Source organism: Campylobacter sp. RM5004 (assembly GCF_022369455.1).
In the GTDB taxonomy this organism is placed as follows: Bacteria; Campylobacterota; Campylobacteria; order Campylobacterales; family Campylobacteraceae; genus Campylobacter_E.
This window is the reverse complement of record NZ_CP059599.1, coordinates 1,784,880-1,842,550: the sequence shown is the minus strand read 5'-3', so window position 1 is coordinate 1,842,550 and position 57,671 is coordinate 1,784,880. Positions and strand designations below refer to the sequence as shown.

Here is a 57,671-nt window from a genome sequence, read left to right as displayed (position 1 = left end):
ACACCTACACTCCACATTATGATGAGTTTTTAGAATTTTGTAAAAACGGAGCAAATCTTGATGAAGCTTTAGAGCGATACGGCGAATTAGTATATGATTATGAGCTTGATGGTAAGGTTGTAATTGATGGAGTATTAATTAGGAGCGTATAATGGAAAATATCTTAGCACTTGATTTAGGACTTAAACGAATTGGAGTTGCACTTAGTATAATGGGGATTCCTATGCCTCAACCTGCCATTATTAGAATAAATCGCAATCAAGCTGCCGTTGCAGTAAAAGAGCTAATAAAAAAGCACAAAATTACAAAAATTGTAATAGGCATTCCTATGGGTGGTAGTGCTGAAGATGAGATGAGAAGAAGGGTAGAACACTTTTCAAAATTAATTGAATTTAGCAATATAGCTTATCACGATGAGAGTTTTACAAGCAAGCAAGCTGCAAAAATCATTAGTAGCAAGAAAAAAGATGGCAAACAAGATAGCATTGCAGCATTTTTACTACTGAAAGACTATTTAGGAATGTAGTGAAAAAGCTTGTATTTTTGCTTAGCTTTAAGTTTTTATTAGCAAGTGATTATGATTTAGGATTTGAGATTTTTAAAAATATTGATTTTACTAAAGAGCATGTTGAATACGAAAATGATTTAAAAAAGGTTTATGATTTATGGTCTAAGGCTTGTAAGGATAAAAATATTCAAGCTTGTTATGATTTAGGTTATTTGTATGAGAGTGGAATAGGAACTAAACAAGATTACAAAAAAGCCATAAATCTTTATGCCAAAGCTTGTGAAAATAAGCTTTATGAAGCTTGTTGTTCTCTAGGTTTTATGAATGCTTACGGCATAGGAACTAAGCAAAATACAAAAAAGGCTACTAAGTTTTATAAGATTGCATGTGAAAATAATTATGCTCTAGCTTGCTATTTTTTAGCAAGTTTAAAGCAAGGCAAAGTTGCTTTAAAATATTTAAAAAAAGCTTGTGATTTAGGCGATTTAAAAGCTTGTGAGAAATTAAAATAATTTAAGATTTTAGCAGCATTTATTGTTTAAAATCATTTAAGAATTTGAAATAGGAATTTGAAATTTTAATAATCGTTTAAAATAGTTATAATAAGCCTTTAAAAAGGGGTGATTATGAACGAGTTTTTAATATATCTAGCATATTTTTTAGATAATTTACATGATTTAGCTGGTGGGATTATTAGTATTTTAATTCCTATACCATATGGAGGTTTTATTGCTTATTCTATGCTTTTTGCCCTTACATTTTTTATAGGATTAAAGCTCTATCCTAGATTTATAAAAGTTTTATATGTTGTATTTTTTTATTTAGATTTTAGTGTTGAAATTAGCGACCATGATTCTGTTGGAGCAATATTGTTTTTTCAAATAATTTTCCCTTTTATATTGTATTATCCTATTAAATCAATTTATGAATTTATAATGAGACAAAATCAAAAATTTATTAAAGTTATATTTTGTTTTTTCTCATTTTTAATGATTGCCTTTCACGGAATATTATTAATAAGTCATTTTAATTTACATCAAAGCCCAAAGCACGAAGTAACAGAGCTTAAAAAACCAAATACCTTATTATTAAGCACAATTGAAAAACAAAACTATACGATAGACGGAAAGTTTTTTAAAAGTGTAAAATTGATAGTTGATAAAGAAGTGCAATTATATGAAGATTATAAAAAATTTGAAAAACGCTTTGAAGAAGAAGCTTCAAAATTACCAACTAGACTTAGCAAAGATAAGCTAATAAATTATGATATTTATGGTTATTTTGTGGATTGTAGTTACGCAAAATCATATATGTCTTTTAGAGGACTAAAAATCCCAGAACATCCTGATTTTGATAGAATTTCTAATTCTTTTGCTAGGATGTTTGTTGATAATTATTATCTTAAATTAGGTAATTACGATAATAATAGAGGTAGTTGCTCTAAAGATGTTTATAAAAATTATTTAAATAAATTAAAAGGAGAAATAAAATGAAAAAAATACTATTTTTACTATTCGCAGTATTCTTAGGTGCTAGAGAATGCACGAGCTATGAAACTTGCTTAAATTTATACAAAAAAGCAGGAGGGGGAGAATTAGCCGTAAAGCACTTTTATGTAAATCTATGCTCGCAAAAAAACCCGCAAGCTTGCAAAGAAGCTGCTAAATACACTGGCTTTTATTCGCATACTTCAAATAGATTTTTAGAATCTGCTAAGCTTTATGAATTAGGTTGCAATTACGGCGATGGCGAATCGTGTTATAAGGCAGGAGAATTTGCAGTGTGTGATAATATTCACGCTGCTTATGAGAGATTTAGCAAATCATGTGAATTAAATTATAGAAGATGTGATAGTGATATTTGCGAAGATCCTTGCGTAAGAGCATTAAACATCAAACAAAATAACATTCTAAATAGCAAAAAAAGACCTTATGATGTATTTAATATGTATAAACCTACCAAAATCGCTCCTGATGATAGCACATTTGCCATTGATGCATGTGAATATAATCTTCATTTTAAACACAAAAACACTACTAATTGCGTTTATGCAGGATATATGCTATTGCTTGAGCGAAATTACGAAGAGAGTAGAAAATATTCAAAAATCGCTTGCGATATGGGTGATTTGGTAGCTTGTGTAAATATAATCGCCTTAAATAATGCTGAGTTTAAAGAAGATAAAGCTCTTTTAAAAGACTTTTTAAAAAAGGCAAATTTTGCATGTAAAGATAAAGATTTTTATAATTGTGGAGCTTTAGGGATGGCGTATTACAATGGCTTTGGTATGAAAAAAAATATTAAAAAAGCTAAAGATATTTTAACTAATTCTTGCCTTTATGCTAATCCTTTTGCTTGCATAAGTATAGGAGATTTTTATCGCTACCACGAAAATAATCCTAAAAAGTCTTTAGAATATTATTATAAAGCTTGTGATTTAAGGCTAAATAGAGCTTGTGTAATCTATGATGAAGTAGTTAAGGAGCTTAAGTAATGCGTAAGTTAATTTTAATAATGATTTGCCTTTTGCTAAGTGCTTGTTATAGTTTAAGACCTAGCAAATCTGAGTTAGAAAACTGGTGTAATGAGAGAGATTATTGGTGCGGTCGCTTAGGAGCTTATTATTATGAAAAAGATGATTATAAAAATGCTCTAATTTATCACACTAAAAGCTGCAACAAGGATAATAAAGCTTCATGCCATGACGCTGCAATTAGTTGTGAAATGCTAGAAGATTATGACAATGCTATTTTGTTTTATACGAAATTAAACGAATTAGGCCAGCCACTAGGACTTTCAAGGATAGGTGATTTATATAAAAATGGCTTAGGAGTTACAAAGGATTTTAACAAAGCTTTAGAACTTTATATGCAAGCTTGTGAGCTAGGTAGCAAAGAAGCTTGTAAAAACCTAGCTAAAATTTACGAAACGGGTGAAAATGTAAGAGCAAATCCACTAATTTCTAAAGCATATAAAAAACGCGCAGAAAAAGCTAGTAAATGGTAAGGAATTTGAAATCGGAATTAGAATGAAAAAATTATTGTATTTATTGCTTTTAGGGCTAAGTTTAAATGCAAATATTTTAGAAATTAAAGAGCTAAAAACTAAGTGCAATCAAAAAGATTTAAATGCTTGTGTTAGTTTAGGGAACGAATATTATCAACAAGCTTGTTATGCTAAAGCAAGGGATATTTGGATTAAGGCTTGCAAGGGTGGTAATAGTGCGGGGTGTGAATACTTGTATAATTTACATATAAGTGGGATATTTAATTTAAGCAGCTTTTTTAAAGATGAGTTTAAAACGCAATCAGAATTAACCCACAAAACTTTTAAATTTAGTGCCAAGCATTGCAACGAAGGTTCGATTCAACATTGCTCAATTTTGGCATTTTTTTATGCTAATGGCTTTGGTGGAGTTAAGCAAGATTATGCTAAGGCTAGGAAGCTTTACGCTAAAGCTTGTGATAAAGAAGTAGAGTCATCTTGTAATCATTTAGGCTTTTTGTATAGCGAAGGGCTTGGGGGTAAGCAAGATTATGCTAAGGCAAAAAAGTATTTTGCAAAGTTTTGTGAGTTTAAATATCTTATTGATAATTGCGAAAATTATGAAATATTAAAAGGTTTGGGTTATTAAAATATGAAAAAATTATTGTGTTTATTGCTTTTAGGGCTTAGTGTTTTTGGTGTAGATATTTTATATCTTAAGGAGCTAAAAGATAAGTGTGATAAAGATGATTTGGTCGCTTGTGCGTGGTTAGGAGCAGAGTATTCTAGGCAAGATTATGTTGCCAAAGCAAAAGAATATTTGATTAAATCTTGCAAAGGTGGCTCTGATACAGGATGTAGTTTTTTAAGTAGTTTACATAATGAAGGAATGTATGATTTAAGCGATATTTTAAATGATGATTTTAAGCCAAACGACGAATACTCTTATAAAACTTTAAAGCCACATATTAAAAATTGCAAAAAAGGATTGATTGGAAGTTGTGAGATTTTAGCATATAATTATGCTAATGGGCTAGGAGTTAAACAAGATTATGCTAAGGCTATAAAACTTTTAAAAAAAGCTTGTGATGTAAAGGAATGGTTTTCTTGTTATAGATTAGGCTTTATGTATAGCCAAGGAATTGGAGTAAAGCAAGATTATGCTAAAGCAAAAAAGTATTTTGAAAAATGGTGTCATCATTCTAGAGATTGTGAAAATTATGAAATATTAAAAGATTTGGGGTATTAAAAATAATTTTAAATATTCACTAAAAATTTAATAAACAAGATTATAAAAACAAAAATTATTTTAAGGAAATATTATGAAAAAAATATTATGTTTAACACTTTTAGGTGCTAGTATTTTAGGTGCGAATGAGCTTGAAAGTAAGTGTAATAACGGAGATTTAATAGCTTGTGATTTTTTAGGATTACAGTATTATGATAATCAAAATTATATAAAAGCAAAAGATTTATGGACTAAAGCTTGCAATAGCGGAGACGCATTAGGATGCTATAGTTTAGGGATTTTATATAAAAATGGATATGGTGTGAAACAAGACTACTCTAAAGCTAGAGAATTTTACACTAAAGCTTGCAATAGCGGGAATTTTGAGGGTTGTCTTTATTCAGGGCTTTTATATAATGAAGGGCAAGGTGTAAAAAAAAATCACTCTAAAGCTAGAGAATTTTACACTAAAGCTTGTGATGGTGGAAACGCTGTGGGTTGTTTTTATTTAGGAATTTTATATTTAAATGGACAAGGGGTAAAACAAAATTACTTTAAAGCAAAAGATGCGTGGATTAAAGCTTGTGATGGTGGAGATGTTTCAAGTTGCTATAATTTAGGACTTTTATATGTAAAAGGACAAGGTGTAAAGCAAGATTATCTAAAAGCAAAAGATTTTTTCACCAAAGCTTGTGAAGATGGAAGCTCTCTAGGTTGTTTTAATTTAGGTGCTTTATATGGCAATGGAGAAGGTGTTAGACAAGATAAAAAAATTGCTAAAGAATACTTTGGCAAAGCTTGTGATTTAGGCAATCAAGATGGTTGCGATGAGTATAGAAAACTAAACGAGCAAGGATATTAATGATATTTAACCACGCCGAGCATTTTAGCGAGATTTATGGATTTAAAAAGCCTTTGGATTTGGAGTATTTCGGAGTATTTATAAACTCTATTAAATGCTGTGAAGACGAGTTTTTAAAGGCTTTTAGCGAGTATTTGCCTACAAAATTAGATGATAATTTTTATATTTTTAGGCAAGAATTTAAAATAGGAATTTCAACTCACGATTTAGCAATAAATGGCGGTATTTATATACAAGATTACTCAAGCTATTTATGTGCTAAGGCTTTAAATGTTAGTTCAAGCGATATTATTTTGGATATGTGTGCCGCTCCGGGTGGTAAGAGTATAAATCTAGCTAATTTTAGCGGCAATTGTGAAAATCTAAGCTCAAATGAGCTAAATAGCAAAAGATTTCATAAGCTTAAAACAATCCTAGCAAACTACGGCGTAAAGGCAAAAACTTATAATCACGATGGCATTTTGATAGGTCGCAAGACACCCAAGCGATTTAGTAAAATATTGCTTGATGCTCCGTGTAGTACATTTATGCATGATTTTAGTATAGAAAAATCGCATAAAGAAATAAAGCAAATCGCCACTACTCAAAAAAAGCTTCTAAACTCAGCCCTAACAGCATTAAAAGTTGGTGGAGAGCTAGTATATAGCACTTGCACGCATAATTTTTATGAAAATGAAGCAGTGATTTATAATGCGCTTAATTCTAAGTTTGGTGTAGAATTATTAGATATTTCTTTGCCTTGCGAGTATTTACAAGGACTAAGTAATTATGATGAAAAATATAGCGATGATAGACTTACTAAAACCTATCGCATAAAGCCAAGCAACACACATTCAGGCTTTTTCATCGCAAAATTAAGGAAGATTAAATGAGAGACTATGGAAGTGAATTATTTAGCGTATTAAGTGAGAGTGATTGGGCGAAGAAATTAGCCAAATTTGATGATTTTTACGATGATTTTTTGAGTAATAAATTAGCTTTTAATGAATACGAGCCTTTAATTTTAGATGAGCCAAGCTATGCAAAAAGCCTTGATATTATTCATCCAACGAGAATAAAACGACCAAAAGAGCTAAGCTCTGATGCTGCCTTAGCAAAGACACTTCATCAAGTAGCGCATATAGAATATTCTGCGATTGATTTAGCACTTGATGCTGCTTATAGATTTTATAAGGACGGCGGATTAGATTATGCAAGCGATTGGCTTGAGGTTGCTCGTGAGGAATGTCTTCATTTTAGCCTAATAAACGATGCTTTAAATGAATTAGGATTTTCTTATGGAGATTTTGGGGTTCATACAAATTTATTTGATGCAATGAAGGCTACGAATGAAAATCTGCAAGTTAGAATGGGCGTAGTTCATAGGCATTTAGAAGCTTGTGGGCTTGATGCAAACCCTTATGTGGTAAATAAAATTAACAGCACAAAAAACCCTATAAAATCAAAGCTTTTAGAGATTTTAAACATCATTCTTCACGATGAGGTAAGTCATGTTAGCAAGGGCGATAAATGGTATAAATATGCCGGCGGAAGGAGCGATAATTTTTGCGAATTATTGCTTGAGTATAAACATTTGATTAGACCTATAAAGAATATGAACGAAAACGCTAGAATACTAGCAGGCTATACAAAAGAAGAATTAGAAGAGATTAAAAAGAATTTTGATTAATGATTTAAAGAATTTGAATTAGAAATTTGATATTTAAACTTTTACTAAATTATGCATAAAATTTTAAAATTTTAGCCCTTAATGTTTATTTTAATTAAAAGAGCAGTTTTAATATTAAGCAAATAATATAAATACCTAATTCCTATTTCAAATTCCAAGAAAATTTCAAAGAATTTAAAATAAGAATTAGGTATTTAAAAACAATTAAAATTATTTGTAATAAAAACCATAAAAGCACTATTTTAACAACTTTTACTCATTAGCATTATAAACTTTAAATATTCACTCGCATTATTATTACACACTAGCAATTTATTTGCTAGTTTGTAATAATAGTCTCAAGAGTGGTGAATTAATAAAAAAAGTAATTTCAAATTCCTATTTCAAATTCTTTTTTATTTTTCTTTGTTTTAACCACTCTAGAGACTGCTCTTTTAATTAGACTAAAGCCTAATTAAAAGAGCAATAAGAGTGAATAAGTAATGATTGTTATTTACTTATTTTATTTTTTATTTTAATTAGATTTTAAAGTTTGAAATAGTTTTAAGAAGTAAAAAAGGTACTAAGAGTAGCACCTTTATAGTTTAATTCAGTTATTACTATTGTAATAACCTTAGTCGTTTTTAAGGCGACAAGCACCTTAAAAACTTCTATTATTACTACTGTAATAATCTCATTACGTTTTGTTGAACAGCGTTAGCTTGGCTCATTGCATAAACACCTGATTGAGCTAGTATTTGGTGCTTACTAAATGTAGCACTTTCTTCTGCAAAGTCAACATCTCTAATATTACTTTCAGCAGCTTTAACGTTTACTTGAGTAACTGAAATATTATTTACAGTTGAAACAAGTTGGTTTTGAACAGAACCAAGGTCTGAACGAATTGCTTCAAGAGCTTTTTGAGCAGTTTCTGCAATATTCATCATAGCTTGAGCGCCTTTTAATGTCATAACGCCTGCTGCGTAGCCGTTTTGGTTATCGCCGTTATCTCCTGCTTGCCATTCATTAGCATTAAAGCCCATTGCATCTGCTTGAGCTTTATTAATAGTAGCATTTGTTTCTCTTAAGCTTACTGTTGCTTCACTAACGTTCTTATCATAGCCGATAGCTGAGTTTGTAGTAAAGCCATTAGCATCTTTAACTTCAACTTGAATATCTCTACCATTGTTTGCAACTAAGCTTAATCTTCCCATGTTTGTGCTGTTTTCGGTATTTAAGCCAACGATACTTGATAAACCTGCTTTATCAGGTTCATTCATACCAGCCTTAAGCCCTTCAAAAAACTGCATATAAGCATGAGCTATCATACCTTGTTGAGCTTCTTTAGTATCCATAGTTTTACCATCAGCTGCGTTTATTACTTTTTCAAGTTTTTTAGTGATTTCATCTATTTTTGCATTAGCACCATCTACTGTTGTTTGAGCTCTTAATTCTTTAAAGCTATCAACGATATCTTTAGCTACCGGATCAGTATTACCTGCAGCTCCGTTTAAAGATAGATTTAATGCACCTGTAGCGGTAGCTGCTAGGTCTCTTAGATTTAATCCTGAAGCAGCTACAGCACCGCCATCTGTCTTAAATGTATTTATTGCGCCAATAACATCTGCCATATTATCAACAGTTGCATTAGCAGCATTTTGTATAGGAGCTGTTACACCTACTAGTGCTCCTGCTGCATCGGCTAATATTTTACCATCACCATTAGCTGTATTTATATCTTTTAGTTTATCTTTTAAGAATGCTTTTCCGGCAGTATCTATAGCGTCATTTAAAGTTTGTAAGGCAGTATTAATTGCTGGCTCTAAAACACCATATGCTGTACCTTGAGTTGCTTCATATGTACCTTTGAATGCTGTCATCTTAGTAGAAAAATCAGCTAAATCACCTTTTTTTAGCGCATCTACCATAGCAGATACTGCACTATCTGCCGCTACTTTATTTAAAAGACTGGTTGCGTCTGTTGGGGTTTCTGCATCCGCAGCCTTGAAAGTAGCCAATGCATTAGTAACTGTTTCGCTAAATGTTTTAATGGCACCATCAATAGTTTTATTAAATTCATTATATAAATCAGCTACCTTAGAATTTTGGAATGCCGCCTTAGCCTTAGCAACACCATCAGCATAAATAGCCGCATCTTGCACTCCATGAGCATTCTTAACATCTGCAAACGTATTTTCTTTAACAAGAATAGAACCGTTTGTATTATTAGCTGTTGTCCAAGTATCTGCTAAATTTAAATCCACACCTTTTTTAAAGTTACCTGTTGTAGTATCTCTTACTACTAAACTATGCATATCAGACGCAGGTAAAGCTTGGCTCACATTATCCTCAACCTTAATACCTCTACCATCTCTGTTAGCTAAAACAAGTCTTCCTTTAGTATCTACAGAAGCTTCAACCCCTGTTTGATCTTTTACAGCATTAATAGCTGCTCTTAAAGCACCGTTAGCATCTTTTTCTTGAACATTTACTGTTCCAATCTTAACGCCATTAATTGAGAAGTTTGAAGTAGTCTCACCTGCTTTAATAGGTTGTTCAAACACTGTTTGAGCAGTTACACTTGCTTTAATCCCTGTCTTATCACTAGCCTTGTTAATTGCTTCTGCTAGTGCACCTAGACCTGTAGTAGCACTAGTATCACCTTTACCATTAGTTAATTGAACCTTTTCAATAGTTACATCATTGATACCATCAACGTTTTTAAAGGTAACACTTACACTACCCGTCAAATCCGCCGCCCTCACATTATGCCCAGTCTCAAACCTAGTTAAACCAATCTTATCACTTGTAGTTGCCCCAATACTAGCCTTAACAGTCTCATTTGAATAAGCACCAATTTGAAACTCCTTATTTGAAAACGTTCCAGATAGTAGCTTTTGACCGTTAAATGATGTAGTATTACCAATATTATCAAGCTCTTCCATAAGTCTTGAAATATCAGCTTGAAGCGCCTTTCTTGTCTCAGTTGTTTGACCATCTTGAGCTGATTGAATAGCTTTATTCTTAATAGTTTCAAGTATTTTAATTTGCTCATCCATAGCCTTATCAGCTGTTTGAATAATACCAATAGCATCATTAGCATTCATAATAGCCTTACCAAGTGAACTAGCTTGACTTCTTAAGCTATCTGCAATTGCCATACCTGAAGCATCATCAGCAGCACTATTAATTCTAAAACCTGAGTTTAGCTTTGAAAGTGAGCTATCAATAGCTCTATTGTTCATAGAAGCATTAGCGTGAGCGCTTAATGCAGCAACGTTTGTGTTAATTCTGAATCCCATAATTTTCTCCTTAAAAAAATAATTGTCTTGATTTCCTTATCAAGTTACAACTATATCGGTGTAGCAAAAAATAACTTTAGGGGTAAATTGAAAAATTTTTAAAAATTTTATGAAATTTTGAATTTAAATGGCTTTTTGTGATTTTTTCTGTTAGGAAAAAATCGTAAAAAGCCTTGTGTTAGCTCGTTTTTAAACGAGCTAACCAAACGTGTGGGGTAAATTTTAAAAAATTGCACGGAATTTGAAATAGGATTTAGGATTTTGTGAAAAACTTGTGAAAATAGTGAAATATTTGTGGTTATTTTAATGAAGCTGTAAAGGATTTTAGCCTATAAAGCATCGTTCTAATAAAACTAAATATAAATAATGGCTAATCATATATGTAAAATCATGCTATGTCTTTAAAATAGCTAAAAAATAGGGCTTTTTGGAGCTTGTGTTTTTTAGAGTTTGCTATAACTAAATTAATCAAACTCCCCCACCATTAAGCGCTCACGCTAATGCTTCTATGAACAATAGAGCTATTGATAGCTCACTTTCAAAGCTAAACTCAGGTTTTAGAATTAATAGTGCTGCTGATGATGCTTCAGGTATGGCAATTGCAGATAGCTTAAGAAGTCAAGCTAGTTCACTTGGTAAGGCTATTATGAATGCTAATGATGCTATTGGTATTATTCAAACAGCTGATAAGGCTATGGATGAGCAAATTAAAATACTTGAAACTATTAAGAATAAAGCTATTCAATCAGCTCAAGATGGTCAAACAACTGAGACAAGAAAGGCGCTTCAAGCTGATATTTCAAGACTTATGGAAGAGCTTGATAATATTGGTAATACTACATCATTTAACGGTCAAAAGCTACTATCTGGAACGTTTTCAAATAAGGAGTTTCAAATTGGTGCTTATTCAAATGAGACTGTTAAGGCTAGTATTGGGGCAACTACAAGTGATAAGATTGGTTTAACTAGGTTTGAGACTGGGCATAATGTGAGGGCGGCGGATTTGGCTAATTTAGATGATGGTAATGTAACTATAACATTCAAAAACGTAGATGGCATAAACGATATTACGCTAGAACCAGTTAAAATGGCAGATAAAGATGCTAATAATCGTCCTGTAATTAAAGCTGGTCAAGGCTTAGGTGCTTTAGCAGAAGCTATTAACAAGGCTAGTGATAAGACGGGTGTAAAAGCAAGTGTAACTACTGAAACAGTATTTGCTCAAACAATTAAAGCGGGTTCAACTACTGAAGATTTTACAATTAATGGTGTAAAAATCGGTAAGATTGAAGTTAAAGACAAAGACGGAAACGGAGCGCTTAGAGCTGCTATTAACTCAGTTAAAGATCAAACAGGAGTAGAAGCTTCGGTTGATAGTAAGGGTAGACTTGTACTAAACAATAGAGATGGTAGGGGAATTAATATCACAGATGGAACATTTGGAACACCTACACAAAAATTAACTGATGCAGCTAATGCCGTAATAATCCCAACAGGAACAGCAAATGGAATTACTGGAATTTTTGATGGTGCTGGTGCAATGACTGGACAAGCAACAGCTGCTAATGGCCTTGATATCACAAATGCTATTACAAATAATGCAGCCAATACAGATAGTTATTCAAATTTAAAACAAAAGCTTGAAGGACAAGGGCAATTTGATATTATTTCTAAAACAGCAGAACAAGAAGCGTTAAATGCTATGGCTGGTCAAGTTAATAACCAAGGTCAATTTGGAGCTGCCTTAGGCTTAGATATTACAGGTGGTTTAACAGGTGTTACTGACCCTAATGTAACAACTCAATTAGATGCAGTCAATAACTCTAAAAACATGGATGAGTTAAAAACTAATTTAGAAGCATTAAAAAAAGAATTAATATCACAAAAAAATAATTTGAATCAAGCAGATTTAGCAAATAATTTTACAAATGCAGGTTCTGCTACAGCTGCAGGTAGTGCGTTAGGTATAGATGCTGCTATGGCAAAAGTTGATGGTTGGATTAAAGCAGCTAATACTCCATTAGGCATGAGTAGCATTGTTGGTTTAAGTGAACAAAATTCAGTTAATTTTGGAAGATTAAGTTTAGTTTCAAATAATGGTAAAGATATTCAAATAGAGGCACAAAATGGTGCCGGAGCAAATGTAACCGCTGCTATAGGTTATGATAAAAACGTTAGTGAAAAAACAATTTCACTAAGAGAAACAAACTCAACAATAGATAAAGACTTAGCAGATGCAATGGGCTTTAATAGTGAAGAATGGATGAATACAGGAACAACTATAGATGGATTAGCTGCAGAAGTAGACCATACTAACGGCTACGCAGCAGGTGTAATGACTCTAAAAGGTGCTCAAGCTATGATGAACATTGCTGAAACTGCTCAAAAAGCTCTTGAAGCAATTCGTTCAGACCTTGGTTCTGTGCAAAACCAACTTGTTTCAACTGTAAATAATATTTCAGTTACTCAAGTAAACGTTAAAGCTGCTGAAAGTAATATTAGAGATGTTGACTTTGCAGAAGAAAGTGCTACATTTAGTAAGCACCAAATATTAGCTCAATCAGGTGTTTATGCAATGAGCCAAGCTAACGCTGTTCAACAAAACGTAATGAGATTATTACAATAGTAATAATTAAAACAATATTTAAAGGTGCTATTCTTAGCACCTTTTTTACTTCTTAAAATTATTTCAAACTTTAAAATTTAATTAAAATCAAAATTAAAAAAATAAATAACAATCCTTACTTATTCGCTCTTATTATCAAAAACAAAGAAAAGTAAAAAGAATTTGAAATTATTTGTTTTATTAATTCACCACTCTTGAGACTATTATTACAAACTAGCAAATAAATCGCTAATAATAACGCGAGTGAATAGGTAGGAATTGTTTTTTATTTTAATTAAATTTTAGAATTTGAAATAGTTTTAAGAAGTAAAAAAGTTGTTAAAAATAGTGCTTTTATAGTTTTTATAATAAACGATTTTAATTATTTTTAAATACTTAATTCCTAATTCAAATTCTTTAAAACTTATTGGAATTTGAAACTTGTATTATTTATGTAAGCATTATTAAGATTACTTTTAATTAGACTAAAACCTGATTAAAAGAGTAATGAGAGTGAAATTGTAGTTTATAAGGCTATTTTTTTTGAATTATTTGTAGAAATAAAATATATAAAATTAATTACTTAAAAGCCTAATTTTTTTAATCTCGTTCTTTAACTTAAAATCCTAATTCAAATTCTTTGAAAATTTCTTGGAATTTGAAATAGGAATTTTAATACAAAAATTAAAATAATTTTTTGTGTTTTATAGCATTTGCTAGAAGTGCTATTGTCGTTCCGTTATGCGCAAAGGCTGTTGCGGCAGGGCTTAAAAATCCTAAAGTAGCAGCACCTAATATAAACGAATTCACCCAAACGGTTGTGCTAAAGTTTTTATCAATTTTTTTCATAGTTTCATTTGCTATCATTTTAGCTTCTAAAATACAAGCAAAATCATCTCTTAGTAATCCTATATCAGCACTTGCTTTTGCTAAATCAGCACCTTTTTGCATAGAAATACCAACATCAGCCTTTACAAGTGATGGAGCGTCGTTTATGCCATCTCCTATGAAAGCAACTTTTTTACCTTCAGCCTTTAATTGCTCTAAAATACTTGCTTTATCTTGCGGTAAAAGCTCTGAATAAACTCTATCAATTCCAAGCTCCTTTGCCACTTCTTCGGCTCTACTTTTAATATCGCCTGTTAGCATTATTAGCTCTTTTACGCCGTTTTGCTTAAGCTTTGTAAGGACTTCTTTTGCGTTGTGTCTTATTTCATCTTTCATAGCGATTACGCCTAAAAGCTCTTTTGCTTTTGCAACATATAAAAGAGTTAAACCCTTATCTAAAAGCTCTTTAATCTCGCCATTTGCAATAGAAAAATCAACGCCTTCATCATCTTCTAAAAAGTGTCTTGAGCCTATGATTACTTCTTCATTATCAATACTTGTTTTTACCCCATGTGCAACGATAAATTCTACTTCTCCGTGATTTATATGAGAAAATCCACGCTCTTTAGCAGCTCTTACAATGGCTTCTGCAACAGGGTGAAAATAATGCTCTTCAGCACTTGCGCTAAGGTTTAGCAAGGTTTTTTCATCGTATTTTGGACTAAATACATGAACGCTTTCAACCTTTAAATCTCCATGAGTTAAAGTGCCTGTTTTATCAAATACAAAGGTATCAACCGAGCTTAAATTCTCTAATGCAGTGCTACCTTTAAGTAATATTTGTCTTTTTCCTGCATAAGAAATAGCACTCTTAAATGCTACTGGAGTTGCTAATTTTAAAGCGCATGAATAATCAGCTTGAAGAACGCTAGCCATCGCTGCACTTCCTTTATATAAATAAGCAAGTCCTGCAAGTCCTAGTGTAACAGGAACTAAGCTATCTGCTAATTTATAAGCTTTTTGACCTATTTTTGATTTTTCTTCTAAGCAGTCTTTCATATAATGCAAGATTTTTGCGGTTGATGTGTTTTCTCCAACGCTTTCAGCCCATATTTTAATACGCCCATCAACTACCACAGTCCCACTTAAAACCCTATCTCCACGGCTTTTACTAACAGCTTCGGCTTCTCCTGTCATAGAAACTTGATTAATACTTGCATCGCCATCAACAATATAGCCATCAACTGCAATGCTATCTCCTTGACCAACAACAACAATATCGCCTATTTTTAAGTCTTTTACGCTAATTTTTTTAAGTTCGCCATTAGATTCTACCCAAGCATGAGTTGTTTGTGGTTTTGCTAGTTCTTTTATCAAATCATCGCTTTTTGCCACAACACTTTCTTCTATATATTCACCTATGCTTAGCATTAGATTTGTGCTGTTTGCAGCTTTATAATCTTGTCTAATTAGGCTTACTCCAACCGCAGCAGCTTCAAGAACTTTAGAAGTTAAACCTTCATTTACTAGTTCTAAAGCACCTTCTTTAAGTAGTGGAATAGCACTTAATTTTGAAAAAGCAGCATCAAAAATAGGATTTGTTTTATAGCTATTTGCTAATGCTAAGGCTGAAGTATAAATCATAGCCTTGCTAGGAGTTTCTTTTGCTTTTGCAAGTTGCTTTACATTATAAGTGCTAAAAAAGCTTAATATTTTTTCAGCTAATTCTTTTGTAATCTCTTTTGAGCTTGTAAATACTATACTTTTTGCAGCATTATTAACACTTACGAAAATACCTGAAAAGCTAAGGTTAAACTCGCTTACTAATAAATGATTATCGCTTAGATTATTTAGGTCATTTAGCCTAATTCTAAGACGATTTTTAGAATGATGAATAATTTTACAATTATTCTTGCATTGAAGCTTTTGCATCTTCTACTTGCTCTTTAAACTCTTCAATAGCTGCACTAGCAAAATTTTGTAATTTCGCAACGCCTTTTGCTAAAGTATCTTTTGCATCTTTATTGCTTAGTAAATAAGTAACCGCAGCACCTATTAAAATCCCTTTAACTAAAGGAGAGCCAAAAAGACCATTTCCTTGCTGTGTAAGTGAGTTAAATAGTCCTTGATTGTTTGCTTGATTAAAATTTTGATTATTGTAATTTTGGTTATTTAAATATGGATTGTAAGGACAATTTGGATTGTTCCAGTTGTTGTTCCAGTTATTATTCCATTGATTGTTTGAATTATTATTTAAATATGGATTATTATTTGCCATTTGTTTTTCTCCTAAAAATTGATTTATTAAAATTCCGCTAACGCCTGAAATCAAAGCGCTTTTATAATCTTTTTTAGCGATTTCATTGCTAGCTTTAATAGCAAAATATGAAATTGCACCTGCCTTTAAACTTGTTTTAAAATCTTGCGTTGTAAAAAAATGATTTAGTCCCGAACTTAATAAATGGTCGTTCGGAACTCTATTTGAAGTTAGCATTATTTTTCTGCTTTTTTATTGCTTTTTTTAGCTGCTTCTTTTTCACATTTACAGCAAGGTTTTAGATTTGAAATCTTTAAAATTGCGTTTTCTGTCATTTTTCCTGCATTTTTTGCAAAATCTTCTGAATTAAATTCACTTATGCATTTTTTAATACTATCTTTTTTATTATAAATTGTTACAGCAGCAACGCCTAAAGCTGCACCTAATATGAATGGAATTGGCATGGTAATCTCCTTTTATTTTAAAATATCTTTTAAAAAATTATTAACTAACGAATCCATATTAATTTCATTAGTTACTAGGCTTTTTCTTAAAGCCACCTGATACTCATTAACAGAGCTTGCCCATAACCTAAAAATAAGGTCTTTTAGCGTTTCGTTTTTGCAAACTGTTGCAGCTATTTTATAAGCTTGAACGATTTCAAACTCTTTTGCTAAAAGTATCACAAAAGCATCATTTAAAGGACATTCAATAAGCAAGGTTTCGCTAGAACTTTGCATAATTTGGCTAAGTTGCAATTTAGCATTTAAAATATCTCTTAAAACGCCATTATTAAAGCAATTTGCGAAATATTCATAATGCTTTATGCTAGCTAAATCAAGCTCAAATGCTCTTGTAATTTCACTATTTTTTAAGTCTTGTAAAAAGTCTTGATTTTCAATTTTTAGCTCAAGCAATGTTAAGCTCCTTTAAGGCTTCATTAATTTCATCAATATTTTTCGCATTAATTAAATTATCAAGACTTGCTTTGCTAATAAGGTTAAAATCATATAAAATAGTAACCTTGCCTAAAATTTTATTAACTTTTACTTCGTTAATTCCTTTTAGTGTAAAAACTTCGTCAAGATTGTAGTTTTCTAAATCTTTTAATTCTTTAATTTTGCTAGAAATATCAAGTCTTAATCTCCCATTTGTATGATGGGTAATCGTGATGTATTTTAAAACTTTTTCTAAAATTTCTGCCTTATTCATCAAAAATCCTTTCGTTTTACGCTAAAAATTGTAGTCCTTAAAACTTAAAATAAAATAAAATATATAAGATAATGATAATCAAAAAGTGATAAAACCTAGCATTTAAGCTATTTTGATAATCTTTCCGTTATTAAATTTTTAAGGAAATTTTATGAAAAAATTATTTTTTATTACGATTTTAAGCACGATTTTATTATCAAACGACCTTATTAATGGTAAAGTTGATATTAGCATTCAAAATCCAACGATTAGTAAAAGTGAAATCACTTATTCAAAATACCCTATAAATGGCAAAACTTTATTAATCTTAGCTCCTAATTATCGCTCAGCTAATAAGACTTTAAGCATTGTTTTAGATGATAAAGAATATAGCTTTTTGGTTAAAGAAGGCGAGTACAAAAAAGAGCAAATCAAACTAGCAAAACCATCAATCATAAAGCCAAATAAAAAACTTCAAGAAAGAATTAGTAAAGAATATAATGAAGCAGTTAAAATCTATGCAAAAAGCACACCAAAAAGCTATATAAAAAAGCCTTTTATTTTGCCATTAAATAGCGTTATTACAAGTCCATTTGGAAGTGCAAGAGTATTTGAAAATACTCTTAAAAGTTATCATTCAGGAACTGATTTTAGAGCTGCAATTGGAGTTAGTGTTCCAGCTAGTAATGATGGCGTTGTAGTAATCGCACAAGATAGATATTATTCAGGCGGAAGTGTTGTAATTGATCATGGATTTGGAGTGTATTCTCAATATTATCACTTAAGTAAAATAAATGTAAAAGTTGGAGATTTTGTTAAGCAATCAGATATCGTTGGACTTAGCGGAGATACAGGAAGGGTAAGTGGGCCGCATCTTCATTTTGGTATCGCTATAAAAGGAGTTAGCGTTGATCCACTTGATTTTATAGAGAAATTTAACGCAAAGGCTTTTAATTGATATTTTCTAAATATTTTGACGCTTGGAGCAAAGAGTATTATAAACAAGGCGTAAATGTCGGTAAAAGTGGGGATTTTTATACAGCTGTTAGTGTTGGAGAGCTTTTTGGCTTTTTATGTGCTAAAAGATTTATTGCTTTGGTTGATGAAAAGATTTTGAGCTTACCTATTGATGTGGTTGAAATCGGTGCTAATGAAGGGTATTTATTAGGAGATTTTTTAAGATATTTAGAAGATAAACGCCCTGATATTTATAAGCAAATTAGTATAAATATAATTGAACCGCACGATAATCTAAGAGTTTTGCAAAAGAAGAATTTAAAACAGGATTTTAAACATTTTTATTTAGATGATTTTGTAAGTGATAATGCCTTTTTCTTAGCAAATGAGCTTTTTGACGCTTTTGCTTGTGAGCTTTATAAAAATAAGCAATTTGCATATATAGAAAATGATGAAATCGTATTTAAAAATCACAATGAAAAATATGAATATTTAGATGAATTTGGTTTTAGTAATTGTGAGTTTTCGCCTAGTATTTATGAGTTTTTAAAAACTATTAATAAAAACTGCAAGAGCTTTTATTTTCTTACATTTGATTATTTTAACACTTATGTTAAAGATGATTTTAGCATTAGGATTTTTAAAAACCATGAGCTAATTGACCCATTTAACGCTAATTTAAAAGAATTATTTGGAAAATGCGATATAACTTGGAATGTAAATTATCACGAATTTGAGTATTATCTTAAAAAACTTAATTTAAAGCATAGTTTTAAAAAGCAATCAAGAGCTTTAATGGAGTTTGGAGTAGATGAGTTTAGTGATATAAAATACGCTAATGCTATAAAGTATTTATTCTTTGGATTTAGTGATAATTTTCATTGTTTAGAATTTAGTAAAATAAATTAAAAGGAGGCAAAATGAAAGAAGAAAACAAAAAAGAATTAATCAAGGTTGATGCAAACACCATAAGCGAACTTGAAAACGAATTAAAATCATTGCTTAAAACTCGCAATGTAGAGCTTAAAGAGCAAATAAAAAATATTCAAGAAGAGCAAAACAGATTTGAATATCAATTAAATGATAAATTAAATAAAATTGAAAAAGCAAAAAAAGAGCTAAAACCTAAAAATAATAATACTTTAAATGTTTTAGTATCAATTTTAATTATTTTAGTTTTAATTGATGTTGGATTTAGAATATTTGCAAATTAAGTTTGGGAATTTGAAATTCCTATTTCAAATTCCTTAATTTTTAATCTTGTTTATTAGGCAAGATTAGATTTAAAACAATAGCTAGTAAAGCACTAAGCCCAACTCCAGAAAACGAAATGCTTCCAAAATTTGCACTTAATCCGCCAACGCCTACTATCAAAGTAGAGCTTATGATTACTAAGTTTTTATTATTAGTTAAATCTATTTTAGCATCAACTAAGGTTTTTACACCAAGGCTTGCGATTGTTCCAAATAAAAGTATCATAACACCGCCCATTACAGGTAATGGAATAGAACTTAAAATCGCATTAAATTTGCCTACAAACGCAAGGCAAATCGCAAATATTGCAGCCCAAGTCATAATCTTTACTTGTGCGTTTTTTGTAATCATAATTGCACCAGTTACTTCTGAATATGTTGTAACAGGAGGACCACCAATTAAACCTGCAACACAAACTCCAACACCATCACCACTTAAGGTTCTATGTAAGCCTGGGTCTTTTGTGTAGTCTTTTTTAGTTACTGCACCAATTGCCATAACCGCTCCAATATGCTCAATTACAGGAGCGATTGCAACAGGTATCATAAAAATTGCTGCACTAAAATTAATGCTAGGTGTCTCAAAATGTGGCACAGCAAACCAAGGAGCTGCTTTAATCGCCGTTGTATCCACATAGCCTAAAACAAAAGCTATTAAATATCCACAAATAGCACCTATTAAAATAGGAACTAATTTAAACATTTTTGAGCCAAAAATCGCAACAACAATAGTAACTAAGAATGAAAAAGTAGAAAGCATTAAAGCTATATCTTTATCAATCACTTGATTTGAGCCACTCATACCCATAGCCATTCCTGCTGCACTTACTGCAACGCTAAGACCTATTACTATAATTACAGGGCCAATTACAACTGCTGGAAAAAGCTTTTCAATAAACTTTTCGCCTTTTGTTTTAATAATTGCAGCGAAGATAAAATATACAAATCCCGTGCAAAATAAAGCAAACATAGTTGAATTAATTCCCCATTCTTTCATAGAATAAATTATAGGGGTTATGAATGCAAACGATGAGCCAAGAAAAATAGGAACTTTAAATTTCGTAATAATTTGAAAGATAATTGTCCCACACCCAGCACCTAAAAGAGCCATTGCAGGGTTAAGTCCTGTAAGTAAAGGAACCAAAACCATTGCACCAAAAGCTACAAATAAAATCTGAAGTCCAGATACTGCATCTTTAAACATAAAAAAATCCTTTTTTATTTTGAGTTATTATCTCACAGGGGTAAGGTAAAAAAGGATTTTTTCATTAAATTAAATAAACATAAAGGAGGATTGGTGACCCATACGAGACTCGAACTCGTGTTACCGCCGTGAAAGGGCGATGTCCTAACCGCTAGACGAATGGGCCTTTTAAAAGTTTTTCTTGTGTTGTAAAAGCCGTTATTATATGTGAAAATTCTTAAAGTTTTCTTAAATTATAAAAAATTTTTTAATTTTTTTAAAATTTTTCTAAAAACCTAGTTTTTAATGCCAAAAAATACCACTAAAACGACTATTTTAATCTTTTATATTTAAAATACGGCTTTTTTATAAGGAGAATATATGAAAGAATTAAAAGAAGCTACATTAAGATTAGTAGCAATGCCACAAGATACAAATCCCGCAGGAAATATTTTCGGTGGTTGGATAATGAGCCAAATAGACTTAGCAGGTGCAGTAGCTGCTAAAGAATTAGCAAATGGTAGAGTTGTAACTATTGCAGTAGAGCAAATGACTTTTAAAAAGCCTGTATTTGTAGGAGATATAGTAAGTTTTCACGCAAAAGTAATAAAAGTAGGAAATACATCTATTCAAGTGCAAGTTGAAGTTATTGCTGAGCGTTGCTCTCCTAAATTATACGGAGTTTGTGTGCCTGTTACAAGCGCTGTTTTAACTTATGTAAATGTAGATGAAAACGGAGAAAAAATAAAAATAGATGAAAATCTAAAACGCTATAAGGGATTTTAATTATTCTAAAATCCCTAATTTTATTTCACTTGCATTAAGTTGCAAAATCACTTCATCATTTTCGCTTAAACTTAAAGCTTTTATTTCTTCTTCGCTTAATAAAATACTAAAAATGTGATTATAAGCATTTATTTTTACATATCTTAATTTGCTTTCATTTTCGCTAGGGCTAAATTCTTTGCTACAAGAATATATTTTTTCATTATTAAGCTTGCTAATTACTTTGCCAAATAATTCGTTTTCAACGCCAAGTCTTAAGGCACATTCGTTCTTAGCTAGCATAATTTTTGTAGGAAAAATTATTTTTATATTTGAATTAATTCCTAATTCAAATTCTTTAAAAATATCGCTCAAAAGCTCTAATTTTATTAGCTTTTCTGTGTTTTCAAGCTTTGCTTTTATAAAGGTTTTAAAACCAAAATCAGTATAAGTAATTATTTTTGCATTAAAAATATTTGGCGAACTAATCATTATTATCCTTAATTGTTAAAATAGTTTTAAATATTATAAAGGATAAAAATGAAATATATTTTGTTTGACACTGAAACTACTGGAAATGGCGAGCTTGATAGGATAATTCAAGTTGGAGCTATGGTGCTAGATAGTGAAAAATACGAAACAAAAGACATTGAATATGCCGAAAATCTTTTTGATAGTATCAAAGAAAGAGATGTTTTAATTTATGATGAATTATGTAGCTGCGATCAAGAAATTGCTTATGAAGCTATGGAAGTGCATAACATAACTCCTGAAATGCTTATAAATAAGCCGAAATTTCACGAAACAAAATTCGCAAAAATGCTAAATGAATATAATTCAAACGAAAATTATTTAATAGCACATAATATTAAATTTGATTTAGGAATGCTAGAAAAAGAAGGCTTTAAAAACAATTATAAATTAATTGATACTTATAAATGCGTTAAGGCGATTTTCCCTGATTTTAATCATCACAGATTGCAATATTTAAGATATTTTTTAGGACTTTATAAAATTGAGCAAGCCGAAGCAAAAAGACTAGGAATAATTATAAAAGCTCATGATGCAATAGGCGATGTTTTGGTTATGAAATTATTATTAGATGAATTATTAAAGCACAAAAGTTATGAAGAACTGCACGAAATTACAAAACTTCCTATTGTTAGCACAAAATTTGGCTTTGGCAAATACAAAGGCAAAAGCTTTGATGAGGTTAGGGCTATTGATAATGGCTATTTATTATGGGCTATGAATAATTTAGATGATGAAGATTTAAAATACTCAATTAAGAAATTTTTAGGCTTATTATAGAATTTGAAATTCCTATTTCAAATTCTTTTCAAACTCCTCCCACATTAAGCGCTCACGCTAATGCTTCTATGAACAATAGAGCTATTGATAGCTCACTTTCAAAGCTAAACTCAGGTTTTAGAATTAATAGTGCTGCTGATGATGCTTCAGGTATGGCAATTGCAGATAGCTTAAGAAGTCAAGCTAGTTCACTTGGTAAGGCTATTATGAATGCTAATGATGCTATTGGTATTATTCAAACAGCTGATAAGGCTATGGATGAGCAAATTAAAATACTTGAAACTATTAAGAATAAAGCTATTCAATCAGCTCAAGATGGTCAAACAACTGAGACAAGAAAGGCGCTTCAAGCTGATATTTCAAGACTTATGGAAGAGCTTGATAATATTGGTAATACTACATCATTTAACGGTCAAAAGCTACTATCTGGAACGTTTTCAAATAAGGAGTTTCAAATTGGTGCTTATTCAAATGAGACTGTTAAGGCTAGTATTGGGGCAACTACAAGTGATAAGATTGGTTTAACTAGGTTTGAGACTGGGCATAATGTGAGGGCGGCGGATTTGACGGGTAGTGTAAGTGTTACCTTTAAAAACGTTGATGGTATCAATGATGTAACTATTGAAAAGGTTCAATTAACTAATGGTAAAGGTGATACTAGTGCTACTACAGGTCTAGGTGCACTAGCAGAAGCAATTAACAAGGCTAGTGATAAGACAGGGATTAAAGCAAGTGTAACTGCTCAAACAGTGTTTGAACAACCTATTAAAGCAGGTGAGACTACTTCAAACTTCTCAATTAATGGCGTTAAGATTGGAACAGTAAATGTTCAAGAAAAAGATGCTAACGGTGCTTTAAGAGCAGCTATTAATGCTGTAAAAGATCAAACAGGGGTTGAAGCTTCTGTAGATACTAAAGGAAGACTTGTTTTAGCTAACAGAGATGGTAGAGGTATTAAGGTTGAGGATAATGTAACAACAAATAAACCTACAACTGATATGCATAGCCTTGTAACACAAGGAGCAACAGGAAATCCTAACGCAAAAAAAGGAGTAGATTTTAATACAGCTGCTACTTGGACAACCGCAGCAGGAACTCCAGCAGGTGGTTCAATATTGATTAAAGAAAACTCGTTTGCAGATGTTAAGAATGCTCATGGAGTGCAAGATGCATTAATTTATAAAGACGGAACAACAAAAGCGGTTAATAACTCAGTTCCATATCAAGAATTAAAGAAAATACAAGATGCACAATCAGGAGCTCTAGATACATTAAAAGATAAATTAAAAGATATTATTAAAACTAATATTTTAGATAAATCTGCAGCTACAGGTCAAGGAACACAAAAAGCGACTTTAGATGGTCATGCATTAACTGCTATTAAAGCAATTGATAATTCGGCAAATTTAAATGCTATCAGCACAGCATTAACAACTTTAGATGGTAATTTAGGTACAGTTAATACTACAATAACAGGGGCAACTCAAGATGCATTTCAAACTGCATTTGCAAGTGCTGTTAAAGATTTTGTAATAGCAACCGATTCAGCAGCTAAAGAAGCTCAGAAAAATTTAAGAGAATCAGGTGCTGACGTTACAGCAGGTGCTGCACAAACATTAAATAATCAACTAAATACATTATTAGCAGGAACTGCGGCTGCTTTAGATACGACTACAGGTTTAGGACAAGCAAATGCTGCCAACGCATTTGCTGCAATTGCAACTTATGCTGGTATTGATAATACTTTTAACACAACAGGAACTCAAGCTTTACAGGGTAGAGAAGTAGATTTTACAAATCTTGCTGCAGAAAAAATAGGTGCTTTAAACCTTGCAGTAAATACCGCTGGAACTTCTGGAATTGAAAAAGAAATTACAGACTTGTTTAATGATTTAAAAACCCAAAAAACAATAGATGGAGCTAACTCAACTATAGATAAAATAAATCAAAAATTAGACAAACTAATTGATGCAGCTGATGGTAAAACTATGGATACTAAAGAAGCTCAAGAAGGTATGGTAGCTCATTCATTTAAGCAATTCTTTGCTGGACTTAAAGCTGGTATAAATGAGCCTACTAAAGCTGGTTTATCAAGTATCGTTGGCTTAGATACAACTAACTCAACTAATATGGGAAGACTTAGTCTAGTTGCAAACAACGGTAGAGATATTCAAGTTGAAGTTAAAGATGCTAATGGCTTTACTACAAACTCAGCTATCGGCTATGATAAGAACGTTAGTGAAGCTACAGTTTCACTAAGAGAGACAAACGCTACTATTAATAAAGCTCAAGCTGATGCAATGGGCTTTAATGCTAATGAATGGCAAGCAGGAGATAATGGCGATAACCAAAACGGCTACGCAGCAGGTGTTATGACACTAAAAGGTGCACAAGCTATGATGAACATTGCTGAAACAGCTCAAAAAGCTCTTGAAGCAATTCGTTCAGACCTTGGTTCTGTTCAAAACCAACTTGTTTCAACTGTAAATAATATTTCAGTTACTCAAGTAAACGTTAAAGCTGCTGAAAGTAATATTAGAGATGTTGACTTTGCAGAAGAAAGTGCTACATTTAGTAAGCACCAAATACTAGCTCAATCAGGTGTTTATGCAATGAGCCAAGCTAACGCTGTTCAACAAAACGTAATGAGATTATTACAGTAGTTTTAATTATTAGAAAAATAATTAAACTAAACTACAAAGGTGCTATTCTTAGCACCTTTTTTACTTCTTTAACTTTTTAAAAAATATAATCAAAAAACATTTTAAACTTTTTAAGAATTTGAAATAAGAATTTGAATTTATCATATTATTTTAATTCACCACTCTTGAGACTATTATTACAAACTAGCAAATAAATTGCTAGTGTGTAATAATAATGCGAGTGAATACTAAGAACTAAGATTTTAAATTTTGTGAATTATTTAGCAAAAGTTTAAATGCTAGATTCCGAATTCAAATTCTTGAAAAATTTTTGGAATTTGAAATAGGAATTTAACTTTCTTATATTATTTTAATAATAAATATTAATTTCATTTTAAGTTAATTTAGTAATAATTCTCAATTTTAAGGAGAATAAATGAAAAGAAAACTATCTTTAATCGCTATTGTTTCATTAGTATATGCAAACGAGATTGATATAGGTGAAATTGATGTAAATAAGCCTATGAATGAAGTTAATAAAGGTGAATATTCAAAATATTCAAGTTATAAAGAATATAATTTCAGTGATACAGAGCCAAATAAAAGAATAGATGAAAGTATCAAGCAAAACTCAAATATTAATTTAAATATGGGGGATAATATTTCTACAAACAAAGCAGAAATCAGCCCAAAAGACTTTAGTATAAATGCAGCGCCGTTTTATCAAAACGCATTTTTAGTAAATGGAATGAGCTTTGATAATGCAATTGATCCAGCAGGTAATCAAAACATAAACGCCTCATCACTTTGGAGAGCACCTGTTATGGGGGCTCAAGGTAGCGTAATTAATATAAATATTTTAAAAAGTTTAAAGATTTTAGATAGCAATATCAGTGCAAAATACGGCAATTTTGAAGGTGGTGTAATTGATACTAAGCTAAAAGATCCTACGAAAAAATTCGGAGCTAGAATATCTACAAGCTATACAGATGGTAATCTTAATAAAATCATAATAGATGAAGAAAATAGAGCTGATTATGAAACAAGTCGTGGCAAAAACATAAATAATAATTTTGTAAAACAAAATCAAAATATTTATTTAGAAAGTCGTTTTAGCGATGATTATGGAATTTTGTTTGATTACTCAAGGACAACTTCAACGATAAAAATGCCAACAAAAAGAGAAGTTTTAGCACAAGGATATTTTTATCCTAATCAAAGCAGAAGAAATGAAAACTTTTTATTAAAAGGCTTTATCGCTTTAGATAATCACATAATTAGACCTAGCGTTATCTATGCTCCTAGCGTTTATAAAGGCTTTTTAGAAGGAGTTATTGATTCTAATTTAGAGGCTAAATTTGGCGGGATAATTTCTAGCGTTGAGCTTTTTAGTGAATTTGATGGCTTTAATATCACTCAAAATTTAGGCTATAGTATTCAAGATAGTGCGAGATATTTTGATAAAAATATGAAATTTGGCTTTTTTACAAACGAGGTTGCAAACTGGGGAACAAGTACTTTTTCTATGAAAGGTGGATATGGCGATATTAAAGAGCGAACAAAAGAATTAAATTATAAGCTTGATTTAGAAAGCGATGTAAAAGAGTTTAAAAATACAGAACATACTTTCTATGCAGGACTTGAGTTAAGTCATAAAAAAGCTAGTTATGAAACCTTAAAACATTTAGCAGAATACTATAATCCTACTATTTTACCTGCTGGCGTGGTTTGTAAAGATGGCGATGTGTTTTGCTTGATGGGTGATGTAGTAGATAGAAAAGGAAACACAGGAGCAGGGCAGTATCTAACAAGAGCAACTTTTACTCCGGAATTTAAAACAGGAATTAGTGCAACTAATTTTGATTTATATTTAGAAGATGATATTAAATACAAAAGATTTAATCTAAGATTAGGTGCAAGGGGAAGTTATGATGGCATTATTAAAAAGTTTAATGTAGCTCCTAGAATTACAAGTGAGTTTGATTTATTAGGCGATGAAAGCAATTTCTTTGGAGCTGGATATAATAGGTATTATGGTAAGAATTTCTTCGCATATAAGCTATATGATAATATTTATTCTTATACGCAGTTTTTAAGTAGAACCGATTATGCTGAAGAGTTTAAGCAAACTGGCGGTAAGAAGAATATGTATAATTTTAATGAGTTAAAACGCTCATTTAATGATGAGTTTAGCGTATTTTATAGGGGTGAGTTTAAAAACACAAAGTTTAGTTTAAAATACTTAAAAAGATTAGGAAAAAATCAAGTGGTTTTAAGTGATAAAGAAACTTTAGGCTTAGCTGATATTGATGATGAAAATTTATCAAAAAATTATAAAGTTTATACTAATTTAGGCACTTCAAAAGCTGATATTATAAGCCTTGATATTGCAAATGCAAAAAGTATTGAAATCTTTAATACCTTAAATGATTTTAGTTTAAGTGCAAGTTATACAAAGAAAAAATCAGATTTTAAAGACTATAGAAGCGATGAAAGAGATAGAAATAATCAAGTTAAATACAATGGCGAAATAATCGCTCAAAAAGACCTTCCGATAATTGATTATTACGATAAATACAAAATCACTTTTTTATATAATTTAAACATTCCTGATTATGGTTTAGGAATTGCAAATTTATTTACATTTACGCCTAGCAAGAAGGCTTTAATTTCTAATTACAATAGAGCCGAACGCATAAGAGAATATGAGCTAATTAAGCTAAACGATCACTTTACTTGGGATATGAATATTGCTTATAAGTACAAGATGAAAAAAGATGTTGAGTTTTTTGCGAATGTAAATATTGAAAACTTATTAAATACAAAAAACAAAATAAACGCAAGCAAAAAAGACGATAAGCTAATATATGATTATGCAAGCGGAAGAAGCATAATGCTAGAAGTTGGATTAAATTATTAATCTTTTTATTCCTATTTTTAAGTTTAAAAATAGGAATAATTTTTCTTAAACTACTTGAAATTCCTATTTTAAATTCCTTTGATTTTGTGCTTGAAATTTGCGGAATTTAAAATAGGAATTTGAATGTTGTAAAGCTTATTTTTAGGCTTAGCATTTACCCTATTTTTAGCTTAAAATTAGCTTAATAGTTAGAAAATTTGTTTGATTTTATGTTAGAAAAAATTTCCCCGCTTTAGGGGGTTGTAAAATTAACATTATTTAAAAAAGAATTTGAAATAGGAATTTGAATTTAAAAGTTGCTTAAGTTTTGTGAGAATTCCTTGGTTTTTTGCATTAGTTTTGATGATTTTATAATTTAGATTATTCGTATTATTTGGGATAAAATCGCAATTAATTTTCTTATCATTCATATAAAAATATTCTTTGCTAATATCTTTTATAAAAGGCTCGTTGTTTAAAAGCACATTTCCATTGCTAAAAGCGTTTAAAAACTCTTGTTTTCTAGTATTTCTAAAATCATAAAACCTAAAGCCTTGCTCTAAACAATGCAAATAAAACTCAAGCTCTTCTTTAATATCAAAATCAATTTTATTTTCTTGAAAAATGCTTTGTTTTTTGGGTTTAAAATTGTAAGTAAAATCACATTTTTTATTATAAATCTTAAAATAATCTTTAGTATAAACGAACCTTAATATCCTTGTTTTTATTTTTAAAAAATATCTTAAATCGCTTTTTAAAAACCCACAAGCAATTATTTTCACGCCTTTAGGAAACGAAAAATCATTTAAAAATGAAATATTTTCTACAAAAACAAAATCAAGTTTGCTTAATTTATTTATATATTTCAATGCTTTTTCATTAAAGATATTTACATGATAAATGTTAGGATTTAAATTAAATGTATCTGTATTGCTAATATATAAAATCAAATATTTTTTGCTTAAATTATTTGCAAGTTCTCTTAAAATTATTTCAATTTCGCTTACATTTGAATAGATATAAAACCCATCAAAATGTTTTGAAAAAACATTATTTAATGATGGATTTTTAAACATTTTAAAGCTTTAAAACACCAGCTTCAATTAAAGAAATTGAGTGGGGCTCAACCACTCTTTGATAAACTTCTTCGCCGTTTTTTAAAAAAAGTATCGTAGGAATATGGCGAATATTTAGCTCTGCTCTAATGTTTTCGTCTTTATCAACATCAACATGATAAAAGCTAATATTAGGATATTTATTGCTAAGTTCTTGCAAAAATGGCTCAGCAATCTTGCAATCTCTACACCAAGGTGCTCCAAAAGCTATAACGCAAGTAGCATTGTCTTTAATCTCTAAAAAGCTTTTATAATCAATTTCTTTCATTGCTTAAGTCCTTGTATTCATCTTTGTTTAAAGTCTTTAGCTCGCAATCAGTCGCAATTGCTGCAACCATTGCACCATTTACGTTACTCATAGTTCTTACCATATCAATAATAGGATCAATCGCAAAAATAACGCCTAATAAATAAAACTTATCCCCAAGCCCAAGCCCAGTAATCATAATAGAAGCTGCAACTATTGAAATACCAGGAATACCTGCGATACTAAGTGAGCCAATTATTGTAATAATTACTATTAAAACAGCACTAGATAAATCAATGCTAAGTCCTGCACTATGCATAACAAAAGCAGCTACTAAACCCACATAATATCCAGCACAGCCACTCATTCCAATGGTTGCACCAAGCCCTGCTACAAAGTTTGCATTGTTTTCGCTTACGCCTAATCTAGTGTGAAGTGTGCGGATTGTTATAGGTAAAACACCTGCTGAACTTCTTGAAGTAAATGCTAATAATAAAACTTCAAAAGCTTTTTTATAATACACGATAGGTGATAAGCCGTGAAATGCTAAAATTATAGAAAATACAATAATCATTAAAATACCACTAGCATAAGTTAAAGCTATGAATAATCCTGCTTCTTTCATTGCTGCTACACCATTTGCAATCAAGACATTTGCAATCATCGCAACAACTGCATAAGGCATAAGAGCAATTATATTTGTAATAACATTCATAATGATTTTATTCATAAATATTATTAGGTTTTTATAAGTGCTAAATATTTCTTTGTTTTCAGCGTTTGCACCAAGTTTTCTTGCCCCTAAAGTGAATAAAAATGCAACCAAAATAACGCCTAAAATATTGTTTTTAGCAAAAGATTCAATTATGTTATTTGGCATTAGACCCAATAAAATAGAGCTTAGAGTTCTTGCTTCTTTAATAGTTTTTGAAGTTTGCACTACCACATCGCTTCCTAGATTAAACATAATTCCTAAGCTAAGACCTATCGCACTTGCAATCGCTGTGGTAAATAAAAGCCAAAATATACTTCTACTAAGAATTGATGATATTTTAATTCCGCCTTCAAGCTTTAATAAAGACGATGAAATGCCAAAAAATACGATAGGAACAATCATAAGCTTTAATAAACTTATAAAAATACTAACTACAAATGAATACCAAATCCTAGTTTGTTCTAGCCATAGAACTTCTTTTGAACTTGCAGGAAAATTAGCTAAATACTGAGCCACAACACCTAAAATTAAACCTAAAACTAAAGCCAAAATCATTCTTTTAGCAAAAGTTATCGTATATGCTAAACGGCTAAGCCAAAAGCAAAGGATTAAATAAATAATTACAAAAGTAATTGACAAAGGTTCTGAAAGGGTAAAAAAGTTAATAAAAAAGTCTTTCATAATTCTCCTTTAATATTTTTAAAAGAGTGATTTTATCTTAAAACAAATTAAAAAAATATAAATATTAAAGGAGTTTATTATTACTAAAATTTAAAAAGAAAGGGAAATGGCGCGGCGGACGGGGCTCGAACCCGCGACCTCCGGCGTGACAGGCCGATATTCTAACCAGCTGAACTACCGCCGCACCGATGAAAATAAATGGTGGTCGCTATAAGACTCGAACTTATGACATCCACCTTGTAAGGGTGGCGCTCTACCAACTGAGCTAAGCGACCAAAAATTGATGGTGTCCTGTGCTGGATTCGAACCAGCGGCCCCCTCATTAAAAGTGAGATGCTCTACCTGCTGAGCTAACAAGACAAATTGAAATAAATGTGAAAGGTTGAATAATACAAAAAAATTATTTAAATGTCAAGCAAAATTTAAAAAATCTTAATTCCTATTTCAAATTCCACGAAAATTTCACAAGAATTTGAAATAGGAATTAGAAAAATAAATAAATATATAATTTTTATAATTAATTAAATAATTTAAGTATAATTTAATAGTAATTAAAACAAGGTATCAAAAAGGAGTAATTATGAAAAGAAGAGATTTTTTAAAAAGCTCAGCCTTTTTAGGCTCATTAGCCTGTATTAAGCCCGTTTTAAGTGCAAATGCATTTACAAACGGGGATAGAAAAAGCGTTTTTTCAGTATGTGAAATGTGTTCTACTCGCTGTCCTATTGAAGTAAGCGTTAAAGATAATAAAGGCGTATTCATTAATGGCAATCCAAAATTTAGCGCAAATAAAACAAGTGTATGTGCAAGGGGCGGTGCAGGAATTAATCAGCTTTATGATAAAAATCGCCTTATAAAGCCACTAATTCGTGTAGGAAAGCGTGGAGAAAATAAATGGCGTGAAGCTAGTTGGGATGAGGCATTAAACCTAGTTGCTACAAAGCTAAACGAAATAAAAGAAAAGCATGGAGCAAAAAGCGTAATATTTACAAGCAAAGCCGGAGAATCTCACACTCATATGAGTAATTTCGCCTGTGCTTACGGAAGTCCTAATATATTTTCACATTATTCAAGCTGTCCGATTACTTATAATATGGTTTTAGAGCATACCTATGGTGGTGGCTTATCAAGAGATTTTGCTAATGCAAAATATATTGTAAATTTCGGTCATAATTTATTTGAAGGTATTGTTATAAGTGATGCTAAAAAATTAGCCAAATTTGCAGCATCAAGTGATACAAAATTACTCGTCCTTGAGCCTAGATTTAGCGTTGTAGCAGCTAAGGCTGATGAATGGCTTCCTATAAAACCAGGAACTGATGTGGCATTTTTAATGGCGTTAATTCATGTATGGCTAAGAGATGAAAAGTATGATAAAGACTTTGTAAAAGAATATTGCATAGGACTTGATGAGCTTAAAGCTAGTGTAAAAGATACAAGCCCTAAATGGCAAGAAAATATAACAGGAATTAGTGCTAAAACGATTGAGCGAATTGCTGATGAAATCTATAAAGCCGCTCCAAAAGTTGTAATTGACTGGGGTCATAAAACCACAACAACTCACGCAGAATATCAACGCACAAGAGCTATTGCAATAGCAAATGCTTTAATGGGAAATTATGAGAAAAAAGGTGGCATTCACACTAGCAAAAATGCAAGTAATCTAAACAAAATCATAGGCGAAAACATTTTCCCTACCCTTGATAATCCTAGCAATGTTTTTAAAGTTCCTAATACTCCTAGAATTGATGGAGCAGGAGAAGAGGGAAGTAAAAATTATTTTGTTTCAAGAAAGCACGGAGTTTTAATGGATATTGCACCTGCTATTTTAAGCGAAAAACCATATCCTATTAAAGCTTGGGTTAATACTAGATTTAATCATTTAGTAAATGTTGCAAATGTAAATGAGAGCTTAAAAGCCATAGAAAAATTAGATTTCATAGTAAGCATTGATGTGTATTTGAATGATTTTAGTAATTTAGCTGATGTGGTATTGCCTGAGAGCTCATATTTAGAAAGAGATGAAAGCATTTTAGGTGTAGGAAATGGCTATTATATGAGAAATAAAGCCGTAGAAGTTATAGGCGATACAAAAAGTGGCTTTGATATATTTAAAGAGCTTGCAAGTATTATGAAAATTGATGAGCTTTACACTTATAAAACAATAGATGAATACAGAATGCAACAAGCTAAAGGTAATGTAGATTTACTTGCAAATCTTAAAAAAGATGGCGTAGTTACCTATAAGGTTCCTAGCCTTTATTTAAGAGAGCCAAAAATAATAAAAGAATTTGCTAAAACCTATCCACAAATAAAAGACAAAATTGATAGCAATGGCGAACTTAGTTCATTAATTAGCTTTAAGACACCTAGTAAAAAAATAGAGCTTTTCATAGAAAAAGTTGAAAAATTATTCCCAGCTCATGGCTCTTTAAATATGGTTGATTATGATGTATTTAATGGCCATGAGTTTTGCCTAACAAGTGGAAAAACTCCAATTCATACAAACGCTCATACTCAAAATATCCCTATTTTAAATGAATTAATGAGTGAAAGTCCTGTATGGATAAATGAGTCTAAAGCTAAAGAATTAGGCTTAAAAGATGGCGATATAGTATATTTAGAAAACGAATTTGGCAAAATACAAGTAAAACTTATGCTAACGCAAGGCATTCGCCCTGATACATTGTTTATTTATCATGGCTTTGGTCGTGTTACTCCAGCACTTAAAAACATTCACGAAGTTGGTGCAAATGATAGTATTTTATTAGGCTCAAAAAGTGGTCATATATGTAGCACAATGGTTACAAATATAGGCGTAGATATTAAAAGGGTATAAAAATGAAAAAGTTTGTAATGATTCACGATGAAAATTTATGTATAGGTTGTCAGGCTTGTAGCGTTGCGTGTAAGAACGAAAATCAAATTCCAAGTGGAGTTTTTAGAGTTCAAGTTCATGCGAAAATGAGCGGAGTTTTTCCAAATCTTAAAACAGATTTTACAAGGGCAAGTTGTGTAATGTGCGAAGATAGCCCGTGTGTTAGCGTATGTCCTACGGGAGCTAGTTTTAAACTAGCAAATGGAATAACTTTAATTGATGAAAAATTATGCGTATCTTGTAAATACTGCGTTCTAGCATGTCCATACAATGCAAGATTTGTTAATCCTATTACAAAAGCGATTGATAAATGCACTTTTTGCTATCCAAACAGAAAAGGTGCAACTCCAGCATGCGTAAGTGTATGTCCTACTGATGCACTAATTTTTGGAGATATAAACGATAGCAATTCAGAAATTAACAAAGTTTTAGCAAGTAAAAGCGTTGAGTATCCGAAAGCTCATTTAGGAACGAAACCAAAACTTGGCTTTATAAAAAACACAAAAGGAGGACGCTATGAATAATATGGCAGGAAGTTTGGCTCAATATAATGAAATTTACTGGCCTTGGCCGATTGCACTATATTTATTTTTAGCAGGGCTTAGTGCTGGATGTTTGATGGTTTCATTAATAGTGAAATTTAATAGATTTTCACACAATACTAATAGTATTTGGGATGCTACGATTAAAGCAGGAGCATTAATTTCTCCACTTGCTATTAGCTTAGGGCTTTTACTTTTAATAGTTGATTTAGGAAAGCCTTTTACATTTTATTTATTGCTAATAAAATACAATTTTACTTCGGTTATGACTTTAGGTGTTTTATTTTTATTAGTTTATACACCTTTAGCGTTTTTGTATGCGTTAATCATTTTTGAGCGTGAGATTGAACTTTATTTTAGGTTCTTAATTCCTATTACAAATTCCATAAGAAAAATGGCTAATTTTGCTAAGATGATTGAATATGTATTGTTTTTCTTAGCTTTATGTGTTGGTGCTTATACGGGATTTTTATTAAGTGCGATTTCTAAAGTTCCTTTATGGAATACTCCGATTTTGCCATTACTTTTTGTAGTTTCTGCGTTTTCATGTGGAATAGCTGCAAATATACTTGTAGGGATTTTGTTTTTTAAAGCTCATTTAAATAAAGAAAACATAAAATATTTATTAGTTTTAGATCTAAGAGCAATAATGCTTGAAATCCCTATCTTGCTTTTACTTTTTGTAGGAATGTATTATAGTGGGGGCGAGAGTTTAATCTCACTTAAGGCTATATTTGCTCATGAGTTTTATTCAAAATTATTTTGGTTTGGTGTGTTAGGAACGGGGCTTATTTTACCTATTTTAATAGCTATTACAGCACTTAAAAACCACGCTTATAAACCTGCATTCATAATAATAAACTCTCTTGCTGTGCTAGTTGGTGTAGTAATGTTAAGATTTTTTATCGTTTATGCAGGGCAAGTTTGCATTAGCTAAAGGTTTTCCTTTAGCTAATAATAGATTTTGGAATTTATCTAAGATAAATTCCAATAAATTTTAATCATAGTCATTACTATTATTTATATACCATTTATCTTTTATCTTTATAAGATTTAATTTATTATCCTTTACATCGCCATTTTTGTATGTTACTACAACTTTAACCTTAGCTAGATTTTCAATTTGTTCTAATCTACTTGCTTCTATTGATTGAATACCACCTTTTTCAGCAACTTCTTTTTTCGCTTTTGCACCATATTCATACTTAATTGCTTCTTTTATTTTTTCTTGCTTTTCGTCTTCTGATTTAAAATAAACACACTTTAAAGCTTGTTCATTTTCTCCTTCAAGCGCTAACTTCGCAAAATTTTTAGCAACTTCTTCAGGAGTTTCACTTCCACAAGCAACGAACATAAAAGCAACAGCTATAAAACTTAATAACTTTTTCATTTTTTCTCCTTTTAATTAATTTTTACGCTTTTTTATAATATTCATTATCACAAATGTTATTACAAATGTTATTGCAAAGGCGATTATGTAAGATATATAGTATTTATCCGTAGTTCCAAAAAATCTAGCTGCATCATACATATCTAAACGATAATCTCTTGTTATATTACCTCCCGCCCAGCTTATAAATATAATTGGTGCAATAAAAAAACCTCCTATAATGCTTGTTACAATACTAATAATAAATGTTTTAATCGTGTATTTTTTCATTTAATCTCCTTAATTTTATGTAACTTCTAAGCTATTATTTAACGCTATAAGTTACAACGCCTTTATTTGTATAAACACTAAACTCTACAACGTCAGAGCATTTATCGCCTATTATTACAAATTCTTTAGTTTCATCAAATTTCATTGGCACTTTATAATCATAATAATATTTTCCATCGTATTTTTCTTTAGCAACTTTTTTTGCTCTTTCACAACTTTCAATATATTCTTTATTTTCTGTTTTTTCTACTCTTTCGTTTATGAGTTTATAATCTTCGCTTTTATCATCTATATCATATTTATACTTATAACCGCAATCTCCTTTGCTTAGTTCTGCCCATTTAACTAGATCTCTGCAATCAAAAATAAATTTATTATCGTAGCATACTTTTGCTGGAGTTTCGCGTGATAACACTCCGTAATCTACTCTAGCTCTTTTATCTAAATCAGCTAAGACAAAATCCGTTACTCTACAAGCATCACTATTTGTCGTAATTCTTTTAATTTCAATATCATCTTTAGCAGTTAGAGATAGGAGTTTGTATGTTTCATATTTTGTTCTTTTAGTTTCAATATCAAACTTAAACGCATCTTGGCTTAATTCCTTTTTTTCATCAGAACAAGCACTTATAAATAATGCCACGCTACAAAAAACACTAGCTGTTAATAACTTTTTCATTAATTCTCCTTAAATATTTTAAAAATAAATATAATACCCCCCCCCAATCTTATATTTAGCTTAATTTTTGATTTTTAAATTAATATTTTTTTAACTATGAAAATTTCGTGGAATTTGAAATAGGAATTAGAAAAATAAATATGTAATTTTTTTATAAATACTTTTGTATTATTTACTTTATATTTACTTAGGGGGGGGGTATAATCTCTTTTTTTAATCAAAAAAAGGAGTAAAAATGGATAAAAATTCTGTTTTAATGTTGCTTGATGGCAAAATTTCTAACGAACAAAAATTTATGCTAAATGACAAGCTAGATAATATCAGTGAAGAAAAGCTTAAAAATTTGCCTTTAATACCGCTTAAAAGCCCTATTTTAGCTGTTGTTTTAGGATTTTTCTTTGGTTGGCTTGGTGTTGATAGGTTTTATCAAGGCAGCTTCGGACTTGGTATTTTAAAATTAGCACTTTTTATTATTGGTTGTATTACAACTTTTATTTTTATAGGTGTTTTTGTTTTATGGGCATTAGGAATTTATGTTTTGATAGATTTATATTTTGTATATAAAGCAGTGCAAAATGACAATTATCAAAAAATATCACAAATGATATAACAAGGAACTTAAAATGACTGAGTTTATGATTAGTGATAATGCTAAAGAATTAGTAAAAAATAAAGCTGAATTAAGGACAAAATTAGCTGATTTTTTCGGTGAATTACCAAATGCAGAAATTGTTGATGAACTATGCGATGCAGCAAAATACTATACAAATAATGGCGAATCAAATATAGCTAAATATTCTTTTAGATTAAAAGATTTTAGCCTACCTACTATGATTTTTAGCTATTTTGCGTATGCTTATAGGTCAATGTGGATTCATACTGCAATTTTAGTTTTAGCTTTTACATTAGGTTCAAGTGTTATTTGGTGGCTAACATCGTTTTTTGGTGCTTCTTTTATATATATTTCTATTACTATGATTGTGGCTGCGAGTTATAAGTTTGTATTATTAAAAGAATTTTTTACTAAATACGAAGTTACACCTATAACAGGTATTAGAGCAAGAAAATTAAAAAACATTTTAATTGTAATCGGTGCTATTGCTGCTGTTGCAATTATTATAAAATTAATTTCTATGTTTGTTTTAGGAGCTGCTTTATTTTCTCTAGGTAATAGTAGATACTATTAATTTATGAAATTATTTGCGTAATTTACGGATTTAAATTCTAGTGGAATTTAAATCCATATGAGTTTGGAATTTATCTAAGATAAATTCTAATAAGCTTTAAGCTAAAATTACTTTTTCACATACCAAGAACCATTTATTTTCACTAAATCTATTAAACCATTGTCCTTATCGCCGTTGTTATACATTACTACAACTTTAACCTGAGCTACATTTTCAGCTTCATTTACTATAGAAGTTTCTATTACTTTTACGCCACTTTTTGTATTGATAAATTCTTTATCTCTTTTTATACTATTAATGACTTCTTTCAAATATCTTTGTCTTTCATCTTCTGTTTTGTAGTAAGCACATTTAGCAACTTGTTTTACATCTTCTTTAATATATGCTTGCATACATTTTTTAACTACAACATCAGGGGTATCGCCCCCACAAGCAACGAGCATAAAAACAAGCATTATAAAACTTAATAATTTTTTCATAAAATCTCCTAAAATTTGTAATAAAACAATAGTCTTTCCATATTAATATTTATTATTAATTTTTGTTTTATTAGAAGTTTGAATTTCCTATTTTAAATTCTAGGAATTTAAAATAGGAATTAGAGATTAAAAGCTCTTTCTTAAAGTCATATTAAATGAATAATCCACATTCAAATCACCAAAAAATGTTCTTTCAAACTCGGTCATTAATCTTAGATTATTCGTAAAGTAGTAGTTAAATGAAGCATTTGTTAGCATTCTTGCATCTTTTTTTCCTTCAATTTGTCTTATAACATTTAAATCTCTTATGGTTTTATCGCCACTTTTAATTAAATCAGCTGCAAGTCCAACGCCAAACCTAAAGCCAAATCTTGAATCCTCACTACTTTGCTTACCAAAACTTAGCATAGTTTTTGTGTTTAGTGGAATAAAGCTCTTGCTTTCTAGCTTGATATGCTCTTCTTTATTTTCTAATTTAATAGCACTTACATAACCACTAATTAGCTCAACGCTAGGCTCTAAATAATAATCATTCATATAAAATCTATTGCCTAATTCAATACTTGCTACAAGGTTTTTTGAATGATTGTTTGCCTTAATATGAACTGCTTTATTATTGCCATTGTTTAGCGTTAAGGTGTAGTCGTTTTTATAATCAGCATATTTTGCAATCATATCAATATAAAAGCCATTGTTAAATAAAAAGCTTGAATAAAGTCCCCCGCCTATGCCTTTTACTTTACCTTCTAAAATATTTTTAGTATCTAGCTTATAAATAGAATTAGTAAAAATTATTCCTGCGTAAGCGTTAAAATCATCAAATTCGCTAATCTTATCAGCTCCGATTTGTAGCTCATAATATTTGGTTTTATTATCTTTTAAATATGTACTTGCTCCGCCGTAATTTCTTATCCAAACTCCACCATTAGCTACCTCATCTCTTAGCTCTCCCATACGCTTTTGCATATTGTTCCATTCTAAAACATAGTTAAAAAATGCTTGATTTAGCGTATTTTTTGCTGTGTTTATTGCTGTTTCTTTTTCTTTTACGAAGAAGTATTCTTTGTAATGACCTGGAGTTTCTGTATTGCTTGGATTATTCTCAGGCTTTGGATCAAATGGAACGCTTGGAGTAATCGGTGTGCTTGGCTCTAATGGAATTAACGGAATATCAGGTTTATTTTCTGGTTTTTCTATCGGTGTGCTAGGCTCAATCGGAGTTAATGGAATATCAGGTGTAACAGGCTTACTTGGTTCAATCGGAGTTAATGGAATATCAGGTTTGTTTTCTGGCTCACTTGGATCAGTTGGAGTGCTTGGCGTTGTGATTTTTTCTAAATACCACTTAGCCGTGCCGTTTTCATCATAATACTTCACATTTGGCTTAAGGTCTGCAAATACCGAGCTTTCACCTTTAATATCAAAATAATTTTCGCTAACTATTGTAGAGTTTGCTAAACTTGCTAAAAGTAGCTTATCAGCACCATTTAAAAAGTCTTTTTGAATTAGTAGAGTATTGTTAGCTCCACTTGTGCTTTTGCTTATATTTAGTGCATTTTCTGTGCTTTCATAAATATAAGTTGTATTGTTTGAATTAAGGCTAGATGCGTTTATATTAGCATTTATAATAGCACCATTAAACTCAAGGCTAGAAGTATCATCAGCTGTGATTTTGCCTTTGTAGTTTGTGCCGTTTAGTAGGCTTAGCTTTGAATTAGTCTTTAAATCAAAATCTGAATTTATAAATATATTTTTTGCAACGCTCTCGCCACTGCTTACCTTTTCTTGATATTTCATATTTGTGTGATAACTTTCATATTCATCACTACCTGCCATTGAATCTGATTTAGGAACATAAACTATATTTTCTCCATCAAGCCCATCAATATAAGCTAAATTTTTGCCTATTGTTATTGTTGAAGAAGTGGAATTTATAATAGGAATTTCAACACTTGAATGCTTTAAGATATCAAGATTTGCATTATTAAGAGTTAGGCTATTCATCTTATAAAGTCTATCTTCCCAATCTTGCTGATCTAATCTTGTAGGAGTAGTAAATACATCTTCGCCTGTTGATTGCTTGATTTTGCTAGCTGTTGTGGTATCTACATAATTATGCACTACAGGATGACCTTGAAAAGCTAGATTTCCATCTTTAAATTCCATATCTTGAATATCAAGCCCACCATCATAAACAGCGTATTTATCAGTCTTATTATTATGGTTTTGAGTTATTTTGATATTACCTTTAATATTTCCGTGATAAATTGTATTTGTAGATTCATTTGTAGCAAATTTGTTGATATTTAATGTGCTTAATGTAGTGCTAGTATTTGTTACAACTGCATTATTATCACTTGCATAAAAATTGTTAAAATTAATACTATTACCGTTTAAATCAAACTTACCAGCATTATCTCCAAAATACAAATAATTAGTATTTATTTGACTTGCATTATTTATCTTAAGGCTTGAATTATTTGTCATATAAATACTTCCAAAAGTATTTTGCCATCCTGTGCTGTGAAGTTCAACTTCTCCACCGCCTATTCTAAGTCCGGCATTTGGGCTACTTGAATGGATATTTAGTTTTCCATTTCCAACTTTATGTAAATAATCATTTTTTGCTGTTTTTGCATAATAATTTACAACTGAATTATTTCCTATATCTAATCCACCATGTAAAAAGTCAAAATTACCTTTAATATCATAAGTTAAATTATCTTTTATGATTAAGGCACTTGAGCCTAAATCAGCATTAGCACTAAGAGTTAAAGAGCCGCCTTGTATGTAAATATCTTTATCTTTTTCCATAGCTTTGGTTCTATCGTTGTAGTTTGCTTGGGTTTGATTAGCGGTTTTTGTATCATAATAATGCTTAAACGATAAAGCTCCCATAGTTTTTTCTAGCTCGTTTGTTCCATCTTTTAAACTATTTGCATCAAGGCTTAAATTAGCTGATGAAGTTACGCTATGAGCTTTATCAAAAGCTTCAGTAGTATTGTAATTTATACCATGATAAGACATATAAGTACATTGTCCATTGCCATCAGCTGCACTACTTCCAGCACAATCAGTTGCAGCTGCAAACCCTACCATAAGCCATTTTTTATCTTGATTATCCCAAACATATAAAGCACTTCCACTATCGCCTTCAGACCCCACACTTGAAAACGGCACCCTACCGGTATCATCATAATAGCCTTTTGTATAAATTGCTCTTTCATACTTTAAGCTATCTTCTTTAGATATTTCTACAAGCCCGCCTGTAAAATATTTGCTAGCGTCAGCAATATTTATAGCATCATTTTTATTTTCGGTTATTTTTTGATACCCTGTACCACTTCTTACAAACAAAGTGTATCTATCACTATTAAAATATTCGGCTTTACCACTCGTGCTAGTTTTATTCTCATAACTTATATCTTTGTTATTTTCATCATATACTTTTACAGGACTAAGCTCTGCTTTGTGATTTAGATTTACCTTACTCATTCTAAGTGCTGCAAAATCTTCTATGTCTGTTCTGTGGCATTTTTTTCCCTGACAAGGTGTATCTTGACCAAAATAATCAGCAAAATCATTTGATGCACTTACAACTCTAGAGCCTACCCCACCAAATTCTAATATTGTTCCTTGCCTAACTAAATAAGGATTACCATGCGAATCTTTTATTACCTCACTTATCATATGAGCTGCAGTTAAAACTTTATTAGCACCGATATTTGAGTATTCGCCTTTCATAACGCCTGTTTTATTACTTGCTCCAAAATCAATCATAGGCATAGGAGCAAAACTATCTACTGTGATCTTGCCATCTTTAGACGTTACGCTTAATCCTGTTGCTCCGGCTTTAAACTTACCCTTATTAGCTCCAAAATCAAGATAATCTTGATATGAAAATCTTTTATCAACCGCACTAGCATTTAAACTAGAATATAAAATACTTATTAAAACTAATGATTTTTTTAACATTTTCATTCCTTGGAAAAAATTAGCTTATTTTATAATGTGTTTAATTAAAAAGATATTAGGCAAGAGCCTAATATGTAGTTATTTTTGTAATCTATTTGCGTTATCACAACCTACGCTAAGACCTAAAGCGCAAGCTAATTGATAATAATAGCTAGCAGCTTGAACATTTTGTGCGTTTGATGTGCCTTGCAATAAAGTATTTGCGATATTTAAACAAGCATTAGCATTTTTGTTTGCAATGCAATTTGTTTGCTCATCTTTTAAATTAGGATTTAAAGCAGTTTGAAGAGCTAAATTGATTAGATTATTTTTTACAATCTCGCCTTCTTGTTTATCAGCCGTGCAAGCACTAAATAAAAATAATGAACTAGCAATTAAAATAATTTTTTTCATAAAATCTCCTTAAAAAATCGCTAATTATAAGCAAAATAACATAAATTTATATTAATTTTGTATGATAAATAAAATTTATTTTAAAGGCTTTTAAATGACATTTTCAGAAATTATTTTAAACTTACAAAAGTATTGGTGCGAGCAAGGTTGTGCTCTAATTCAGCCTTATGACTTTCCTGCTGGAGCTGGGACATTTCATCCACAAACATTCTTAAAATCACTTGGCACTAAGCCACATAATGTTTGTTATGTTGCTCCATCACGCCGTCCAACTGATGGAAGATACGGAGAAAACCCAAATCGCTTAGGTGCTTATTATCAATTTCAAGTTTTAATGAAGCCAAGTCCAGCGAATATTCAAGATTTATATTTAAATAGCTTAAAAGTTTTAGGAATTGATTTAAATAAACACGATGTAAGATTTATTGAAGATAACTGGGAAAGCCCATCTTTAGGAGCTTGGGGGCTTGGTTGGGAAGTATGGCTTGATGGTATGGAAGTTACTCAATTTACTTATTTTCAACAAGTTGGGGGATTTTCTTGCGATTTAATTAGTGCTGAGATTACTTATGGACTTGAACGCCTTGCAATGTATATTCAAGATATTGATAATGTTTATGATATAAACTGGGGCGGTGGATTAACATATGCTGATGTTCATAAGCAAGGTGAGTTTGAATATTCTAAGTTTAACTTTGAATTAGCAAATGCTTCAAGACTTAAAGAAATGTTTGATATATCATATAATGAAGCAAGAGCGGTGCTTGATTTAGGCTACTCATTACCTGCATATGATTATTGCTTAATGTGCGCTCATTTATTTAATACCCTTGATGCAAGGGGTGCAATTAGCGTAGCTCAAAGACAAGATTTCATGCTAAAAATTAGAGAGCTTAGCAAAGATTGTGCAAGCGTGTATTTAAAAAGCCAAGAAAATAAATAATTTTAAAGAATTTGAATTAGGAATTACAATAATTAAAAATCAAATTCCTATTTCAAATTCCACGATTTTTCAAAGAATTTAAAGCCTAATTCAATCTTAATTAATGGTAAATCATAAAAGTCCTATAATGAAAAAAAGGAGAAATTATGAAAAAAGTTATCATTATAAACGGAGCAATCCCTTATCTTCACGCAAAAGGTCTTCTAGGTTCTAGCTTATGCGAAATAGCAAAAGAAACTTTAATTAATCTTGGTTTTAATGTAGAAACCACAAACATTGCAAATGGCTATGATATAGAAGAAGAAGTAGAAAAATTAGCAAATGCAAACTACTGGATATGGCAAATACCTGGCTGGTGGATGGCTGAGCCATGGGCTGTTAAAAAATATATAGATGAAGTTTTTACACAAAGTAAAGGAAGACTTTATGTAAATGATGGAAGAACTAGAAGTGATGAGAGCAAAAAATACGGCTCAGGTGGAAGTGCATTTGATAAAAAATATATGCTTTCTTGGACTTGGAATTTACCTAAGAGTGCGTTTAATGAAGGTGAATTTTTTGATGGAAGAGATATTGATGAAGTATGCTATCACTTACATAAATCGTTTGAGTTTTTAGGTATGAAAAGACTTCCTACATTTATGTGTAATGATGTGATTAAAAATCCTGATATTAAAAAATTTCAAGAAGATTATAAAGCACATATTTATAATACTTTTAAAGATTTAGCTTAAGCTCATATTTTAGATTTATCCTAGATAAATCTAAAAACTAATAATTTCTTAATACCTTTAAAAGATGTTACTAAAAGTAACAAATCCTTACTTCTAATCTCTTGCTTTTTGGTTTATGTATGCCGTTTAGATAAAATCAAATATTTTTGGAGGTTAAAAATGGATTTATTTTTATCATTTATCGGATTTTTTGGACTTGGGCTAATTGTTTGGCTTCTTTTAAAAGACAAAACCACACCTGCTCTTGCTTTTATTTTAGTTAGTGCTTTTGTAGGTGCTTTGCTTATGATAATGGATGCTAGTGGTTTTGGAGTTGGCAAGGCTTTAGGGGTTAAAGGAGATGTTTTAAGCTTTAAAGTAATGAAAGGTTTCATTGCTGATGGTGTAAAAAGCGTTAGCAATACAGCCGCATTGTTTGTATTCTCAATACTTTTCTTTAGCACCTTAAGTGCTAGTGGGTTTTTTAATAGGATAATTAATTTCTTGCTTAGCAAGATTACTCCTAATGTTTATATGATTACAATCCTAACTTCACTTATGGCAATGTTCGTTCATCTTGATGGTAGTGGGGCAGCTACTTTTCTTATCGTAATTCCTGCATTACTTCCTATATATGAGCGTTTAAATATGAGAAGATCATCTCTTCTTTTAATTTGTGCAAGTGCTATGGGTGTTATGAACGTTCTTCCTTGGGGAGGTCCAACTCTTAGAGCTGCTTCTGTTATAAAAGCTGATGCAAATGATTTATGGCATCAACTAATCCCTATGCAGGTTTTAGGTCTTGTTTTAGCACTTGCTTTAGCGATATTTATAGGCTATCAAGAAAAAAAGCGTGGAGCTGGTGGAAATCTTGAAGGCATAAAACTTGAAATTGAAAAAAGCGAATATCAAAACGATAAATTCTTTTGGGTAAATGTGTTTTTGTTAATAGCTGTTATTGCTGCTTTAGTTATAAATGTATTGCCTTCTTATGTATGCTTTATGATAGGTTTTGCAATTGCCTTGCCGCTAAATTATCCTGATTTAAAAATAGCAAAAAAAGTTATGGATAAAGCAAGTGGTGGTGCTATTATGATGTATATTACATTAATAGGAGCAGGTATTTTAATCGGTGTATTTGATAAAAGTGGAATTATGAATAAAATGGGCTCATCTTTGCTAACCTTAATTCCAAATGAATACGGCAATTTAATACCTTTAATAATAGGCTTACTAGCTGTTCCTATGGCATTAATCTTCTGCACGGATTCTTATTTTTATGGCGTTATGCCTGTGGTTTTAAGCGTTACAAATGCTTTTGGAATAGACCCAATGAACCTTGCTATTATTATGGTTTTAGCTAGAAACTGCGCTACATTTATTAGCCCTGTTGTTCCTGCTACATTACTTGGTTGTGGTCTTGCTGATGTTGCTATTAAAGATCATATAAAACGCTCATTTTTTTATATTTGGGGCATTAGTTTTATTTGCTTAATTTTTGGCTATCTTACAGGAATAATCCCACAATTATTTTAAACCAAATTCCTATTTCAAATTCTAAGATTTGAAATAGGCTTATTTTTAAGCTAATATGTAAGATATTTTAAATAAGGAGTTTTTATGGTAGTTTTACAAATTACATTTGATTATTTTGGTGCTAAAGGTGATGAGTTTGTTAGCTCTTGCCTTGATTTAGCTAAAAGTATTAATAAAGAAACTGGCTTTATAAGTAAGATTTGGACATTTAATGATGATTATAGTAGAGCTGGTGGGGTGTATTTGTTTGATACAAAAGAAAACGCTCAAAATTACGCTTTAATGCACTCAAATAGACTAAGCGAATACAAAATAGCAAGCAATATTTCTTATGAAATCTTAAATGTTTGCGAAGAATTAAGCCTAATAAATAATTTTAAACATAACTAATTATTTATAGTTTATTACAAAAGAAATCCTTGTGTTATAAGCTTGTTTAGGGATTTTGTTTTTTACTTTTCTTATTGTTTGTTTTGTTTGTTTTTCAAACATTTCGTGAGAGCTTTCTATAATATTTATAGTAAGCTCATCATTTTTTATCATAAAATTACCCGCTACTTTACCTTTAATATTTAGCATTTTTGCTCTTTTTGGATATTTTTTATATTTGTTTAAAAGCTCATTTATAAGCAAAGCCAAAGCTTCATCGTTTGAACCTGTGCTTGAATTATTGTTTAGACTATTTGCGTTGGTTTTACCTTCAATATTTGCTCCATAATTTTGATTAATTTCTTGCCTAACTTCTTGCTTAGCAACTTGCTTTTCTTCGTGCTTTATAACTTGTTTTACTTTTTTTATTTCACTTTGCTTTTTTAATTCTTCTTTAGGTTTGATTTTTTTCTTTATACCTTCTTTAATCTCTTGTTTTGTTTCGGCTTTAATTTCTTCAACTTTTTCTTCTATTATTTCTTGTATAAAGCTAAAATTACTAGCACTTAAGCTTATGCTTGTTTGATTTTTTAATTTGCTTTCATCTTTTACATGTATTATAGAAACTGCAAAAACTTGAGCTAAAAATATCAAAACAGAAATTACAATTATTCTCATTATTTAAGCCTTGTAAGTATTGTGTAATTATTAAAATTATTATTTTTTAATTCATAAATTACTTTTATAAAATCTTTAAAATATAATTCTTCATCACAAATTATGTTTAATTTCTCATCTTTATTAATCTTGCTTACTAAATCATCTAAACTTACTATTTCATCGTTTATTCTTAATTCAAATTCCTTTGAAATTGCTAAAACATTTGCTTTGGTTTCAGCATTTTGTTCGCTTTTACTAAGCGGTGGGGTTACATCAATTGCTTTGTATTTTACAAAACTTTGCACGCTAAGTGAGATTATGATAATTACTAGCATTACATCAATTAGCGGGATTATGTTTAAGCTAGGTTTATTCATTTTGTAACAAGATTATTTAGTTTTTTATATTTTACAATTAGCTTTGCATTGCATCTATCAAAAATATTAAATATTACTAGAGCAAGTATTGCAACAACAAGCCCGCCCGCAGTAGCTTTTAAAGCACCACTTAATGCACTTATTATCTTTTGTGTATCATCAATATTATTAAAGCCCATCATAATACCAAAAACAGTTCCTAATAGCCCTATATAAGGTGCATTTTGGGCTATGATTGAAAGAATTATTAGGTTTTTGCTAATTCCTATTTCAAATTCTTCTAAACTTTTGTATTTTTCATATTTAAAAAAACAATAAAATACAATTCTTTCAATCAAAACTGCAATACATAAGGCATTCATCACGCCTAAGATAATAAAAACTATAAAATCTACTTCATTTTCTAGCATTAAATTTGGCATTAAAACTTAGCTCCTACTTCAAAATAAAATGACCTACCTTGCATCATAGAATATTCATTATTTGCTCTTTTTGTATTAAAAACATTGCCTATATCAATACTTGCGTAATAATTTACTTTTTTGATTTTATTTTCATATTTAAGTTTTAAATCATATAAAATGCTAGAGTTTTGATGAGCTATCTCATAAGCTTTCATTTTAGTAGTATCATTTACTATATAATCATAAGCTCTTTCATAATCATATCCAACTTCATAGTGAATAAAATTTGATATTGTAAAATTATTAAAATTATGCGTTGTAGCAAGTCTAATAGCCCAAGGTTTAGCAAAGCTTAGATTTGGTTTATCTTCTATTTTTATGACTTTTCCATCCCACATAATATTTTCTTTATCATAGCTTCTTCCGTTTTTATCAGGTCTTGTATTGCTATCAAGTAAGCTATAAAGGTCTGTTGTATAATCTTGCATATTCTTTTTATGAATAGCATAATTTGCTATTAAAGCAAAATTATTTTTAACACCAAAAATATTCATTTCATTTGCATTACTAATGCTTAAACTAAAATTATGATTTTTTGATTTTCCTATATTTGCATAATATGTTTTTTCTATTCCATCGCTTTCAATTATGCCTAATCTTTTTGATTTAGCTGTCATTATTAAATCTTTTGAATTTCTAAAAACATATTTAAAATCGTAATTAATATTAGAAAATTTTTGATGATACAAAAACGCAATCTCATCATCATAAGGAGTTTTTAATTTATTTTGGCTCATTTTAGGGCTTTTAAAATCAGCTTTTAAGCTCCATTCTTCTTGAGCTGTTGTTCTTGTATAAGTTTGATTTGATGAAGAAATAAGCGAGTTTAAAACATAAGCATAAGGCATTCTTCCATAATATCTTGCATAACCTAAACTAACACTACTATTTTCATTAAACTCATAACCAGCTTTAATTCTAGGAGCAAGATTAAAATTCTTATACAAATCATCATAATTTGCTCTAGCACCAAATCTTAAAGTAAAATCATTTAAGCTAAACTCATCTTCTAAATAAAATGCAAGATTATTTGATTTTACTACATGTTTTGTTCCATCATATTTAATCAAACTTGACAAGAATTGCCCTGCATTATTAAAAGAATCATCTTTTAAACACGCAATATCATTTGCTAAACACTCACCACTTAAAGCCTTAGGAACTGCATAAATTGCACCATTTTCATCAATTTGATGGCTTACTTTTGTATTGCTAAGAATAAAACCTGAATTTAAAGTATGATTATTTAAATAATATTTAAAATCAAAATCTAAGCTTAAATTATCTTGCAATCTATCAACAGCAGTAGTTGAGCCAACTCTTGCTATGGTAGAATTGCTCCAATTATTTATATTTGAACTCTTCCAAATTTGCATAATGCTAGTATCAGAATCTCTATTGTAATTTAATTTAGAATAAGATAAGTTTGAATCTATTGCATAATTATCGTTTTCATAAAATAAATTGATTTTTGATACGATATTTTTTTGAGTAATTGAGTAATGTCCGTTTAAATTATCGCTTGTATTGTATTCTTGTTTGCTAGGTGCATAAATAATGCTTGGAGTTAGGATTATTCCATTATCTGTAATATAATTAAGTTTTAATAAAAAGTTTTGGCTTATATTTTTAATATCATAAGAATTCTCATCAAGTGCTTTGCTAGGTTTTGTAATAACACTTCTTAAGTCTGAAAAATCAAACAAAACTCCAAATTTTTCATTAAAAGTATTTGAAAATCCAAAATTTGTATTGTATTTTTTCCATTTTTTTGAACTTGTATTGCTTAAATCATTTTCATAAGTTGTTATTCTAGCAAGGCATGAAATATCATTTTCATCGCAATCAGGATATAAAGTCTTAGTTAAATTACTAGAAGTAAAACCAAAATTAACATAAGAACTTAAATCCTTGCTAGGATTTTTGCTCTTGCTATCAACAACCCCACCTGTAAATTCGCCGTATTTAGCAGGGATAAAGCTATCAAATACTTCTACACTATCAAGAATATTAGTGTTTAAAAATACGCCTTGAGATGGTGTTTCAAACTGCCCTTTATCATCTAATGCAGTACCCCCACCCGCTGGGTCAATATCGTTTGTAATGCTTATTCCATCAAGAGTAAAATTATTTTGATAAAAAAGGCTTCCATTTATACTTATTTTATCAGGCACAATATTTGCACCATTAAAGCTTGAATTATTGCTTACATCAAAGCTTACATTTGGATTGTATTTTAAAATAGAGCTTATGTCTTTATTGCTACTTGCAAAGCTTTTTAAAAATTCACTTGAATAAATAGTGCTTTTTTGATTATTAATCAAGTTAGCACCCCCCCCCGTTACATCAATACTGCCAACGTTAATTTCTGCTAAAGCACAAGAACAAATAATAGAGCATAAAAAAACTTTCTTCATAAAATCTCCAAAATTAATAATTATTCTTAGATTGTAGTATAATGAAAATTAAAATCACTTTAAATTAAAATTTATTTTTATCATAAAGCTCTTTTAAATCTTTTGCTCTAATTATTATGCTTGATTTTTTAAGATTGTTAAAATTTGCATTAATTAGTATAAGCTCAATCTCATCACTAATCTTAAAAATACTAAAATCTCTGCAATATTTAGCGTTACATTCAGTGTTAATTCCTATTTCAAATTCATCATAATCGCTTATATAATAATCATCAAGATTTACCTTATTTACTTTGATTAGCTCGTATTTAAATGATAATTCTTGTTTTAAATCTTCGTAATCTTTACTAAGTTCGTATTTTATTTGCTTTAAAATATCATCTTTAAAAATAAGCCATAAAAAATAATTATTTTCATCAATATTACAAGCTAGACTTCTAAGACTTTTATAAGCTTTTTTATCGCCGAACATTTTCTTAAAAATCTCGCCTTTTTTTGTATTTGGCAAAAAAGATGAGCGAAGATTGCATGTGTAAGGTCTGCTTTTGCCATATTCATAATTAAAATAACTATCAACTTCGCTAGTATTAAACTCATTTATCTTCAAGCCAAAATCATAAGCACTTAAACTTGCAAAAATACTTGATATTAATAATAATTTTTTCATTTCTTATCCTTAATTCTTTCGTAATTATTGCAAGATGTAAAACTTCTTAAATCGCAAGCTTTTTTATAAAATTTCAAAGCATTTTCTATATTGTTTTGCTTTTCATAAATATTTGCACTCATCATACAAGCTAGGTTTTGGTTTAGTTCGCATGCTTTTAAAAAGTATTTTAAAGCAAGTTCTAAATCATCTAAATTATATTTTTTAAAATATGCAAAATAGCCTATCTGATAGCAAGATGAGGCAAACTCTAAATCACAAGCTTTACTATGATTTAGCAAAACATAATCATCATTTATAGGTAAATAATATTGATATAAATTTGCAAGTTCATAGCAAGAGTTTGCATATTTTTTATCACAATTTTTCTCATAATAATTTATTGCTTTAAGAAAATCTTGCTTCGTTTTAGCTAAAGAGTATTTATAAATATTTCCTAGATTATGACAACTTTGCAAATAGCCTAAATCACAAGCTTTATTTGCTAATTCTTTTGCTAATTGTGTATTTTTCATAGTAGTATTAAAATAAATCAAACTCAAGCGATGACAAGCTAAGGCAACATCTTCTTCACAAGATAATGCTAATAATTTTTTAGACCTTTCTAAATCACTATTTATTAAGCTAATTGCTAGATTTGTGCAAGATAAATAATCATTTTCTTTACATTTAGTAGCTAAATCACTAGCCATTGCATAAACACAAAAAAACAAAATAAAAAGCTTTTTCATAATCTTTCCTTTTTTCTTGATTATAATTATTATTATTTAATATTATTAAATAATTATTAATATCATTATAAAAATTATTAAAAGGAGCTTGTATGAAAAAATTAATATTTTTAGGACTTGCACTTAGTTTTGCAATGTCTAAAGAGCTTAGTTTTAGACAAATTAGAGAAGATATTTTTAATGTAGATGATAAAACTCTAATCACTTATGCTAAAAAAATAAGGCTAAAAGCAATCCCTAGCAACGCTTATGAACTTGAAGAGTTAATTAAAAATACAAGCCCTGATTATGAAATATATCCAACTACAACCAAAAGAATTGAATTAGGTAAAAAGCTTTATTTTGACCCAAGACTTTCAAGAAGTGGGCTAATATCGTGCAATACTTGTCATAATTTAGGCTTAGGTGGAGTTGATGGCGTAGCTGCAAGCACAGGGCACAAATGGCAAGCAAATCCGCACCATCTAAACGCTCCGAGCGTTTATAATGCTGTGTTTAATCCTAATCAATTTTGGGACGGCAGAGCAAATCATCTAAAAGAACAAGCGAAAGGACCTATCCAAGCTGATGTTGAAATGGCAGAAGATAGCCAAATCGTAGTAGAAAAAATCAAAAGCATTCCTGAATATGTAAATGAGTTTAAGGATGCTTTTTCAAATGATATTAATATTGATTTTGATTTAATTGCAGCAACTATCGGTATATTTGAACGAACTTTAATCACTCCTTCAAGATATGATGAGTTTTTAGAAGGCGATGTAAATGCTTTAAGTTTTGATGAAAAACAAGGGCTTAGAACATTTATTAATAAAGGTTGTGTTTTATGTCATTATGGGATAAATGTTGGCGGGGCTTTTAGGGGTTTTGGCTTTGTTAGGTATCAATATGTAAATTATGGAGATTTTAACGGAAACGAAAACAATAGAGTAAAAGTTCCTACCTTAAGAAATGTAGCAAGAACGGCTCCATATTTTCATAATGGTAGTATTTGGAGCTTAACTGAAGCGGTTGAATCTATGGGAAGAATTCAGCTTGGAATTGAACTAAGCGAACAAGAGATTAAGAATATAATAAGCTTTTTAAAATCACTTAGTGGCAAACTACCGCAGATAGTTTATCCAGAACTTCCACCTTCAAGCGATGAGACAATTCGCCCTAAACTTGATTACTAAACTTAATTAATTCCTATTTTAGAATTTGAAATAGGAATTTCAATTTTTAAAATCCTATTTTAAATTCCAATAATTCAATGTGATTTCAAAGCTTTTTCAAAGGAATTTAAATTCGGAAATTAAATTATTTTAATGATATAAATTTGGATTTTTTAACTTCAAACGAATTAATCAAAGCTAGTTGTTTATTAATAATTTTATTATTTTAGTTTTGTTAGTGCTTTATCAAATTAGTTTTTATAGTGCGAGTGCTTTGGCTGAATTGATTGCATAAATAATTTCATAATTTTTATAACCATAACAATCAAATAAGATTCTTTCAATCCCCTAAAGCGGGGAAATGTCTTTCTAATGAAATTTCACAAATCTAAGCCAATTTTAAGCTAAAAAGCAGGTAAATGCTTTCCCTAAAAATAAGCCTTTTAACATTCAAATTCCTAATTCAAATTCTTTCAATCTCACTCTTTAAACTATTATTAAAAACTAAGAAATTTATATATTTGATTTTATTTATAGTGGTTTGTTTGTGTTGTAAATAAATATATTAAAGCTTATAAAAATAAGCTTTAATAATTAACTCATAAATAATCTAAAATCAAGTTTTTCGTGAGCTAGCATAGCAAGGTCAAGCTCTTGATGAGTAGCAAATAAATGAGTGTTTTCTGTGTAATTTAAACTAAAATATCCGTGTTTTAAAACATCTTTTGCAATTTCTTCTGCTTTTTTTGCAGCTTTGTTTGCTAAATCTATGTTTGTATGTAGCAATTCGCTTGATTTTTTGTAAGATAGCGGAATAGCTCTTGTAGCGTTTTGGGTTAAAGTTTTAATGCTTGCATAAGCAAACTCGCTTAACTTATCTTCACATAAAACACTAAAAGCCACTGCAAGATTACAAAATTCATCTTTTTCGCAAGCTTTATAATACCAACTTGCTAAATCATTATGCATAAACTCGGTATTTTTTAATGTTGCTCTTGCCATACTTATTGAACCTGCACGGCATTCAGCACTAGCAATAGAAGCATTTGCAGCTTTTGCTAATTTTAAAAGACTTAGTTTTTTATCCTTTAAGCTACAAGCCATTGCATAAACAGCACCTTCGCCTGTAGCAAAAATATTTAACATATAATTTTCTAACCATTTTTGATAACTTGAAGCGTCTTTTATAACGCCCCAAGAAATATAACTTTCAAGCCCAAAACTATGCGAATAAGCACCATTTGCAAAGGCACTATCAAATAAAAATTGACCTAGCATTAGTGGTGGTGACTCGCGTGTTTTAATGCGTGACGCAATACTTTTTGAGTTTTCTCATAATCTATATGATTATCATCAAGCCATTCAGCAATTAAATAATCATCTTCAACTATCATAAAACCATCTTCAAAAACAGCCGGCATATGTCTATTACCGATAGAATGAGCCACAAAACCCATTTGCATAATATCTTTAGGCTTAATTAAAATTACATTTTGTGGTAGGCACTCTACCACAAAAATCTTTTCATCATTTTCTGCTAAAACATCACCATTATGAAAATGACCGCCATCTAGACTAACGCCAATTTCTACTCCGCTATCGCTAACTAAACGCAAAATATGCTTTAGTCTATCATCAGGAGCAACTTTTACATTATCTATTGCTTTACCTTTTGTATCGTAGTTACTTATGTTGCCTAGTATGGTTTTTACTATCATTTTTTCTCCTAGAATAAGTAATATCTTTGTGTTAATGGTAATTCACTAGCTGGTTCGCTGTAAGCTACTTCGCCATCAACTTTAACTACATAAGTTTGTGGATCTACTTCAATTTTTGGAGTTGCATTGTTTAGTTTCATATCAGCTTTTTTCACTTTTGATGCGCCTTTTACAGGTAATACAATTTTCTTTAAGCCGTATTCGCTAGGAACATTAGCATCAATTGCTACCTTACTCATAAATGTAAAGCTTGTGTTATGAACAGCTGAACCATAACCACCATACATATATCTATGGAATACTGGTTGTGGAGTAGGAATTGATGCGTTTGCATCACCCATTACTGAATATACACAAAATCCTGATTTAAGAACCATTAATGGCTTTGTTCCGAATGTTTTTGGATCCCAGATAACTAAGTCAGCATATTTACCAACTTCAACGCTACCTACATACTCATCAATACCTGTTACTATGCAAGGGTTGATTGTATATTTTGCTACATAGCGCTTAATACGATTGTTATCATCATATTCGCTATCGCCTTCTAGTGGTCCCCTTTGAGCTTTCATTTTGTGAGCTGTTTGCCATGTTCTAGTTACAACTTCGCCGATTCTTCCCATTGCTTGAGAGTCACTACTCATTACTGAGAATACGCCCATATCGTGAAGAACGTCTTCAGCACCGATAGTTTCTTTTCTAATACGGCTATCTGCAAATGCTACGTCTTCTTTAACATGCTTGCTTAAGTGGTGGCATACCATAAGCATATCTAAGTGTTCTTCAATAGTATTTACAGTAAATGGCATTGTTGGGTTAGTTGATGATGGAAGTATATTTTGCTCTCCTGCAACTTTAATAATATCAGGAGCGTGTCCTCCACCAGCACCTTCTGCGTGGAATGCGTGGATTGTTCTGCCTGCTACTGCTTCAATAGTATCATCTACTGAACCATATTCGTTTAATGTATCAGTGTGGAACGCTACTGTAACATCAGCAATTTCAGCAGCTTTTAAAGCATTGTCAATTGCACTTCTAGTTGTTCCCCAGTCTTCGTGGATTTTAAAACCAGCAGCACCTGCTCTTAATTGCTCTAAGTTTACTTCAACATTTGAGCCATGACCTTTAGCATAAACACCTACGTTAAGTGGCATATCATCCATACCTTTTAACATATGCTTAATATTAAATATACCTGGTGTGCAAGTTGTAGCTTTTGAACCATCGTTTGGACCTGTTCCACCACCAAACATAGTTGTAAGTCCATTGCTTAGAGCTTCATGAGCTTGCTCAGGGTTGATTAAGTGAATGTGCATATCAGCTCCACCTGCAGTAACGATTAAGCCTTCACCAGCAAGTGCTTCTGTACCAACACCAGTAACAAAATCAACACCATCAGTAATATCAGGGTTACCACCTTTACCAATAGCGTGGATTTTACCATTTTTAATACCGATGTCAGCTTTGTAAATTCCTGTATAGTCAATTATTAAAGCGTTTGTAATAATTAAATCAACAACATCTTTATCTAAAAATCTTGAGTTTTGACCCATACCATCACGAAGTGTTTTACCACCACCGAATTTGCACTCTTCTCCATATATTGTGTAGTCTTTTTCAACTTTTGCAAAAAGATTTGTATCAGCAAGTCTTATGCTATCTCCAGTAGTTGGTCCAAAATGTGTTGCGTAATCTTGTCTACTAATTTTAAAGCTCATTTATTTCTCCTTACTTGTCTAATTTACCATTAATTTTGCAGTTTTGTCCCCATACTTCACGACTACCTGCTAAATCTATTAATTTAACTGTTAGCTCAACACCTGGCTCAAAACGAACAGCTGTTCCACTGATAATATCTAAACGCTTACCACGAGCTTTTTCTCTATCAAATTCTAAAGCCTTATTAACTTCATAAAAATGAAAATGTGAACCTATTTGAACAGGTCTATCTCCAGTATTTTTTACTACTAATTCTATCGCTTCACGACCTTCATTGCATACGATGTCGCCTTTAGCAAATATAATTTCACCTATTTTCATAAAAATCTCCTTAGTTAATTGGGTTATGTATGGTTACTAATTTAGTTCCATCTTTAAAAGTAGCTTCCATTTGAACTTCAACTACTAAATCAGCTACACCTTCCATTACTTGGTCTTTGCGTAAAACATTTCTTCCTTCGTTCATAAGTTCGCTTACGCTCTTACCAGCTCTTGCGCCTTCCATAACGAAATCGCTAATAATAGCAATTGCCTCTGGTCTATTTAACTTAATACCATTTTCTAAACGCTTACGCGCAACTACTGCTGCATAACTTAGCAAGAGTCTTTCTTTTTCTCTTGGTGTTAATGTCATATTTTTCTCCTTTGATTGAAATTGATTAATTTATCTAGTTGATGTTAAAGTCATATTTGACTTAGTTAAAAAGCTATTTTTTATACTATTAATATATTTAATAGCTTCACCATTGTTATCTGATAAAATGCGAATTATAGTAACCCCATTAACCTTACTTGCGTGCGCTTTGATATTAGACTTATGCAAAGTTTCAAATTCCACATCTCCAACCATTATCACATTATAAAAATATTCATGTTTATATAAAGATTGTAAATCATCTTTACTTTCATAGCAAAACACATCATTTAAAACTAGTTTTGAATCAATGTAAAGTCTAAGATACATATTGGCTCTAAAATTACCTTCAGCATACCCTAAAAAGCCGCCATCTAAAAAGAATAATTTTGAGTCTTTATCTAAAAATATTGTATTTTTACTTGTGAAGTTAGAGTTAGGATAGAAAATATTAGCATCGTTATGAAATACAAAACTTGAATTTCCTTTAAGATTAATTTTTGTATTTACTCTTGAACTACCTTTGTATATTTTTTGGCTTGATTGTGAGCTAATAACAGCTTTTGCATCTTCTAATGTAAAGCTTTGATCATACTT

General features: G+C 30.6%; 57 protein-coding genes, 4 tRNA genes and 2 pseudogenes (2 of these 63 cut by a window edge). 29 read left to right on the top strand and 34 right to left on the bottom strand.

Annotated elements, in window-relative coordinates:
- The 11 genes from AVANS_RS09150 to AVANS_RS09100 form a co-directional block, all read left to right on the top strand.
- Window positions 1-152, top strand: partial view of a DNA-processing protein DprA gene (locus AVANS_RS09150; protein ID WP_239817572.1) — the final stretch only. It extends 628 nt beyond the left edge of the window; 152 of the gene's 780 nt are visible here — the last part of the coding sequence; its start codon lies off the left edge, out of view; it ends in the stop codon at window positions 150-152.
- The gene (gene ruvX / locus AVANS_RS09145) at window positions 152-526 is read left to right on the top strand and encodes a Holliday junction resolvase RuvX (protein ID WP_239817571.1); all 375 of its coding nucleotides are present in this window, start codon (window positions 152-154) and stop codon (window positions 524-526) included. Before AVANS_RS09150 ends, ruvX begins: the two co-directional genes overlap by 1 nt.
- Window positions 526-1,020 (top strand): tetratricopeptide repeat protein, encoded by a 495-nt coding sequence (locus AVANS_RS09140; protein WP_239817570.1) that lies wholly within the window; start codon window positions 526-528, stop codon window positions 1,018-1,020. The genes ruvX and AVANS_RS09140 overlap by 1 nt, the downstream gene beginning before the upstream one ends.
- Before the next feature lie 114 nt (window positions 1,021-1,134).
- Window positions 1,135-2,001, top strand: a complete 867-nt coding sequence (locus tag AVANS_RS09135) for a hypothetical protein (RefSeq protein WP_239817569.1) — start codon at window positions 1,135-1,137, stop codon at window positions 1,999-2,001.
- Window positions 1,998-3,002 carry a hypothetical protein gene (locus tag AVANS_RS09130; protein WP_239817568.1) on the top strand — a complete coding sequence of 335 codons (1,005 nt, stop codon included), beginning with the start codon at window positions 1,998-2,000 and terminating at the stop codon, window positions 3,000-3,002. Before AVANS_RS09135 ends, AVANS_RS09130 begins: the two co-directional genes overlap by 4 nt.
- Window positions 3,002-3,514, top strand: a complete 513-nt coding sequence (locus AVANS_RS09125) for a tetratricopeptide repeat protein (RefSeq protein ID WP_239817567.1) — start codon at window positions 3,002-3,004, stop codon at window positions 3,512-3,514. Before AVANS_RS09130 ends, AVANS_RS09125 begins: the two co-directional genes overlap by 1 nt.
- Before the next feature lie 22 nt (window positions 3,515-3,536).
- On the top strand, window positions 3,537-4,142 hold the full coding sequence (locus tag AVANS_RS09120) for a tetratricopeptide repeat protein (RefSeq protein ID WP_239817566.1): 606 nt from the start codon (window positions 3,537-3,539) through the stop codon (window positions 4,140-4,142).
- Window positions 4,143-4,145: 3 nt separating this feature from the next.
- Window positions 4,146-4,742: a tetratricopeptide repeat protein gene (locus tag AVANS_RS09115; RefSeq protein WP_239817565.1), complete on the top strand. Its 597-nt coding sequence runs from the start codon at window positions 4,146-4,148 to the stop codon at window positions 4,740-4,742.
- 73 nt (window positions 4,743-4,815) lie between these two features.
- On the top strand, window positions 4,816-5,583 hold the full coding sequence (locus AVANS_RS09110; protein ID WP_239817564.1) for a tetratricopeptide repeat protein: 768 nt from the start codon (window positions 4,816-4,818) through the stop codon (window positions 5,581-5,583).
- Window positions 5,583-6,455, top strand: a complete 873-nt coding sequence (locus AVANS_RS09105; protein WP_239817563.1) for an RsmB/NOP family class I SAM-dependent RNA methyltransferase — start codon at window positions 5,583-5,585, stop codon at window positions 6,453-6,455. The genes AVANS_RS09110 and AVANS_RS09105 overlap by 1 nt, the downstream gene beginning before the upstream one ends.
- Complete coding sequence (locus tag AVANS_RS09100) at window positions 6,452-7,252, top strand: ferritin-like domain-containing protein (protein WP_239817562.1); 801 nt, start codon at window positions 6,452-6,454, stop codon at window positions 7,250-7,252. Before AVANS_RS09105 ends, AVANS_RS09100 begins: the two co-directional genes overlap by 4 nt.
- Before the next feature lie 659 nt (window positions 7,253-7,911).
- Here AVANS_RS09100 and AVANS_RS09095 read toward each other — a convergent pair.
- A pseudogene (locus AVANS_RS09095) lies at window positions 7,912-8,211 on the bottom strand (flagellin); the annotation flags it as partial.
- Between the two features lie 1,359 nt (window positions 8,212-9,570).
- Window positions 9,571-10,533 (bottom strand): annotated as a pseudogene (locus tag AVANS_RS09090) (flagellin hook IN motif-containing protein); the annotation flags it as partial.
- 463 nt (window positions 10,534-10,996) lie between these two features.
- On the opposite strand from AVANS_RS09090, the gene AVANS_RS09085 reads away from it, so the two are divergent.
- On the top strand, window positions 10,997-13,159 hold the full coding sequence (locus tag AVANS_RS09085; protein WP_275583465.1) for a flagellin: 2,163 nt from the start codon (window positions 10,997-10,999) through the stop codon (window positions 13,157-13,159).
- Window positions 13,160-13,822: 663 nt separating this feature from the next.
- Here AVANS_RS09085 and AVANS_RS09080 read toward each other — a convergent pair.
- The 5 genes from AVANS_RS09080 to AVANS_RS09060 are packed head-to-tail and all read right to left on the bottom strand — an operon-like array spanning window position 13,823 to window position 17,435.
- Window positions 13,823-15,898, bottom strand: a complete 2,076-nt coding sequence (locus tag AVANS_RS09080; RefSeq protein ID WP_239817560.1) for a heavy metal translocating P-type ATPase — start codon at window positions 15,896-15,898, stop codon at window positions 13,823-13,825.
- Window positions 15,873-16,460, bottom strand: coding sequence for a YtxH domain-containing protein (locus AVANS_RS09075; RefSeq protein WP_239817559.1), 588 nt, complete (start codon window positions 16,458-16,460; stop codon window positions 15,873-15,875). The genes AVANS_RS09080 and AVANS_RS09075 overlap by 26 nt, the downstream gene beginning before the upstream one ends.
- Complete coding sequence (locus AVANS_RS09070; RefSeq protein WP_239817558.1) at window positions 16,460-16,687, bottom strand: hypothetical protein; 228 nt, start codon at window positions 16,685-16,687, stop codon at window positions 16,460-16,462. Before AVANS_RS09070 ends, AVANS_RS09075 begins: the two co-directional genes overlap by 1 nt.
- Window positions 16,688-16,699: 12 nt before the next feature.
- Window positions 16,700-17,140: a hypothetical protein gene (locus AVANS_RS09065; RefSeq protein WP_239817557.1), complete on the bottom strand. Its 441-nt coding sequence runs from the start codon at window positions 17,138-17,140 to the stop codon at window positions 16,700-16,702.
- Window positions 17,133-17,435: an HMA2 domain-containing protein gene (locus AVANS_RS09060; RefSeq protein ID WP_239817556.1), complete on the bottom strand. Its 303-nt coding sequence runs from the start codon at window positions 17,433-17,435 to the stop codon at window positions 17,133-17,135. Before AVANS_RS09060 ends, AVANS_RS09065 begins: the two co-directional genes overlap by 8 nt.
- Before the next feature lie 151 nt (window positions 17,436-17,586).
- Here AVANS_RS09060 and AVANS_RS09055 point away from each other — a divergent pair, with 151 nt between their 5' ends.
- The 3 genes from AVANS_RS09055 to AVANS_RS09045 are packed head-to-tail and all read left to right on the top strand — an operon-like array spanning window position 17,587 to window position 19,585.
- The gene (locus AVANS_RS09055) at window positions 17,587-18,372 is read left to right on the top strand and encodes a M23 family metallopeptidase (protein ID WP_239817555.1); all 786 of its coding nucleotides are present in this window, start codon (window positions 17,587-17,589) and stop codon (window positions 18,370-18,372) included.
- Window positions 18,369-19,280: an SAM-dependent methyltransferase gene (locus tag AVANS_RS09050; RefSeq protein ID WP_239817554.1), complete on the top strand. Its 912-nt coding sequence runs from the start codon at window positions 18,369-18,371 to the stop codon at window positions 19,278-19,280. The genes AVANS_RS09055 and AVANS_RS09050 overlap by 4 nt, the downstream gene beginning before the upstream one ends.
- An 11-nt stretch (window positions 19,281-19,291) precedes the next feature.
- Window positions 19,292-19,585 (top strand): hypothetical protein, encoded by a 294-nt coding sequence (locus tag AVANS_RS09045; RefSeq protein ID WP_239817553.1) that lies wholly within the window; start codon window positions 19,292-19,294, stop codon window positions 19,583-19,585.
- A 40-nt stretch (window positions 19,586-19,625) separates the two neighbouring features.
- Here the strand turns inward: AVANS_RS09045 and AVANS_RS09040 are convergent, their stop codons facing one another.
- On the bottom strand, window positions 19,626-20,828 hold the full coding sequence (locus tag AVANS_RS09040; RefSeq protein ID WP_239817552.1) for a uracil-xanthine permease family protein: 1,203 nt from the start codon (window positions 20,826-20,828) through the stop codon (window positions 19,626-19,628).
- A gap of 91 nt (window positions 20,829-20,919) precedes the next feature.
- Window positions 20,920-20,994, bottom strand: a tRNA-Glu gene (locus AVANS_RS09035).
- Between the two features lie 194 nt (window positions 20,995-21,188).
- On the opposite strand from AVANS_RS09035, the gene AVANS_RS09030 reads away from it, so the two are divergent.
- A complete protein-coding gene (locus AVANS_RS09030; protein ID WP_239817551.1) occupies window positions 21,189-21,593 on the top strand; it encodes an acyl-CoA thioesterase in 405 nt (134 codons plus the stop codon).
- Here the strand turns inward: AVANS_RS09030 and AVANS_RS09025 are convergent, their stop codons facing one another.
- Window positions 21,594-22,064 (bottom strand): hypothetical protein, encoded by a 471-nt coding sequence (locus tag AVANS_RS09025; protein WP_239817550.1) that lies wholly within the window; start codon window positions 22,062-22,064, stop codon window positions 21,594-21,596. It lies immediately after the preceding gene.
- Window positions 22,065-22,112: 48 nt separating this feature from the next.
- On the opposite strand from AVANS_RS09025, the gene AVANS_RS09020 reads away from it, so the two are divergent.
- From AVANS_RS09020 to AVANS_RS09010, 3 genes are all read left to right on the top strand, one after another.
- Window positions 22,113-22,883: a 3'-5' exonuclease gene (locus tag AVANS_RS09020; protein WP_239817549.1), complete on the top strand. Its 771-nt coding sequence runs from the start codon at window positions 22,113-22,115 to the stop codon at window positions 22,881-22,883.
- Between the two features lie 14 nt (window positions 22,884-22,897).
- On the top strand, window positions 22,898-25,546 hold the full coding sequence (locus tag AVANS_RS09015; protein ID WP_275583464.1) for a flagellin: 2,649 nt from the start codon (window positions 22,898-22,900) through the stop codon (window positions 25,544-25,546).
- 415 nt (window positions 25,547-25,961) lie between these two features.
- Window positions 25,962-28,445 carry a TonB-dependent receptor gene (locus AVANS_RS09010; RefSeq protein WP_239817547.1) on the top strand — a complete coding sequence of 828 codons (2,484 nt, stop codon included), beginning with the start codon at window positions 25,962-25,964 and terminating at the stop codon, window positions 28,443-28,445.
- A 254-nt stretch (window positions 28,446-28,699) separates the two neighbouring features.
- Here the strand turns inward: AVANS_RS09010 and AVANS_RS09005 are convergent, their stop codons facing one another.
- From AVANS_RS09005 to AVANS_RS08980, 6 genes are all read right to left on the bottom strand, one after another.
- Entirely contained in the window at window positions 28,700-29,500 is an 801-nt protein-coding gene (locus tag AVANS_RS09005) for a hypothetical protein (protein ID WP_239817546.1), read from the bottom strand.
- A 1-nt stretch (window position 29,501) separates the two neighbouring features.
- Complete coding sequence (locus AVANS_RS09000; RefSeq protein WP_239817545.1) at window positions 29,502-29,807, bottom strand: thioredoxin family protein; 306 nt, start codon at window positions 29,805-29,807, stop codon at window positions 29,502-29,504.
- Window positions 29,794-31,182, bottom strand: coding sequence for a cation:dicarboxylase symporter family transporter (locus tag AVANS_RS08995; protein WP_239817544.1), 1,389 nt, complete (start codon window positions 31,180-31,182; stop codon window positions 29,794-29,796). The genes AVANS_RS09000 and AVANS_RS08995 overlap by 14 nt, the downstream gene beginning before the upstream one ends.
- Window positions 31,183-31,289: 107 nt before the next feature.
- Window positions 31,290-31,366 (bottom strand) — tRNA-Asp (locus AVANS_RS08990).
- 15 nt (window positions 31,367-31,381) lie between these two features.
- A tRNA-Val gene (locus tag AVANS_RS08985) sits at window positions 31,382-31,457 on the bottom strand.
- Window positions 31,458-31,466: 9 nt separating this feature from the next.
- Window positions 31,467-31,542, bottom strand: a tRNA-Lys gene (locus AVANS_RS08980).
- Window positions 31,543-31,762: 220 nt separating this feature from the next.
- Between AVANS_RS08980 and phsA the strand changes: the two genes are divergently transcribed.
- From phsA to nrfD, 3 genes are read left to right on the top strand one after another with little or no spacing between them, the layout of a single operon-like run.
- On the top strand, window positions 31,763-34,021 hold the full coding sequence (gene phsA / locus AVANS_RS08975; protein ID WP_239817543.1) for a thiosulfate reductase PhsA: 2,259 nt from the start codon (window positions 31,763-31,765) through the stop codon (window positions 34,019-34,021).
- A 2-nt stretch (window positions 34,022-34,023) separates the two neighbouring features.
- Window positions 34,024-34,584 (top strand): 4Fe-4S dicluster domain-containing protein, encoded by a 561-nt coding sequence (locus AVANS_RS08970; RefSeq protein WP_239817542.1) that lies wholly within the window; start codon window positions 34,024-34,026, stop codon window positions 34,582-34,584.
- Window positions 34,577-35,539, top strand: coding sequence for an NrfD/PsrC family molybdoenzyme membrane anchor subunit (gene nrfD, locus AVANS_RS08965; protein ID WP_239817541.1), 963 nt, complete (start codon window positions 34,577-34,579; stop codon window positions 35,537-35,539). The genes AVANS_RS08970 and nrfD overlap by 8 nt, the downstream gene beginning before the upstream one ends.
- A gap of 60 nt (window positions 35,540-35,599) precedes the next feature.
- Here the strand turns inward: nrfD and AVANS_RS08960 are convergent, their stop codons facing one another.
- From AVANS_RS08960 to AVANS_RS08950, 3 genes are read right to left on the bottom strand one after another with little or no spacing between them, the layout of a single operon-like run.
- Window positions 35,600-35,992: a DUF4878 domain-containing protein gene (locus AVANS_RS08960; RefSeq protein ID WP_239817540.1), complete on the bottom strand. Its 393-nt coding sequence runs from the start codon at window positions 35,990-35,992 to the stop codon at window positions 35,600-35,602.
- Window positions 35,993-36,007: 15 nt separating this feature from the next.
- The gene (locus tag AVANS_RS08955; protein ID WP_239817539.1) at window positions 36,008-36,262 is read right to left on the bottom strand and encodes a hypothetical protein; all 255 of its coding nucleotides are present in this window, start codon (window positions 36,260-36,262) and stop codon (window positions 36,008-36,010) included.
- Between the two features lie 34 nt (window positions 36,263-36,296).
- Window positions 36,297-36,941 carry a hypothetical protein gene (locus AVANS_RS08950; protein ID WP_239817538.1) on the bottom strand — a complete coding sequence of 215 codons (645 nt, stop codon included), beginning with the start codon at window positions 36,939-36,941 and terminating at the stop codon, window positions 36,297-36,299.
- Window positions 36,942-37,176: 235 nt separating this feature from the next.
- Here AVANS_RS08950 and AVANS_RS08945 point away from each other — a divergent pair, with 235 nt between their 5' ends.
- Entirely contained in the window at window positions 37,177-37,551 is a 375-nt protein-coding gene (locus tag AVANS_RS08945) for a TM2 domain-containing protein (protein WP_239817537.1), read from the top strand.
- A gap of 13 nt (window positions 37,552-37,564) precedes the next feature.
- On the top strand, window positions 37,565-38,128 hold the full coding sequence (locus AVANS_RS08940; RefSeq protein ID WP_239817536.1) for a hypothetical protein: 564 nt from the start codon (window positions 37,565-37,567) through the stop codon (window positions 38,126-38,128).
- A gap of 107 nt (window positions 38,129-38,235) precedes the next feature.
- On the opposite strand, the gene AVANS_RS08935 is transcribed toward AVANS_RS08940, so the two are convergent.
- The 3 genes from AVANS_RS08935 to AVANS_RS08925 all read right to left on the bottom strand — a co-directional run bounded on the left by AVANS_RS08935 (window position 38,236) and on the right by AVANS_RS08925 (window position 42,975).
- Entirely contained in the window at window positions 38,236-38,607 is a 372-nt protein-coding gene (locus tag AVANS_RS08935; RefSeq protein ID WP_239817535.1) for a DUF4878 domain-containing protein, read from the bottom strand.
- 126 nt (window positions 38,608-38,733) lie between these two features.
- The gene (locus AVANS_RS08930) at window positions 38,734-42,582 is read right to left on the bottom strand and encodes a S6 family peptidase (protein ID WP_239817534.1); all 3,849 of its coding nucleotides are present in this window, start codon (window positions 42,580-42,582) and stop codon (window positions 38,734-38,736) included.
- Window positions 42,583-42,660: 78 nt separating this feature from the next.
- On the bottom strand, window positions 42,661-42,975 hold the full coding sequence (locus AVANS_RS08925; protein ID WP_239817533.1) for a hypothetical protein: 315 nt from the start codon (window positions 42,973-42,975) through the stop codon (window positions 42,661-42,663).
- A gap of 94 nt (window positions 42,976-43,069) precedes the next feature.
- Between AVANS_RS08925 and glyQ the strand changes: the two genes are divergently transcribed.
- The 4 genes from glyQ (at window position 43,070) to AVANS_RS08905 (ending at window position 46,557) form a co-directional block, all read left to right on the top strand.
- Window positions 43,070-43,918, top strand: coding sequence for a glycine--tRNA ligase subunit alpha (gene glyQ / locus AVANS_RS08920; RefSeq protein WP_239817532.1), 849 nt, complete (start codon window positions 43,070-43,072; stop codon window positions 43,916-43,918).
- A gap of 146 nt (window positions 43,919-44,064) precedes the next feature.
- The gene (locus tag AVANS_RS08915) at window positions 44,065-44,652 is read left to right on the top strand and encodes an NAD(P)H-dependent oxidoreductase (RefSeq protein ID WP_239817531.1); all 588 of its coding nucleotides are present in this window, start codon (window positions 44,065-44,067) and stop codon (window positions 44,650-44,652) included.
- 159 nt (window positions 44,653-44,811) lie between these two features.
- Entirely contained in the window at window positions 44,812-46,167 is a 1,356-nt protein-coding gene (locus AVANS_RS08910) for an SLC13 family permease (protein WP_239817530.1), read from the top strand.
- 84 nt (window positions 46,168-46,251) lie between these two features.
- Window positions 46,252-46,557, top strand: a complete 306-nt coding sequence (locus AVANS_RS08905) for a YdhR family protein (protein WP_239817529.1) — start codon at window positions 46,252-46,254, stop codon at window positions 46,555-46,557.
- Here the strand turns inward: AVANS_RS08905 and AVANS_RS08900 are convergent, their stop codons facing one another.
- From AVANS_RS08900 to AVANS_RS08875, 6 genes are all read right to left on the bottom strand, one after another.
- On the bottom strand, window positions 46,558-47,214 hold the full coding sequence (locus AVANS_RS08900) for an energy transducer TonB (RefSeq protein WP_239817528.1): 657 nt from the start codon (window positions 47,212-47,214) through the stop codon (window positions 46,558-46,560).
- A complete protein-coding gene (locus AVANS_RS08895; protein ID WP_239817527.1) occupies window positions 47,214-47,573 on the bottom strand; it encodes a biopolymer transporter ExbD in 360 nt (119 codons plus the stop codon). The genes AVANS_RS08900 and AVANS_RS08895 overlap by 1 nt, the downstream gene beginning before the upstream one ends.
- Window positions 47,570-47,995: a MotA/TolQ/ExbB proton channel family protein gene (locus AVANS_RS08890; RefSeq protein WP_239817526.1), complete on the bottom strand. Its 426-nt coding sequence runs from the start codon at window positions 47,993-47,995 to the stop codon at window positions 47,570-47,572. Before AVANS_RS08890 ends, AVANS_RS08895 begins: the two co-directional genes overlap by 4 nt.
- Window positions 47,995-50,454 (bottom strand): TonB-dependent receptor plug domain-containing protein, encoded by a 2,460-nt coding sequence (locus tag AVANS_RS08885; protein ID WP_239817525.1) that lies wholly within the window; start codon window positions 50,452-50,454, stop codon window positions 47,995-47,997. Before AVANS_RS08885 ends, AVANS_RS08890 begins: the two co-directional genes overlap by 1 nt.
- A gap of 64 nt (window positions 50,455-50,518) precedes the next feature.
- Window positions 50,519-51,121 (bottom strand): hypothetical protein, encoded by a 603-nt coding sequence (locus tag AVANS_RS08880; RefSeq protein WP_239817524.1) that lies wholly within the window; start codon window positions 51,119-51,121, stop codon window positions 50,519-50,521.
- Window positions 51,118-51,852, bottom strand: a complete 735-nt coding sequence (locus AVANS_RS08875) for a tetratricopeptide repeat protein (protein ID WP_239817523.1) — start codon at window positions 51,850-51,852, stop codon at window positions 51,118-51,120. Before AVANS_RS08875 ends, AVANS_RS08880 begins: the two co-directional genes overlap by 4 nt.
- Before the next feature lie 92 nt (window positions 51,853-51,944).
- On the opposite strand from AVANS_RS08875, the gene AVANS_RS08870 reads away from it, so the two are divergent.
- The gene (locus AVANS_RS08870; RefSeq protein ID WP_239817522.1) at window positions 51,945-53,024 is read left to right on the top strand and encodes a cytochrome-c peroxidase; all 1,080 of its coding nucleotides are present in this window, start codon (window positions 51,945-51,947) and stop codon (window positions 53,022-53,024) included.
- 573 nt (window positions 53,025-53,597) lie between these two features.
- Here the strand turns inward: AVANS_RS08870 and AVANS_RS08865 are convergent.
- The 6 genes in view from AVANS_RS08865 to AVANS_RS08840 are tightly spaced (at most 30 nt apart) and all read right to left on the bottom strand, a layout consistent with a single transcriptional unit that may run on beyond the window.
- Window positions 53,598-54,281 (bottom strand): urease accessory UreF family protein, encoded by a 684-nt coding sequence (locus AVANS_RS08865; protein ID WP_239817521.1) that lies wholly within the window; start codon window positions 54,279-54,281, stop codon window positions 53,598-53,600.
- Window positions 54,281-54,721, bottom strand: coding sequence for an urease accessory protein UreE (locus tag AVANS_RS08860; RefSeq protein ID WP_239817520.1), 441 nt, complete (start codon window positions 54,719-54,721; stop codon window positions 54,281-54,283). The genes AVANS_RS08865 and AVANS_RS08860 overlap by 1 nt, the downstream gene beginning before the upstream one ends.
- An 8-nt stretch (window positions 54,722-54,729) precedes the next feature.
- Window positions 54,730-56,439, bottom strand: a complete 1,710-nt coding sequence (ureC, locus tag AVANS_RS08855) for an urease subunit alpha (protein WP_239817519.1) — start codon at window positions 56,437-56,439, stop codon at window positions 54,730-54,732.
- Window positions 56,440-56,449: 10 nt separating this feature from the next.
- Window positions 56,450-56,761: an urease subunit beta gene (locus AVANS_RS08850; protein WP_239817518.1), complete on the bottom strand. Its 312-nt coding sequence runs from the start codon at window positions 56,759-56,761 to the stop codon at window positions 56,450-56,452.
- A gap of 10 nt (window positions 56,762-56,771) precedes the next feature.
- Window positions 56,772-57,074 carry an urease subunit gamma gene (locus tag AVANS_RS08845; protein ID WP_239817517.1) on the bottom strand — a complete coding sequence of 101 codons (303 nt, stop codon included), beginning with the start codon at window positions 57,072-57,074 and terminating at the stop codon, window positions 56,772-56,774.
- A 30-nt stretch (window positions 57,075-57,104) separates the two neighbouring features.
- Window positions 57,105-57,671: the 3' portion of an urease accessory protein UreD gene (locus AVANS_RS08840; protein ID WP_239817516.1), read on the bottom strand. The gene runs 171 nt beyond the window's last position; the window shows 567 of its 738 coding nt (coding positions 172-738); the start codon falls outside the window, past its right edge; the stop codon is at window positions 57,105-57,107.

Coding starts and splice junctions, on each gene's coding strand:
- ruvX (WP_239817571.1), top strand. CDS start 152: ATGGAAAATATCTTAGCACTTGATTTAGGACTTAAACGAATTGGAGTT.
- AVANS_RS09135 (WP_239817569.1), top strand. CDS start 1,135: ATGAACGAGTTTTTAATATATCTAGCATATTTTTTAGATAATTTACAT.
- AVANS_RS09130 (WP_239817568.1), top strand. CDS start 1,998: ATGAAAAAAATACTATTTTTACTATTCGCAGTATTCTTAGGTGCTAGA.
- AVANS_RS09125 (WP_239817567.1), top strand. CDS start 3,002: ATGCGTAAGTTAATTTTAATAATGATTTGCCTTTTGCTAAGTGCTTGT.
- AVANS_RS09120 (WP_239817566.1), top strand. CDS start 3,537: ATGAAAAAATTATTGTATTTATTGCTTTTAGGGCTAAGTTTAAATGCA.
- AVANS_RS09115 (WP_239817565.1), top strand. CDS start 4,146: ATGAAAAAATTATTGTGTTTATTGCTTTTAGGGCTTAGTGTTTTTGGT.
- AVANS_RS09110 (WP_239817564.1), top strand. CDS start 4,816: ATGAAAAAAATATTATGTTTAACACTTTTAGGTGCTAGTATTTTAGGT.
- AVANS_RS09105 (WP_239817563.1), top strand. CDS start 5,583: ATGATATTTAACCACGCCGAGCATTTTAGCGAGATTTATGGATTTAAA.
- AVANS_RS09100 (WP_239817562.1), top strand. CDS start 6,452: ATGAGAGACTATGGAAGTGAATTATTTAGCGTATTAAGTGAGAGTGAT.
- AVANS_RS09080 (WP_239817560.1), bottom strand. CDS start 15,898: ATGCAAAAGCTTCAATGCAAGAATAATTGTAAAATTATTCATCATTCT.
- AVANS_RS09075 (WP_239817559.1), bottom strand. CDS start 16,460: ATGCTAACTTCAAATAGAGTTCCGAACGACCATTTATTAAGTTCGGGA.
- AVANS_RS09070 (WP_239817558.1), bottom strand. CDS start 16,687: ATGCCAATTCCATTCATATTAGGTGCAGCTTTAGGCGTTGCTGCTGTA.
- AVANS_RS09060 (WP_239817556.1), bottom strand. CDS start 17,435: ATGAATAAGGCAGAAATTTTAGAAAAAGTTTTAAAATACATCACGATT.
- AVANS_RS09055 (WP_239817555.1), top strand. CDS start 17,587: ATGAAAAAATTATTTTTTATTACGATTTTAAGCACGATTTTATTATCA.
- AVANS_RS09045 (WP_239817553.1), top strand. CDS start 19,292: ATGAAAGAAGAAAACAAAAAAGAATTAATCAAGGTTGATGCAAACACC.
- AVANS_RS09040 (WP_239817552.1), bottom strand. CDS start 20,828: ATGTTTAAAGATGCAGTATCTGGACTTCAGATTTTATTTGTAGCTTTT.
- AVANS_RS09030 (WP_239817551.1), top strand. CDS start 21,189: ATGAAAGAATTAAAAGAAGCTACATTAAGATTAGTAGCAATGCCACAA.
- AVANS_RS09025 (WP_239817550.1), bottom strand. CDS start 22,064: ATGATTAGTTCGCCAAATATTTTTAATGCAAAAATAATTACTTATACT.
- AVANS_RS09020 (WP_239817549.1), top strand. CDS start 22,113: ATGAAATATATTTTGTTTGACACTGAAACTACTGGAAATGGCGAGCTT.
- AVANS_RS09010 (WP_239817547.1), top strand. CDS start 25,962: ATGAAAAGAAAACTATCTTTAATCGCTATTGTTTCATTAGTATATGCA.
- AVANS_RS09005 (WP_239817546.1), bottom strand. CDS start 29,500: ATGTTTAAAAATCCATCATTAAATAATGTTTTTTCAAAACATTTTGAT.
- AVANS_RS09000 (WP_239817545.1), bottom strand. CDS start 29,807: ATGAAAGAAATTGATTATAAAAGCTTTTTAGAGATTAAAGACAATGCT.
- AVANS_RS08995 (WP_239817544.1), bottom strand. CDS start 31,182: ATGAAAGACTTTTTTATTAACTTTTTTACCCTTTCAGAACCTTTGTCA.
- phsA (WP_239817543.1), top strand. CDS start 31,763: ATGAAAAGAAGAGATTTTTTAAAAAGCTCAGCCTTTTTAGGCTCATTA.
- AVANS_RS08970 (WP_239817542.1), top strand. CDS start 34,024: ATGAAAAAGTTTGTAATGATTCACGATGAAAATTTATGTATAGGTTGT.
- nrfD (WP_239817541.1), top strand. CDS start 34,577: ATGAATAATATGGCAGGAAGTTTGGCTCAATATAATGAAATTTACTGG.
- AVANS_RS08960 (WP_239817540.1), bottom strand. CDS start 35,992: ATGAAAAAGTTATTAAGTTTTATAGCTGTTGCTTTTATGTTCGTTGCT.
- AVANS_RS08955 (WP_239817539.1), bottom strand. CDS start 36,262: ATGAAAAAATACACGATTAAAACATTTATTATTAGTATTGTAACAAGC.
- AVANS_RS08950 (WP_239817538.1), bottom strand. CDS start 36,941: ATGAAAAAGTTATTAACAGCTAGTGTTTTTTGTAGCGTGGCATTATTT.
- AVANS_RS08945 (WP_239817537.1), top strand. CDS start 37,177: ATGGATAAAAATTCTGTTTTAATGTTGCTTGATGGCAAAATTTCTAAC.
- AVANS_RS08940 (WP_239817536.1), top strand. CDS start 37,565: ATGACTGAGTTTATGATTAGTGATAATGCTAAAGAATTAGTAAAAAAT.
- AVANS_RS08935 (WP_239817535.1), bottom strand. CDS start 38,607: ATGAAAAAATTATTAAGTTTTATAATGCTTGTTTTTATGCTCGTTGCT.
- AVANS_RS08930 (WP_239817534.1), bottom strand. CDS start 42,582: ATGTTAAAAAAATCATTAGTTTTAATAAGTATTTTATATTCTAGTTTA.
- AVANS_RS08925 (WP_239817533.1), bottom strand. CDS start 42,975: ATGAAAAAAATTATTTTAATTGCTAGTTCATTATTTTTATTTAGTGCT.
- glyQ (WP_239817532.1), top strand. CDS start 43,070: ATGACATTTTCAGAAATTATTTTAAACTTACAAAAGTATTGGTGCGAG.
- AVANS_RS08915 (WP_239817531.1), top strand. CDS start 44,065: ATGAAAAAAGTTATCATTATAAACGGAGCAATCCCTTATCTTCACGCA.
- AVANS_RS08910 (WP_239817530.1), top strand. CDS start 44,812: ATGGATTTATTTTTATCATTTATCGGATTTTTTGGACTTGGGCTAATT.
- AVANS_RS08905 (WP_239817529.1), top strand. CDS start 46,252: ATGGTAGTTTTACAAATTACATTTGATTATTTTGGTGCTAAAGGTGAT.
- AVANS_RS08900 (WP_239817528.1), bottom strand. CDS start 47,214: ATGAGAATAATTGTAATTTCTGTTTTGATATTTTTAGCTCAAGTTTTT.
- AVANS_RS08895 (WP_239817527.1), bottom strand. CDS start 47,573: ATGAATAAACCTAGCTTAAACATAATCCCGCTAATTGATGTAATGCTA.
- AVANS_RS08890 (WP_239817526.1), bottom strand. CDS start 47,995: ATGCCAAATTTAATGCTAGAAAATGAAGTAGATTTTATAGTTTTTATT.
- AVANS_RS08885 (WP_239817525.1), bottom strand. CDS start 50,454: ATGAAGAAAGTTTTTTTATGCTCTATTATTTGTTCTTGTGCTTTAGCA.
- AVANS_RS08880 (WP_239817524.1), bottom strand. CDS start 51,121: ATGAAAAAATTATTATTAATATCAAGTATTTTTGCAAGTTTAAGTGCT.
- AVANS_RS08875 (WP_239817523.1), bottom strand. CDS start 51,852: ATGAAAAAGCTTTTTATTTTGTTTTTTTGTGTTTATGCAATGGCTAGT.
- AVANS_RS08870 (WP_239817522.1), top strand. CDS start 51,945: ATGAAAAAATTAATATTTTTAGGACTTGCACTTAGTTTTGCAATGTCT.
- AVANS_RS08865 (WP_239817521.1), bottom strand. CDS start 54,281: ATGCTAGGTCAATTTTTATTTGATAGTGCCTTTGCAAATGGTGCTTAT.
- AVANS_RS08860 (WP_239817520.1), bottom strand. CDS start 54,721: ATGATAGTAAAAACCATACTAGGCAACATAAGTAACTACGATACAAAA.
- ureC (WP_239817519.1), bottom strand. CDS start 56,439: ATGAGCTTTAAAATTAGTAGACAAGATTACGCAACACATTTTGGACCA.
- AVANS_RS08850 (WP_239817518.1), bottom strand. CDS start 56,761: ATGAAAATAGGTGAAATTATATTTGCTAAAGGCGACATCGTATGCAAT.
- AVANS_RS08845 (WP_239817517.1), bottom strand. CDS start 57,074: ATGACATTAACACCAAGAGAAAAAGAAAGACTCTTGCTAAGTTATGCA.